Annotated in this window: 43 protein-coding genes, 1 tRNA gene and 1 pseudogene (2 of these 45 only partly in view); 22 read left to right on the top strand and 23 right to left on the bottom strand. The window is 65.1% G+C overall.

Going from position 1 to position 57671, the window contains the following annotated elements; genetic code table 11:
* The 7 genes from ACODSN_RS09205 to ACODSN_RS09175 form a co-directional block, all read right to left on the bottom strand.
* A protein-coding gene (locus tag ACODSN_RS09205; protein WP_489054816.1) for a TonB-dependent receptor crosses the window boundary here: on the bottom strand, positions 1-866 show its start. 1624 nt of this gene lie to the left of the window's left edge; 866 of the gene's 2490 nt are visible here — the first part of the coding sequence; it begins with the start codon at positions 864-866; the stop codon falls past the left edge of the window.
* A gap of 81 nt (positions 867-947) precedes the next feature.
* Positions 948-1214 (bottom strand): ribbon-helix-helix domain-containing protein, encoded by a 267-nt coding sequence (locus ACODSN_RS09200; RefSeq protein WP_489054815.1) that lies wholly within the window; start codon positions 1212-1214, stop codon positions 948-950.
* Positions 1214-1936 (bottom strand): acetoacetyl-CoA reductase, encoded by a 723-nt coding sequence (phbB, locus tag ACODSN_RS09195; RefSeq protein ID WP_489054813.1) that lies wholly within the window; start codon positions 1934-1936, stop codon positions 1214-1216. Before phbB ends, ACODSN_RS09200 begins: the two co-directional genes overlap by 1 nt.
* A gap of 35 nt (positions 1937-1971) precedes the next feature.
* Complete coding sequence (gene hemH, locus ACODSN_RS09190; RefSeq protein ID WP_489054812.1) at positions 1972-2937, bottom strand: ferrochelatase; 966 nt, start codon at positions 2935-2937, stop codon at positions 1972-1974.
* Positions 2938-2945: 8 nt separating this feature from the next.
* The gene (locus tag ACODSN_RS09185; protein WP_489054811.1) at positions 2946-5213 is read right to left on the bottom strand and encodes a xanthine dehydrogenase family protein molybdopterin-binding subunit; all 2268 of its coding nucleotides are present in this window, start codon (positions 5211-5213) and stop codon (positions 2946-2948) included.
* 39 nt (positions 5214-5252) lie between these two features.
* On the bottom strand, positions 5253-5687 hold the full coding sequence (locus tag ACODSN_RS09180; protein WP_489054810.1) for a CoA-binding protein: 435 nt from the start codon (positions 5685-5687) through the stop codon (positions 5253-5255).
* 61 nt (positions 5688-5748) lie between these two features.
* Positions 5749-6711, bottom strand: a complete 963-nt coding sequence (locus ACODSN_RS09175; RefSeq protein WP_489054809.1) for an Mrp/NBP35 family ATP-binding protein — start codon at positions 6709-6711, stop codon at positions 5749-5751.
* A 73-nt stretch (positions 6712-6784) separates the two neighbouring features.
* Here ACODSN_RS09175 and hflK point away from each other — a divergent pair, with 73 nt between their 5' ends.
* From hflK to ACODSN_RS09115, 12 genes and pseudogenes are all read left to right on the top strand, one after another.
* Positions 6785-7924, top strand: coding sequence for an FtsH protease activity modulator HflK (gene hflK, locus ACODSN_RS09170; RefSeq protein WP_489054807.1), 1140 nt, complete (start codon positions 6785-6787; stop codon positions 7922-7924).
* Positions 7921-8766 carry a protease modulator HflC gene (gene hflC, locus ACODSN_RS09165; RefSeq protein WP_489054805.1) on the top strand — a complete coding sequence of 282 codons (846 nt, stop codon included), beginning with the start codon at positions 7921-7923 and terminating at the stop codon, positions 8764-8766. The genes hflK and hflC overlap by 4 nt, the downstream gene beginning before the upstream one ends.
* 139 nt (positions 8767-8905) lie before the next feature.
* A complete protein-coding gene (locus ACODSN_RS09160) occupies positions 8906-10417 on the top strand; it encodes a Do family serine endopeptidase (RefSeq protein ID WP_489054803.1) in 1512 nt (503 codons plus the stop codon).
* Positions 10418-10499: 82 nt separating this feature from the next.
* On the top strand, positions 10500-12131 hold the full coding sequence (locus ACODSN_RS09155; protein WP_489054802.1) for a helicase HerA-like domain-containing protein: 1632 nt from the start codon (positions 10500-10502) through the stop codon (positions 12129-12131).
* Between the two features lie 64 nt (positions 12132-12195).
* A complete protein-coding gene (locus tag ACODSN_RS09150) occupies positions 12196-12606 on the top strand; it encodes a hypothetical protein (protein WP_489054800.1) in 411 nt (136 codons plus the stop codon).
* Between the two features lie 110 nt (positions 12607-12716).
* Positions 12717-14018, top strand: coding sequence for an MFS transporter (locus tag ACODSN_RS09145; protein ID WP_489054798.1), 1302 nt, complete (start codon positions 12717-12719; stop codon positions 14016-14018).
* Positions 14015-14944, top strand: a complete 930-nt coding sequence (cysK, locus tag ACODSN_RS09140) for a cysteine synthase A (RefSeq protein ID WP_489054797.1) — start codon at positions 14015-14017, stop codon at positions 14942-14944. Before ACODSN_RS09145 ends, cysK begins: the two co-directional genes overlap by 4 nt.
* A 27-nt stretch (positions 14945-14971) precedes the next feature.
* Positions 14972-16294 (top strand): cell wall hydrolase, encoded by a 1323-nt coding sequence (locus ACODSN_RS09135; protein WP_489054795.1) that lies wholly within the window; start codon positions 14972-14974, stop codon positions 16292-16294.
* A 310-nt stretch (positions 16295-16604) separates the two neighbouring features.
* Complete coding sequence (gene rpoB / locus ACODSN_RS09130; protein WP_489054794.1) at positions 16605-20771, top strand: DNA-directed RNA polymerase subunit beta; 4167 nt, start codon at positions 16605-16607, stop codon at positions 20769-20771.
* A gap of 71 nt (positions 20772-20842) precedes the next feature.
* A complete protein-coding gene (gene rpoC / locus ACODSN_RS09125) occupies positions 20843-25129 on the top strand; it encodes a DNA-directed RNA polymerase subunit beta' (protein ID WP_489054792.1) in 4287 nt (1428 codons plus the stop codon).
* 212 nt (positions 25130-25341) lie between these two features.
* Positions 25342-25415: transfer RNA gene (locus tag ACODSN_RS09120), tRNA-Gln, on the top strand.
* A gap of 448 nt (positions 25416-25863) precedes the next feature.
* Positions 25864-25977 (top strand): annotated as a pseudogene (locus tag ACODSN_RS09115) (IS1595 family transposase); the annotation flags it as partial.
* Positions 25978-26005: 28 nt separating this feature from the next.
* On the opposite strand, the gene ACODSN_RS09110 reads toward ACODSN_RS09115, so the two are convergent.
* Complete coding sequence (locus ACODSN_RS09110) at positions 26006-26902, bottom strand: LysR family transcriptional regulator (RefSeq protein ID WP_489054790.1); 897 nt, start codon at positions 26900-26902, stop codon at positions 26006-26008.
* A 504-nt stretch (positions 26903-27406) separates the two neighbouring features.
* Here ACODSN_RS09110 and ACODSN_RS09105 point away from each other — a divergent pair.
* From ACODSN_RS09105 to ACODSN_RS09090, 4 genes are all read left to right on the top strand, one after another.
* Entirely contained in the window at positions 27407-28564 is a 1158-nt protein-coding gene (locus ACODSN_RS09105) for a serine hydrolase domain-containing protein (RefSeq protein WP_489054789.1), read from the top strand.
* Positions 28565-28722: 158 nt separating this feature from the next.
* Complete coding sequence (locus tag ACODSN_RS09100; protein WP_489054787.1) at positions 28723-30399, top strand: AMP-binding protein; 1677 nt, start codon at positions 28723-28725, stop codon at positions 30397-30399.
* Positions 30400-30460: 61 nt separating this feature from the next.
* Entirely contained in the window at positions 30461-31099 is a 639-nt protein-coding gene (locus ACODSN_RS09095) for a glutathione S-transferase family protein (RefSeq protein WP_489054786.1), read from the top strand.
* A gap of 143 nt (positions 31100-31242) precedes the next feature.
* A complete protein-coding gene (locus tag ACODSN_RS09090) occupies positions 31243-31917 on the top strand; it encodes a glutathione S-transferase N-terminal domain-containing protein (protein ID WP_489054785.1) in 675 nt (224 codons plus the stop codon).
* A gap of 101 nt (positions 31918-32018) precedes the next feature.
* Here the strand turns inward: ACODSN_RS09090 and ndk are convergent, their stop codons facing one another.
* From ndk to ACODSN_RS09075, 3 genes are all read right to left on the bottom strand, one after another.
* Positions 32019-32441: a nucleoside-diphosphate kinase gene (gene ndk, locus ACODSN_RS09085; RefSeq protein WP_489054784.1), complete on the bottom strand. Its 423-nt coding sequence runs from the start codon at positions 32439-32441 to the stop codon at positions 32019-32021.
* An 88-nt stretch (positions 32442-32529) separates the two neighbouring features.
* Positions 32530-32967, bottom strand: a complete 438-nt coding sequence (locus ACODSN_RS09080; RefSeq protein ID WP_489054782.1) for a DNA polymerase III subunit chi — start codon at positions 32965-32967, stop codon at positions 32530-32532.
* A gap of 23 nt (positions 32968-32990) precedes the next feature.
* Positions 32991-34436 (bottom strand): leucyl aminopeptidase, encoded by a 1446-nt coding sequence (locus tag ACODSN_RS09075; protein ID WP_489054780.1) that lies wholly within the window; start codon positions 34434-34436, stop codon positions 32991-32993.
* Between the two features lie 232 nt (positions 34437-34668).
* Here ACODSN_RS09075 and ACODSN_RS09070 point away from each other — a divergent pair, with 232 nt between their 5' ends.
* The 4 genes from ACODSN_RS09070 to rsmA all read left to right on the top strand — a co-directional run bounded on the left by ACODSN_RS09070 (position 34669) and on the right by rsmA (position 40239).
* Positions 34669-36915 (top strand): LPS-assembly protein LptD, encoded by a 2247-nt coding sequence (locus tag ACODSN_RS09070; protein ID WP_489054879.1) that lies wholly within the window; start codon positions 34669-34671, stop codon positions 36913-36915.
* Positions 36916-37003: 88 nt separating this feature from the next.
* Positions 37004-38392, top strand: a complete 1389-nt coding sequence (locus ACODSN_RS09065; protein WP_489054878.1) for a peptidylprolyl isomerase — start codon at positions 37004-37006, stop codon at positions 38390-38392.
* Positions 38370-39407: a 4-hydroxythreonine-4-phosphate dehydrogenase PdxA gene (gene pdxA, locus ACODSN_RS09060; RefSeq protein ID WP_489054779.1), complete on the top strand. Its 1038-nt coding sequence runs from the start codon at positions 38370-38372 to the stop codon at positions 39405-39407. The genes ACODSN_RS09065 and pdxA overlap by 23 nt, the downstream gene beginning before the upstream one ends.
* Complete coding sequence (gene rsmA / locus ACODSN_RS09055) at positions 39397-40239, top strand: 16S rRNA (adenine(1518)-N(6)/adenine(1519)-N(6))-dimethyltransferase RsmA (RefSeq protein WP_489054877.1); 843 nt, start codon at positions 39397-39399, stop codon at positions 40237-40239. Before pdxA ends, rsmA begins: the two co-directional genes overlap by 11 nt.
* A 459-nt stretch (positions 40240-40698) precedes the next feature.
* Here the strand turns inward: rsmA and ACODSN_RS09050 are convergent, their stop codons facing one another.
* The 12 genes from ACODSN_RS09050 to ptsP form a co-directional block, all read right to left on the bottom strand.
* Positions 40699-41217, bottom strand: coding sequence for a tetratricopeptide repeat protein (locus ACODSN_RS09050; RefSeq protein WP_489054777.1), 519 nt, complete (start codon positions 41215-41217; stop codon positions 40699-40701).
* Between the two features lie 118 nt (positions 41218-41335).
* Positions 41336-42511, bottom strand: coding sequence for an RsmB/NOP family class I SAM-dependent RNA methyltransferase (locus ACODSN_RS09045; RefSeq protein WP_489054776.1), 1176 nt, complete (start codon positions 42509-42511; stop codon positions 41336-41338).
* Positions 42512-42550: 39 nt separating this feature from the next.
* On the bottom strand, positions 42551-44008 hold the full coding sequence (gene guaB, locus ACODSN_RS09040) for an IMP dehydrogenase (protein WP_489054774.1): 1458 nt from the start codon (positions 44006-44008) through the stop codon (positions 42551-42553).
* A 135-nt stretch (positions 44009-44143) separates the two neighbouring features.
* A complete protein-coding gene (locus ACODSN_RS09035) occupies positions 44144-45511 on the bottom strand; it encodes an efflux transporter outer membrane subunit (RefSeq protein ID WP_489054772.1) in 1368 nt (455 codons plus the stop codon).
* A gap of 8 nt (positions 45512-45519) precedes the next feature.
* A complete protein-coding gene (locus ACODSN_RS09030) occupies positions 45520-46689 on the bottom strand; it encodes an HlyD family secretion protein (RefSeq protein WP_489054770.1) in 1170 nt (389 codons plus the stop codon).
* Positions 46686-48302 carry an MFS transporter gene (locus tag ACODSN_RS09025; RefSeq protein ID WP_489054768.1) on the bottom strand — a complete coding sequence of 539 codons (1617 nt, stop codon included), beginning with the start codon at positions 48300-48302 and terminating at the stop codon, positions 46686-46688. The genes ACODSN_RS09030 and ACODSN_RS09025 overlap by 4 nt, the downstream gene beginning before the upstream one ends.
* Positions 48303-48433: 131 nt before the next feature.
* Positions 48434-50383, bottom strand: a complete 1950-nt coding sequence (gene ftsH, locus ACODSN_RS09020) for an ATP-dependent zinc metalloprotease FtsH (RefSeq protein ID WP_489054767.1) — start codon at positions 50381-50383, stop codon at positions 48434-48436.
* A gap of 76 nt (positions 50384-50459) precedes the next feature.
* Positions 50460-50651, bottom strand: coding sequence for a hypothetical protein (locus ACODSN_RS09015; RefSeq protein WP_489054765.1), 192 nt, complete (start codon positions 50649-50651; stop codon positions 50460-50462).
* Positions 50652-50786: 135 nt separating this feature from the next.
* Positions 50787-51716, bottom strand: coding sequence for a tRNA lysidine(34) synthetase TilS (gene tilS / locus ACODSN_RS09010; RefSeq protein WP_489054764.1), 930 nt, complete (start codon positions 51714-51716; stop codon positions 50787-50789).
* Positions 51713-52678 (bottom strand): hypothetical protein, encoded by a 966-nt coding sequence (locus tag ACODSN_RS09005; protein WP_489054763.1) that lies wholly within the window; start codon positions 52676-52678, stop codon positions 51713-51715. The genes tilS and ACODSN_RS09005 overlap by 4 nt, the downstream gene beginning before the upstream one ends.
* Before the next feature lie 84 nt (positions 52679-52762).
* Positions 52763-53752 (bottom strand): helix-turn-helix domain-containing protein, encoded by a 990-nt coding sequence (locus tag ACODSN_RS09000; RefSeq protein ID WP_489054761.1) that lies wholly within the window; start codon positions 53750-53752, stop codon positions 52763-52765.
* A gap of 72 nt (positions 53753-53824) precedes the next feature.
* Positions 53825-56098, bottom strand: coding sequence for a phosphoenolpyruvate--protein phosphotransferase (gene ptsP / locus ACODSN_RS08995; protein ID WP_489054759.1), 2274 nt, complete (start codon positions 56096-56098; stop codon positions 53825-53827).
* Between the two features lie 158 nt (positions 56099-56256).
* Here ptsP and ACODSN_RS08990 point away from each other — a divergent pair, with 158 nt between their 5' ends.
* Both ACODSN_RS08990 and ACODSN_RS08985 read left to right on the top strand, forming a co-directional pair.
* Entirely contained in the window at positions 56257-57414 is a 1158-nt protein-coding gene (locus ACODSN_RS08990) for a pyridoxal phosphate-dependent aminotransferase (RefSeq protein WP_489054758.1), read from the top strand.
* 127 nt (positions 57415-57541) lie between these two features.
* Positions 57542-57671, top strand: partial view of a pyridoxal phosphate-dependent aminotransferase gene (locus ACODSN_RS08985; RefSeq protein ID WP_489054756.1) — the beginning only. The gene runs 1034 nt beyond the window's last position; the window shows 130 of its 1164 coding nt (coding positions 1-130); its start codon is at positions 57542-57544; its stop codon lies beyond the right edge, outside the window.

Below are 57671 nucleotides of genomic sequence, written 5' to 3'. Positions count from 1 at the left end.
TGGCTGTCGACGCCGCGCAGGCCGTAATAGCCCTTCCGGTCAAAGCCCTGCGGCACGCCGCCCGCGATGGCGTAATAAGGCACGCCATATTGCGGGATATTGTCATCTTCCTGATGCAGATAGGCGAAGGTCAGGCGCGTCGGGGAATCGATACCCAGCGTAAGCGAAGGCGCGATGCCCCAGCGCTTGAATTTCTCATAATCCCGGCCCGGCACGTCGTTGCGATGGAACATGCCGTTCAGTCGGAACGCCATGAAGTCATTGATCCGCTTGTTGGCGTCGACAGTGGCGCGATAATAGCCGTCCGTGCCGACGCCCGCATTGATGACGGTCAGGTCCTGCGCCTTGGGCAGTTTGGTCGCGAGATTGATATTGCCGCCGACCGAACCGGCGCCCGAAACCGCGCCGTTGGCGCCATTGAACACTTCGATCTGTTCCAGATTGAACGTGTCGGACCGGGTATATTGCGCGCTGTCGCGCACGCCATCGACGGTGATGTCGTTGTTCGCGCTGTAGCCGCGCAGGTTGATGCTGTCGCCATAGCCGCCGCCGCCTTCGCCCGCGCCGAAGGTGATGCCGGGGACCGTGGACAAGACGTCGCGCAGCGTCAGCAGGTTCTGCTTGGATATCGTCTGGTTGCCGATGACGGTGATCGTCTGCGGCGTGTCCAGCAGCGGGCGCACATATTTGGGCGACGCGGCCTTTTCGACCTTCACCGGCGATTCGTCGATTGCGGTGTCGGTCACGGTCATTCCGCCGAGCTTTTGCGCGGGCGCGTCGGTCTGTGCGTGGGCGGCGGCGCCCATCGCGAGCATGCTGACGCAGCTCAAGGCCAGGAATGATGAACCGTTGTTGGATTTGGACATGTGGCAGGAACCCCTTCGTTGCTGGGGCGCCTGCTATTGCGAATAGTTCTCAGAGTCAAACGCTATTGCAAAACATTCTTATTATTGCGGACGGTCGTGGCGCTCGAACAACCAGCAGCGAATGGCGCTGGCGAGGTTGGGCGAGGGGGAGAATTTCATGCGCTCGACATCGATTGCCGCGATCAGCGCATTGACCGGCAAGCCACGCTCGACCGCCGCCGCTCGCAACGCATCCCAGAATATAGGTTCGAGGCTGATCGCCGTCTGGTGCCCCGCGATGGTGACGCTGCGCTTGACCGGCGGGGCGAAAAGGGGCGACGCGCCGACTGGATCGCCGCCCTTTTCCATCAGTACATATGCTGCCCGCCGTTGATCGACAGGGTGCTGCCGGTCACGAAACCCGCCGCGTCGCTGCAAAAGAAAGCCACGCCGCGCGCGATTTCACAGGCATCGCCCAGCCGCCCGACCGGGATCTTGGCGACGATCTTTTCCAGCACCGGGGCCGGCACCGCCGCCACCATGTCGGTGTCGATATAGCCCGGCGCGATCGCGTTGACGGTGATGCCGAACTTCGCGCCTTCCTGCGCCAATGCTTTGGTAAAGCCGTGGATGCCCGATTTCGCCGCGGCATAATTGACCTGGCCATATTGGCCGGCCTGCCCGTTCACCGAACCGATATTGACGATCCGGCCCCAGCCGCGCTCGCGCATGCCGCCGAACGTCGCCTTCGACATGTTGAAACAGCCGCCCAGATTGATGCGCATGACGTCATTCCAGTCGTCAAAGCTCATTTTGGCCAGCACGCCATCGCGTGTGATGCCCGCATTATTGACGACGATGTCCACTGGACCGAGCGTTTCCGCCACTTGCGCGCAACCTTCGAGGCAGGCCTGATGATCGCCCACATCCCATTTGAAGGTCGTGATGCCGGTTTCCTGCGAGAAGGCCTGCGCCTTCTTCTCGTCGCCGGCATAGTTGGCAGCGACCTTATATCCCATATCCTGTAATGCCAGACTGATCGCCTTGCCAATACCGCGCGTTCCACCCGTAACGACAGCAACTTTGGTCATATCAGTCTCTCCTTTATCAATCAGTCAGCTCTCCATCATATCCATCCGGCCAGTTCTCGGCGGTTAAGAATCTGATACAGGTTGATAGCCTCGTCCGAGCCGTTCAAACAACTAAAATGGGCGAAAAACCGCCCTCCGGCGGCAATAAAATCTTCCTTGCCCCGGATCGCGATTTCTTCGAGCGTCTCCAGGCAGTCGGCAGCGAAACCGGGGGTCAGCACCGCCACGGCCCGCACGCCCTGCGCGGGTAGTTGTTTCAGCACGGTATCGGTTGCCGGCTCCAGCCATTTCGCCCGGCCAAAGCGCGACTGGAACGTCACGCGCACCTCCCGGTCGAGCGCGATGGAAAGCAGCCGCGCGGTTTCCAGCGCCTGATCGTGATAGGGATCGCCAAGTGTCCGCGTCCGCTCCGGCATGCCATGGAAGCTGGCGAGCAGCAGATCGGGTGCGAAATCGAGCGCATCGAGCTGGCGCCGGGTGGATGCGCGCAGCGCCTCGATATAGGCGGGGTCGGCATAATAGGGCGGCAGGCTGCGGATCGCGGGCTGCACGCGACGGCGCTGGAGCACCGCGAACACCGCGTCGAGCGCCGTCGCCGTCGTGGCGGCGCAATATTGCGGGTAGAGCGGCGCGACCAGCAGGCGGTCGCATCCCTGCGCCATCATCGCGTCGATCCGGCTTTCGATCGACGGATTGCCATAGCGCATCGCCCAATCCACCATCACATCCTCGCCCATGCGCGTACGCAGCCCGTCCGCGATGGCGCGCGTGAATACGGCCAGCGGCGAACCCTGGTCCGTCCAGACCTGCTGATAGGCATGGGCCGATTTGCGCGGCCGGGTGGGCAGGATCGCGCCACGCAGGATCGGTTGCCAGATGAGTTGCGGGATTTCCACGACACGCGGGTCGGACAGGAATTCGCGCAGATAGCGGCGGACCGCGCCCGCATCCGGCGCATCGGGCGTGCCGAGATTGATGAGGAGAATGCCGGTCTTGCCCATGATGCCGATCAATCCTGCGACAGCAGCGGTAGCCCGCGAAAACGTTGGCCCGTGACGCTGTATAGCGCGTTGGCGATGGCGGGCGCGACCAGCACCGCCGCGATTTCGCCGCCGCTGCCCGGCGCGGCGGTGCTGCGGATCAGTTCGACGGTAATGTCGCCGACATCGGCGAGGCGCGGGAGGCCCATCCGGCCCAGTATCGCGCGTGTCGGCAGGCCGCGCTCATAGGGGACAGAAGCGCCCATGGCGGCGGCCAGTCCATGGATGAGGCCGCTTTCGATCTGTTGCCGGGCGATATCGGGATTGACCGGATCGCCGCAATCGACCGCCGCGACGATGCGCCCGACGCTCAGCTTGCCGCCGCTCAGCCCGGCCTCCACCATCACTGCGCCGAATATGCCGTGCATGCTGTGCGCGGCGATGCCCTGCCCGCTGCCGGCGATGCCCCCCTGCCACCCGCCGATCGCGGCGGCGGTTGACAGGCAATGGGCGAGCCGGGGATTGCCGCCCAGCATCTGGATGCGGAAGGACATCGCCTCGATCCCGGCGAGATGGGCGAGTTCATCGACAAAGGATTCGGTGAAGAATGCGCCATACAGGTCGGCATTGCCGCGCGCGAAGCCCAGCGGCAGGCCGACATCGGCCGGATAATGATCCACCGCATAATGGGGTATGGCATAGGGCGGGGCCATGCCCGACACGGCGAGCCTGCTGGCCTTGTCCGCCGCATCTTCCGCCGCCTGGCGTGAGGAAGCGCCATGGGCGATGCGCGCCCAGGTCTGCGTCAGGGCGCAGGGGGCCGCGACCTTCGCCAGCCACCCTTCGATCCTGCCGTTCCGACCGATCTTGGCCGCCATCCGCGCGTGCGCCGGGGCGCGCGGCCGATCCTGAATCACATCTTCCAGTCGCGACCAGAGCAGTTGCACCGGCCGTCCCGCTTCGCGCGCGATAAGGGCGGCCTGCACTCCGGCCTCGAAATCCACCGCACGCCCATAAGAGCCGCCCGAATGGAGCGGATAGAGCGTGACCGCATCGGCAGGAAGGCCCAGCGCGTCGGCGATCGCGGCGCGGGCGAGGCCGGGGGACTGCGTCGCCATCCAGACTTCCGCGCCGTCCGCCGACACCCGCGCGGTCGCGCTCATCGGCTCCGGGGCGAGATGCAGTCCGGCGTCGGCCTGATATTCGCTGGCGAGGATCGTCGCGCCCTCGAACACGGGCGACAGATCGCCCTGCGCATAGAGCCTGCGCCCCGCCGTCCCTGAAAAAGCCGCTTCGAGCGCGGCGTCGATAGCCCCGCTATCGGCCGGCTTGCCCCGCACCGCAAAGACCGGGTCGGCAAGATCGAGCGCCTTGTTCGCGGCCCACCAGTTCGCGCCGACCACCGCCAGCCAGCGTTCGTTGCGCACCAGCCGGATGAAGCCCGCGACCGACTTCGCCGCCTTCTCATCGAAGCGCGCCAGCGTGGCGTCCGCGATCGGTCCCTGCCGGATCGACGCGAAGACCATGCCCGGCAAGCGGATATCGGCGGCAAAATTATGGCTGCCGTCGATTTTGGAGGGTGAATCGAGGCGCGGCAGATCTTCCCCCGCGAGCCGTCCGTCCGGCCCCTGCCGATACGGGAGGATGGCGGACAGGTCGAACCCAGCGGCCTCCCCGGCGACCTCGCCCAGCGTCAGCTTGCGCTTGCCGCCATCGCTGATGATGCCGTCTGTAATATCGCAGCTTTCCCACGGCACATCCCACCGCGCCGCCGCCGCCTTGCACAACAGCACCCGCGCCGCCGCGCCCGCATCGCGATAGGCGTCGCGAAACATGGGGACAGACGTGCCCGCGCCTGTCAGCATGAGTGCCTGCCGCGTCGCATATTGGTCCAGTGCCCAGTCGCCCGCCCCGCCCGCGACACGGGTCCAGTCGCTCGCCAGCCATTCGCGCGCCAGCAGCGTGTTGGCGTATAGGGGGCTGATCGGCGCGCTCTGCACCGCGACCGTGCGCCAGTCCGCGCCCAGCTCATCGGCCAATATTTGCGGCAAGAGCGTCGTGACGCCCTGCCCCATTTCGGTCTGGGGCACGATCACGATGATCGCACCCGTCCGGTCGATCTTGAGAAAGGCGTCGAACACCGTCTCGCCCGGCCCGGCGTTGAGGCGCGGCTGATAGCTGCGCGGCCATGCGGCCCAGGCCAGCAAAAGCCCGGCCGCCGCGCCGCCACCGACCAGCAGGGTCCGCCGATCGACGCCACCGCCCCCCTTTGCCTGCTTCCGCGAACTGCGCCCCATGGCCGACTGATAGGGGCGGGACCTGTGGCATGCAAAGGGTTAATCGGCGGCGACCGGCGTCAGGTCGAGCCGCCGGATCTCGATCGCCGGGCAATGATCCATCACCACCTTGAGGCCCGCCGCTTCCGCGCGCGCCGCCGCCGCCTCATTGATGACGCCAAGCTGCATCCACACCGCTTTCGCGCCGGCCGCGATCGCTTCGTCCACCGCCTCGCCAGCGGCGGCGCTGTTGCGGAAAATATCGACCATGTCGATCGGGACGCCGATGTCCGCCAGGCTCGCCCAGACGAACTCGCCATGGACATGCTCGCCCGCGATCTGCGGATTGACCGGCAGGACGCGATAGCCATGGTTCTGGAGCGTTTTCATCACGCCGAAACTCGGGCGATCGGGCCGGTCCGAAATGCCGACGAGCGCGATCGTGCGGGTTTCGTTCAGCAGATCGGCAATATCCTGCGCGGCGGTGAGCGGCATGGGCGGTCTCCTTTGTAGCAACCCGAGATGGGGAGGACGCCGCCGGGTGCAAGTCGTTCCGCTATGATGCGTCGAGCCAGTCCACCACCTTGCCCGCGATCGCGGCGAAGGTCGCCGCATATACGCCCTCGCCCGCCGCCGGGGGATCGCCCGCGTCCGACGCGCGGCGGATGTCGATGGCGAGCGGAATGCGGCCGAGGAAGGCCATGCCCATCTGGGCCGCCGCCGCTTGCGCCCCGCCCTGTCCGAACGGATCGGAGATTTCGCCGCAATGGGGGCAGGCATAGCCCGCCATATTTTCAACCAGCCCGATCATCGGCACCTGCGCCTGTTCGAACAGGCTGACCGCGCGGGTCGCATCGATCAGCGCCAGATCCTGCGGCGTCGATACGATCAGCGCGCCGGCGGGCTTGTGTTTCTGGATCATCGAGAGCTGAACGTCGCCGGTGCCGGGGGGCATGTCTACGATCAGGATTTCGGTCTCGCCCCAATCGGCGTCTATCAACTGGCCGAGCGCGTTGCCCGCCATCGGCCCGCGCCAGGCCAGCGCCTTGCCCGGCTCGACCAGATGGCCCATCGACAGCATCGGCACGCCGAACGGGCTATCCACCGGGATCAGCTTCTTGTCGCGCGCCTGCGGCTTGCGATCCTCGCTGGCCATCAGTTTCGCTTGCGAGGGACCATAGATATCGGCGTCCACCAGCCCGACACGATGGCCCAGCCGCGCCAGTGCAACCGCGAGGTTGGCCGACAGGGTGGACTTGCCGACCCCGCCCTTGCCTGACGCGACGGCGATGATTTTCAGCGGCTTGCGTTCGGCGGTGAAGGCGATGCGGACGTCGGTGACGCCCGGTACGGTCAGCGCGCCTTCGCGGATCGCGGCGGCCACCGCATCGCGCCGTTCGGGCGGCAGGCCACCCACATCGAGCGCGAGCGTCATGATCCCGTCCTTGACGCGCGGCGTGCTGGCGCGACCGTCGGTCAGGCTTTTGAGGCGGGCGGCGAAAGTCTCAACATCGGTCATCGGCAGGCGCTTTAGGCAAGTTTCGGTGCGATGGGCACTGTTTTTCGTGAGCCGCCCTTCCTATACAGACCGGATGAAGAGAATTTTCGGGTGGATGCCAGGCATCTTAAGCGGTTGGACAAGCGCCATGGCTCAAGGCCCCTGGGGCGGCAAGAATGACGGGCCGGGCGGCAGTGGCGATGGGAAGCCCGGCGATGGCGGCCCGCGCAATCCCTGGACCCAGCCGGGCCGCGCCGCGGGGCAAAAGAGCGCGTCGGCGATCGAGGAATTGCTACGCCGCAGCCGGGAAAGCTTCGGCGGCAATGGCGGCGGCTTTGGCGGACTGCCGCAGCGGCCCGACGGCCGTGCGCTATGGCCGATCGGCGCCGCCATCCTGGTGATCCTGTGGCTGGCGCTCACCTGTTTCCACCGCGTCGGCCCGCAGGAGCGTGGCGTCGTGACCATGCTCGGCAGCTACAGCCGCACGCTTTCGCCGGGCATCAGCCTGACCCTTCCCGCGCCGTTCGAGTCCGTCAAAACGGTAGATGTCGAGGAAATTCGCACGATCGACGTCGGATCGGCCAGCGCGGAGAGCGAAAATCTGGTGCTGACCGGCGACCAGAACATCATCGACCTCGCCTATTCGGTGCGCTGGAACATCCGCAGCCCCGAACTCTACCTGTTCCAGCTCGCCGATCCCGACGCGTCGATTCGCGAAGTGGCGGAAAGCGCGATGCGCTCCGTCGTCGCCAGTGTCAGCCTGGACGACGCACTGGGCGCGGGTCGCACCGAGATCGAGCAGCAGGTCGAACAGCGGATGCAGGAAATCCTCGACGGCTACAAATCGGGCATCCGGGTGCAGGGCGTCGCCATCAAGCAGGCCGATCCGCCGACCGCCGTCAACGACGCGTTCAAGGCGGTGTCGGCGGCGCAGCAGACGGCGCAGACCTATCTCAACGAAGCGCGCGCCGCCGCCCAGCAGGTGACGGCCAAGGCGCAGGGCGAGGCCGCTTCGTTCGACAAGGTGTATGAGCAGTATAAGCTGTCGCCCGAAGTCACCCGCCGCCGCATGTATTACGAGACCATGGAGGGCGTATTGTCCAACGTCGACAAGACGATCGTCGAAAGCGGCAGCGTGACGCCCTATCTGCCGCTGCCCGAACTCAAGCGGCGCGCGCAGCCGCAGGCGGGCGCTTCCGCCTCGCCCACCACCACCGGGGAGGCTCAGCAATGACGCCGTTGCTGCGCCATCCCGTCGCACTCGCGCTGATCGCCATCGCGCTGCTGATCCTGGTCGGCAGCACGGTCGCGGTCGTCCCCGAAACCCGGCAGGGCGTGATCGTCCGCTTCGGCGATCCCAAGAAGATCATCAACCGCTATCGCCCGAACGAGAGTTTCGGCAAGACCGGCGCAGGGGTCATCCTGCGCTGGCCGTTCATCGATCAGGTGGTGTGGATCGACAAGCGGGTCCTGTCGGTGGAAATGGAGCGCCAGCAGGTGCTTTCGACCGACCAGCTACGCTTGCAGGTCGATGCCTTCGCGCGGTATCGCATCGTCGATCCGCTGCGCATGTATATCGCGGCGGGCAGCGAGGAACGCGTGTCCGAGGCCTTGCGCCCGATCCTGGGGTCGGCGCTGCGCAACGAGCTGGGCAAGCGGCCGTTCGCCGCGCTGCTCAGCCCCGAGCGCGGACAAGTGATGCAGAATATCGAAGCGGGCCTCGACCGTGTCGCCCGCCAATATGGTGCGGAAATCGTCGACGTGCGGATCAAGCGCGCCGACCTGCCCGATGGCACCCCGCTCGAAAGCGCCTTCACCCGCATGCGCACCGCGCGCGAGCAGGAAGCGCTCACCATCCGCGCGCAGGGCGCGAAGCAGGCGCAGATCATCAGGGCGGAGGCGGACGCGAATGCGGCCCGCATCTATGCGGAAAGCTATGGCAAGGACCCGCAATTCTACGATTTCTATCGTGCGATGCAGTCCTATCGCTACACCTTCTCGCCCGAGCGGCAGGGGCAGTCAAACATGATCCTGTCGAAGGACAACGAGTTCCTGCGCCAGTTTCAGGGGCGGTAAAGGAGCCAGCGAAAATTCATTACGGAACCAGCGTCATTCAAAATGGGTTCAGACAAGGCGGCGCATCCAAACTCAGCCCGAAACTCAACCCTGAGTCCCGCTTTTCCGCTCCCCAAGTTTCATGAGAGGACCGTCACGAGTGCGTTACGCTTATGCCATCACCGGCGCCCTGCTGCTCGGCGGCACCGCCATCGCCGTCACCACCAGCTCCAATGTCGGCGCCCAGACGGCGCAGAATGAGGGGATGCAGGCCGCTGCGCCCAATGGCGCGCCCGTCAGTTTCGCCGACATGGTGGAGAAACTTCAACCCGCCGTGGTCAATATCTCGACCAAACAGCGGGTGACGGTGCAAAATCCGTTCGCGGGCACGCCCTTTGGCGACCTGTTCGGCCAGCAGGGCGGCGGCAAGCCCCAGACGCGGCAGGCGCAGTCGCTGGGATCGGGCTTCATCATTTCGGCGGACGGCTATATCGTCACCAACAATCATGTCGTGTCGGCAGGCGCGGAAGGCGCGAGCGTCGACAGCATCACGGTGACGCTCACCAATCGCGAGGAATATCCCGCCAAGCTGGTGGGCCGCGACGCAGCCACCGACCTCGCGGTGCTGAAAATCCAGTCGACCAAGCCCCTGCCCTTCGTCAAATTCGGTGACAGCACGCGCGCGCGCGTCGGCGACTGGGTGGTCGCGATCGGCAATCCCTATGCCCTGTCGGGCACGGTGACGGCGGGCATCATCTCGGCGGTCCATCGCGCGACCGGCGGTACATATGACAAGTTCATCCAGACCGACGCATCGATCAATCAGGGCAATAGCGGTGGCCCGATGTTCGACATGCGCGGCAATGTGATCGGCATCAACAGCCAGATATTGTCGCCGTCGGGCGGCAATGTCGGCATCGGCTTCGCCATTCCCGCAGAACAGGCGGTGCCCGTGATCGACACGCTGCGCAAGGGCGAGAAGGTCAAGCGCGGCTATCTCGGCATCCAAATCAGTCCGCTTGGCGACGACTTGGCCGACTCGCTCGGCCTCGCCAAGAATCGCGGCGAATTCGTGCAGGGCGTGGAACCGGGCAAGGGCGCGGACAAGGCGGGGATCAAGCCCGGCGACGTCATCGTCAGCGTCAGCGGCAAGGAAGTGACGCCCGACGAGAATCTCTCGTCCATCGTCGCCAGCCAGCCGATCGGATCGCGCGTGCCGATCATCCTGATCCGTGGCGGCCAGCGCCAGACCGTGACCGCGATCGTCGGCGAGCGCCCGTCCGAGGACGAACTGACCAGCTTCGCGCCGTCGCAGGACGATGATTTCAACCAGCAGCAGGATGATCCGTCGAAGGGCGGACAGGCGACGCAGCAGTCGATCGGCATTTCCGCCATTCCGCTGACGCCCGCCATCATCCGCCAGCTCGGCATTGCCGCCGATACGCGCGGCGTCGTCATTACGGCGGTGGATTCGTCGACCGACGCTGGCGCGAAGGGCCTTCGCCGCGGCGATGTCATCATCAGTGCGAACAACCGTCCGGTCGCAACCCAGGCGGATCTGGATGCGGCGGTCAAGGCGGTGGCGGCGCAGGGCCGCAACGCCGTCCTGCTTCAGGTGCTGCGGCGCGGCCAGCCTATCACTTTCCTGCCGGTGCGCCTGCGCGATAAGTAAAGCGCAGCTTTCGTCCGGCCGGGGCATCTTGGTATTCTGTCATTCCCGCGAAGGCGGGGATGACAGAGCGAGGGGGGATTATATGAGCGACGGCATTTTCATCGGCCTTGGCGATCCCGAAAAAAACGGCGGCGTTCCGCAATATCTGAACCTGCGGCGGGCCAATCGCCATGGCCTGATCGCGGGCGCGACCGGCACCGGCAAGACGGTGACGCTCCAGGGCATTGCCGAAAGCTTTTCGGCGCTGGGCGTGCCGGTGTTCCTCGCCGACGTGAAGGGCGATCTGGCCGGCGCGGCGATGGCCGGTTCGCCCACCGCCAAAAATGCCGACAAGCTGGTGGCCCGCGCGAAAGAGGTGGGCCTCGAAAATTACAGCTATTCCGATAATCCCGCGATCTTCTGGGACCTGTATGGCGAACAGGGCCACCCGATCCGCACCACCGTCAGCGAGATGGGGCCGCTGCTGCTCGCCCGGCTGATGGGCCTGAATGAAACGCAGGAAGGCGTGCTGACGATCGCCTTCAAATATGCCGATGAGGAAGGGCTGCTGCTGCTCGACCTCGGCGATTTGCAGGCGATGCTGGCCTATTGCGCGGAAAATGCCGATGCGCTTTCGGCGCGCTATGGCAATGTGACGAAGGCCAGCGTCGGCGCGATCCAGCGCCAGTTGCTGCAACTCGACAGCCAGGGCGGCGCGCATTTCTTTGGCGAACCGGCGCTCGATATCCACGACTTTCTGAAGGTGGACGAGAAAGGGCGCGGCTATCTCAATATCCTCGCCGCCGACAAGCTGATGCAAAGCCCCAAGCTGTACGCGACCTTCCTGCTGTGGCTGTTGTCCGAACTGTTCCAGACGCTGCCGGAAGTCGGCGACCCGGAAAAGCCGGTGCTCGTCTTTTTCTTCGACGAAGCCCATCTGCTGTTCGACGATGTGCCGCCCGCCTTGCAGGACAAGATCGAACAGGTCGTCCGCCTGATCCGCTCCAAGGGCGTCGGCGTCTATTTCGTGACGCAAAATCCGATCGATGTGCCGCAGGAAGTGGCGGGCCAGCTTGGCAACCGGGTCCAGCACGCCCTGCGCGCCTTCACCCCGCGCGACCAGAAAGCGATCAAGGCGGCCGCCGACACGTTCCGCATCAATCCCGATCTCGACGTCGAAACCGCGATTACCGAACTCAAGACGGGCGAGGCGCTGGTTTCGCTGCTGGCGGAGGATGGATCGCCCGATATCGTCGAGCGCACGCTGATCGCCCCGCCCCGCTCCCGCCTCGGCCCGCTCGACGCGAAGGAGCGCGCGATCATCCAGTCGATCTCGCCCTGCGCCGGCAAATATGACCTGGCCGTGGATCGGGAATCCGCCGAAGAGATATTGGCGGCGCGGGGCAATGCCGCCGCCGCCGCGGCTCAGGCCGCAAAGGCGAAGGATGAGGCAGACAAAGCCACCGCGCAGCAGGCCAAGGTCGAGGCCAAGGCACAGGAAGCGGCGCTGAAGGAAAAGGCGCGCGCCGACGCCACCGCCGCGCGCGAAGCGGCAAAGCCCAGCGCGCTGGACCGGGCGGTCCAGTCAGCGACTCGCGCCGCCGGATCGTCGGTCGGCCGGCAGGTGGCGAACGAACTAGGCCGCGCGGTGTTCGGCGGATCGAGCCGCAGATCCTCCTCGGGCGGCATTGCCGGTCAATTGGTGCGCGGGATATTGGGCAGCCTGTTCAAATAAGGCGGCGGCCTCGACTTCCCGGCGCTGGGGGAGCAGAAGAGGCGGCACAGGGAGGATATTCGTCATGCCGAACCGCTTCACAGTCCCTTGCGCCGTTATACTGGTGCTGGTCGCCGGTCCCGCACTGGCGCAGGACAGTATGAGCAATCGCGATCTGCGCCGCGCGGCGGATGCCGCGATCCTGAGCGATGTGTCCCGCGACCGTCAGGCCGAACGCGACGCCGCTCGCCAGCCCTATGCCTCCCCCGGTTACGGCCCGATCAGGAGCGCCACCGGCGCGCGACGCGCCTGCGCCAGCGAGGCACTGGCCGAAGCAGGGCGCGGATCGAAAATCGTCGGCACGCCGCGCGCCAGCACGATGGCCACCGGCTGGGAAGTGGAAGGCGGCGTCGATCCGCGCGACGGTCACGGCCCTGTCTCCTTCGTCTGTTCGGTGCGCAACGGATCGGTCAGCGGCATCAAGCTGCAACCTTGACCATCGCACGGATCGGCAAAGTCAGGCCATGTCCACCCCAATTAATGGTTGCGGTCCATTGTCTACCAATGCGGTTGCCTGACACCCGCGCGCAGCGCTAAAGCGGGCCGATGAACGCGCCGATCGTCTCGCATCCCCTGTCCTACCGCAATTTCCGCGCCTATCTCGTCGGGCGGCTGGCGGCGGTGCTGGCGCAGTACAGCATGATGATCGTGCTGGGGTGGCAAGCCTATAATATCGCGCGCGAAACGATGGGGACATCGGGCGCTGCGGCGCAATTGGGGCTGATCGGCCTTGCGCAGTTCATGCCGCTCTTCTTCCTCACCCCCGTCACCGGATGGGTTGCGGATCATTTCGACCGGCGCAAGATCACGCGGATCACGCTCAGCCTGCTGGTGGTCGCCGCCGCGATCCTGGCTTTTGCGACTTATGAAGGCTGGGTCAGCCTGCCGCTGATCTTCGGCATCGCCGCGATCGTCGGTATCGCCCGCGCCTTCAACGGACCGGCCTACAGTGCGCTCGCGCCCAATCTGGTCCCGCGCGAGGCGCTGCCCAATGCCATCGCCATGTCCAGCGTCGCCTGGCAGACCGGCATGATTATCGGCCCGGCGCTGGGCGGCTATGCCTATGCCGCGACGCCGTGGGGCGCCTATGCGCTGGCGTCGGCGCTGTTCGCGGTCGCGCTGACCGGCATGTTCTTCATCGGGCCGGTGCCCCAGCCGCCGCGCGACATGACCCGCCATCCGGTGCGGCAGATGATCGACGGGCTGACCTATGTCCGCAGCAACCGGCTGGTGCTGGCGACGATCACGCTCGATCTGTTCGCGGTGCTGCTGGCCGGCGCGACCGCGCTGCTGCCCGTCTATGCGCGGGACATATTGCATGTCGGTTCAGCGGGGCTGGGCCATCTGGCGGCCTCGCCCGGCGTGGGCGCGGGGCTGACCGCGCTGTGGTTCTCCTTCCGGCCGATGAAACGGGATGTCGGCGTCAAGATGCTGGCGGCAGTCATCCTGTTCGGGCTGGCGACGATCGCCTTTGGCCTCACCGCCTTCGCGCCCCGCAGCATCGCCATCGAAATCGGTATCGTCGCGCTGGTCATATTGGGCGGCGCGGACATGATTTCGGTCTATGTCCGGCAGTCGCTGATCCAGTTGCACACGCCCGATGCGATGCGCGGGCGGGTGTCGAGCCTGTCGCAACTCACCATCTCCGCCTCCAACGAACTGGGCGAAGCGGAGTCGGGCTTTCTCGCGGCACTGGTCGGCCCGGTCGCGGCGGTGATCGGCGGCGGCATCGGCGCGATCATCATCACCCTCGTCTGGGCGCGACTCTTTCCCGAATTGCGGCTTGCGCGCACCTTCGATCCGCCCGACATGAAGGCACATGAACCTCAGCCAGGAGAGACGCCATGAAAGCTGACAGCATATTGGAAACCATCGGCAACACGCCGCACATCCGCATCAAGCGGCTGTTCAGCGATGCGCCAGACGGCACCGAAGTGTGGATCAAGTCGGAGCGCGCCAATCCGGGCGGGTCGATCAAGGACCGGATCGCGCTCGCCATGATCGAGGCGGCGGAGGCCTCGGGCGATCTCAAGCCCGGCGGCACGATCATCGAGCCGACATCGGGCAACACCGGCGTGGGTCTCGCCATGGTCGCTGCGGTCAAGGGGTATAAGCTCATCCTCGTCATGCCAGAGAGCATGTCTCTGGAACGGCGGCGGCTGATGCTGGCCTATGGCGCGTCGTTCGACCTGACCCCGCGCGAAAAGGGCATGAAGGGCGCGATCGAGCGCGCGCTGGAACTGGTCGCGAAAACGCCGGATAGCTGGATGCCGCAGCAGTTCGAAAATCCCGCCAATATCGACGTGCATGTCAGGACGACGGCGCAGGAGATCGCCGCCGACTTCGCCGACGCGCCCATCGACGCGCTCATTACGGGGGTCGGCACGGGCGGCCATATCACCGGCGCGGCGCAAGTGCTCAAACAGCTTTGGCCCAACCTCAAAGTCTATGCGGTGGAACCCACCCTGTCGCATGTCATCAGCGGCGGCCAGCCCGGCCCGCATCCGATCCAGGGCATCGGCGCGGGCTTTATCCCGGCCAACCTCCACACCCAGTTGCTGGATGGCGTGATCCAGGTCGATCCCGCCGACGCCAAGGATTATGCCCGGCGCGCGGCGAGCGAGGAAGGGATGCTCGTCGGCATATCCTCGGGTGCGACCCTCGCGGCCATTCATCAGAAGCTGAAGGAACTGCCGGCGGGCAGCCGGGTTCTGGGGTTCAACTATGATACTGGCGAACGCTATCTGTCGGTGCCCGATTTCCTGCCGGAATAAACGGGGCGAGCGCGTGCCGCGCTCCGCATGAGCGACGATCCGTCCGATATCCGGCTGCATCCCGCCGTGGGGCTGCTGTGGGTAGCGCTGTTCATCGGCCTGCCGGGGCTTGTCGCGTCATGGGAAAGTGGAACGGCGCGGCGCTCGGCGGCTCCCTTCCCTCCGGTAGCGGCGGCCCTGACTCACCGCCCGGCGACGCCTCCGCCGGCGGTGGAGCCGGTGCGCGTCTATGCGCTCGACGTCGATCGGGCGCGCGCGTTCAACGCGGCGATCCCCTTCCTTAAAGGCGCGGTCGCAGCCGCTCGCCCGTTCCGCTTCATGGGGTCGGGAACCGATCGCGCGCGGGCGACCGACTGCCTCGCCGCTGCGCAACTCTACGAAGCGGGCGACTATGCCGTGGGGCAGAAAGCGGTCGCTCAGGTCGTGCTGAACCGGGTGCGCCACCCCGCCTTTCCCAAGACGGTGTGCGGCGTCGTGTTTCAGGGACAGGAACGCGCGACCGGGTGCCAGTTCACCTTTAGTTGCGATGGCGCGCTCGCCCGAACACCTTCCCCCGGAGCGTGGGACCGGGCGCGCACGATCGCGCAGGCCGCGCTGTCCGGTCAGGTATTCCCGCCGGTCGGCTACGCCACTCATTATCACACCGACTGGGTCGTGCCCTACTGGAGCAGCAGCCTCGACAAGGTCGCGGCGGTCGGCACACATCTCTTCTTCCGCTGGCGCGGCTGGTGGGGCACGCCTGCGGCGTTTCGCGGATCGGATGACGGGACCGAACCGATCATCGGGCGGATCGCGCGCCTGTCGACGGTGCACCGCGCCCCGGCTGATGCGCCCCCGGTCGTGACGCCCACGACGATGGCGAGCGCCGCTGCCGCAATGGCCGCGCGGCCCCAGCAGGCGATCGGCGCGGACGCCATCGGCACGACCATCGGCGGTGCCCGCCTGATCGCGATCGCGCCGGGCGCGCGCGCCTTCATGGTCGAGCTGAGCCGGGCGACCGCGCCCGACCACTGGCCAGCGATGGCGCAGACCTTCTGCGCGGGACGGCCCGAATGCCGGATCATGGCGTGGCGCGCTGGCAGCGCCCCGACCGGCCTGCCACTCGCCGATGCGCAACTGGCTACGATGGCCTTTGCCTATATTCACAATGTCGCCAGCGGGTTGCAGCGCGCCTTATGGAATTGCGCCCAGTCTCCGCGCGCCAACCCCTCCGAATGCATGCGCCAGCGCATGCCCAGCGCCGCCCCGGCGAGCGCGGCTGTGCCCGAACTGCGGGGAGTCAGGCGACGGGAACGGTTCGAGACGGTGAAAATAGCACCCATCGAGCCGCCTCTCTCGGCGGGCAGATAAATAGGATCGGCCCTTCACAAGCCGCCGCAAATCTCCTATATCGCAATCTCAAATCCGGTCCTGACGTCGCCTCGCGCGATGAACGGATCGTCTCCGGATCGCCCGGGGACCGGAGCCGATTAGCGGCGGTTTCCGGCAGTATAGGGCGGTTTCGGCGGGTTCAAAAAGCGCTGGCAGTGCGGATCGGACAGTCCCGACCCGCACTTTTTTGCGTGGATGCGATGGAGCGAATCAAGCTTCAAAGCGCCCATGGCAGGCTGAATTTTCGCTGCGATGCGGAAAAAACGTGACGAACAAAGGCAGGATACGCATGGCGACCAAAGCTCCCCTCACCATCAGCAACACCGGCGCCAAAAAGCGCATTCGCAAGGTGTTCGGCGACATCCACGAAGTGGTGCAGATGCCGAACCTGATCGAGGTGCAGCGGGAGAGCTATGAACAGTTCCTGCGGTCCGACCCGTCGATCGGCTATGTGTCGGGTCTCGAAAAGACGCTGCGCAGCGTATTCCCGATCCGCGATTTCGCCGGCACCGCCGAAATGGACTTCGTCCATTATGAGCTGGAAGACCCGAAATACGATACCGAGGAATGCCGTCAGCGCGGCATCACCTACGCCGCGCCGATGCGCGTGACACTGCGCCTCATCGTGTTCGAAGTCGATCAGGACACCGAAACCCGTTCGGTCCTCGATATTAAGGAGCAGGACGTCTACATGGGCGACATGCCCCTGATGACGGGCAACGGCACCTTCATCGTCAACGGCACCGAGCGCGTCATCGTCAGCCAGATGCACCGTTCGCCGGGCGTCCTGTTCGACCATGACCGTGGCAAGACGCACTCATCGGGCAAATATCTGTTCGCCGCGCGGGTCATTCCGTATCGCGGTTCGTGGCTCGATTTCGAATTCGATGCCAAGGACATCGTCAATGTCCGCATCGACCGCAAGCGCAAGCTGCCGGTCACGGCGTTGCTCTACGCGCTCGGCCTGACCGCCGAAGATATTCTCGGCCATTTCTACAACAAGGTGGTCTATGTCCGCGGCGAAGGCGGCTGGCAGATCCCTTATCTCGCCGAAGCCTGGCGTGGCCTGAAGCCCGCCTTCGACATCGTCGACGCCAAGTCGGGCGAAGTGATCTTCCCCGCCGGCACCAAGATTTCGCCGCGCGCCGCCAACAAGGCGGAAAAGGACGGCCTCGAAAAGCTGCTGATCCCGACCGAAGAAATCTACGGTCGCTACAGCGCGTTCGACCTCATCAACGAGAGCACGGGCGAAATCTATATCGAGGCGGGCGACGAAGTGTCCCCTGAGAACCTCGAAAAGCTCGACAAGGCGGGCATCGATCATATCGAGCTGCTCGACATCGACCATGTCGGCACCGGCCCATGGATTCGCAATACGCTCAAGGCCGACAAGGCCGAGGACCGCGACCAGGCCCTGTCCGACATCTATCGCGTCATGCGCCCCGGTGAGCCGCCGACGAAGGAAACGGCGGAATCGCTGTTCGGCGGCCTGTTCTTCGATCCCGAGCGCTATGACCTGTCGGCCGTCGGCCGCGTCAAGCTGAACATGCGCCTCGACCTTGATGCCGAGGACACCGTCACCACGCTGCGCGTCGAGGATATCCTCGCCGTGGTCAAGGAACTGGTGAACCTGAAAGACGGCAAGGGCGAGATCGACGATATCGACAATCTCGGCAATCGCCGCGTGCGTTCGGTCGGCGAGCTACTGGAAAACCAGTATCGCGTCGGGCTGCTGCGCATGGAGCGTGCGGTCAAGGAGCGCATGTCGAGCGTGGACGTGTCGACGGTGATGCCGAACGATCTCATCAACGCCAAGCCCGCCGTGGCCGCCGTGCGCGAGTTCTTCGGTTCCTCGCAGCTCTCGCAGTTCATGGATCAGACCAATCCGCTGTCGGAAGTCACCCACAAGCGCCGCGTGTCGGCGCTCGGGCCGGGTGGTCTGACCCGCGAGCGCGCGGGCTTCGAAGTCCGCGACGTTCACCCGACCCATTATGGCCGCATCTGCCCGATCGAAACGCCCGAAGGCCCGAACATCGGCCTGATCAACAGCCTCGCGACCTTCAGCCGGGTCAACAAATATGGCTTCATCGAAACGCCCTACCGCAAGGTGATCGATGGCGTCGTCACCAATGACGTCGTCTATCTGTCGGCGATGGAAGAGGCCAAGCACACGATCGCGCAGGCGAACGCGGAGCTGACGGCCGAAGGCAAGCTGGCGGAAGACCTGATCTCCGCGCGCGAAGCCGGCGAATTCCTGATGGCGCCCAAGGACCACATCACCCTGATGGACGTCAGCCCCAAGCAGCTGGTGTCGGTCGCGGCTTCGCTCATTCCGTTCCTGGAAAACGATGACGCCAACCGCGCGCTCATGGGATCGAACATGCAGCGCCAGGCGGTGCCGCTCGTTCAGGCTGAGGCGCCGTTCGTCGGCACCGGCATGGAAGGCACGGTCGCCCGTGACTCCGGCGCCGCGATCGCCGCCAAGCGGGCGGGCATCATCGACCAGGTCGATGCGACCCGCATCGTCATCCGCGTGACCGGCGATATCGAAGCCGGCCAGTCGGGCGTCGACATCTACACGCTCCAGAAGTTCCAGCGTTCGAACCAGGACACCTGCATCAACCAGCGTCCGCTGGTGAAGGTCGGCGATCTGATCGAAGCCGGCGACGTCATCGCCGATGGCCCGTCGACCGAGTTCGGCGAACTGGCGCTGGGCCGCAACACGCTCGTCGCGTTCATGCCCTGGAACGGCTACAACTATGAGGATTCCATCCTGATCTCCGAGCGGATCGTGAAGGATGACGTCTTCACCTCGATCCATATCGAGGAGTTCGAGGTCATGGCCCGCGACACCAAGCTGGGGCCGGAGGACATCACCCGCGACATTCCCAATGTCGGCGAGGAAGCACTGCGCAACCTCGACGAGGCGGGCATCGTCTATATCGGCGCCGAAGTGGAGCCGGGCGACATCCTGTGCGGCAAGATCACCCCCAAGGGTGAATCGCCGATGACGCCGGAAGAAAAGCTGCTCCGCGCGATCTTCGGTGAAAAGGCGTCCGACGTGCGCGACACCTCGCTGCGTCTGCCGCCGGGCGTTGCGGGCACGGTCGTCGAAGTGCGCGTGTTCAACCGCCACGGCATCGACAAGGACGAGCGCGCCATGGCGATCGAGCGGGAGGAAATCGACCGTCTCGCCAAGGATCGCGAGGACGAACGCGGCATTTTGAACCGGGCGACCTTCAACCGTCTGGCCGACATGCTGATCGGCCAGACCTCGACCGCCGCGCCCAAGGGCGTGAAGAAGGGCGGCGAGATCGACGAGGCGCTGCTCGCCGAGGTCGAACGCCATGAATGGTGGAAGTTCGCGGTCGCCGACGACAAGGTCCAGAGCGATCTGGAAGCGGTCAAGGCGCAATATGACGAAGCGGTGAAGTCGATCGTCGACAAGTTCGAGGATCGCGTCGACAAGCTGCAACGCGGCGACGAACTGCCGCCGGGCGTGCTCAAGATGGTCAAGGTGTTCGTCGCGGTGAAGCGCAAGCTGCAACCGGGCGACAAGATGGCCGGCCGTCACGGCAACAAGGGCGTCATCAGCCGCATCCTGCCGGTCGAGGACATGCCGTTCCTGGAAGACGGCACCCATGTCGACATCGTGCTCAACCCGCTGGGCGTGCCAAGCCGCATGAACGTCGGGCAGATCTTCGAAACGCATCTCGGCTGGGCCGCGCGCGGCCTTGGACAGCAGCTCAAGCATGCGCTGGAGGACTGGCGCGAGGCCAATCCGACGCCGCAGGCGGGCGCGATGCCCGACGCGGTCAAGGATCGGCTGCTCAGCATCTATGGCGAGCAATATGCGGCGCAGATCGAGGGCCGTTCGGCCGAGCAGATCGTCGATCTGGCCGAGCATCTGGAGCGCGGCGTGCCGATGGGCACCCCCGTGTTCGACGGTGCGCGCGAAGCCGACGTGTCGGCGATGCTGGAACTGGCGGGGCTGCACACATCGGGTCAGAGCGACCTGTATGATGGCCGCACCGGCGACAAGTTCGACCGCAAGGTCACGGTGGGCATCATCTACATGCTGAAGCTCCATCACCTTGTCGACGACAAGATCCACGCCCGTTCGATCGGTCCCTACTCGCTCGTCACGCAGCAGCCGCTGGGTGGCAAGGCGCAGTTCGGTGGTCAGCGCTTCGGGGAAATGGAGGTCTGGGCCTTGCAGGCTTACGGCGCCGCCTACACGCTTCAGGAAATGCTGACGGTGAAATCGGACGACGTGGTCGGCCGCACCAAGGTCTATGAGGCGATCGTCAAGGGCGACGACACGTTCGAGGCCGGCATTCCCGAAAGCTTCAACGTGCTCGTCAAGGAAATGCGCTCGCTCGGCCTCAACGTCGAACTCACCTCGCTGGACGAAATTCCCGAGGAAGACGGCGGCTTCGCGGCGGCGGCGGAATAAGGAATGCGGGCGTCGCTTCGGCGGCGCCCCTCCCTCCGTCCGAAATTTTGCCCTCATGAGGGAATGAAAACATGAACGAACTGACCAACTTCGCCAATCCGGTCGCCAAGACCGAGACCTTCGACCAGATCCAGATCGGCCTTGCCTCGCCCGAGCGCATCCGGTCCTGGTCTTTCGGCGAGATCAAGAAGCCCGAAACCATCAACTATCGCACGTTCAAGCCCGAGCGTGACGGCCTGTTCTGCGCGCGTATCTTTGGCCCGATCAAGGATTATGAATGCCTGTGCGGCAAATATAAGCGCATGAAATATAAGGGCATCGTCTGCGAGAAGTGCGGTGTCGAAGTCACGGTGAGCAAGGTTCGCCGCGAGCGGATGGGCCATATCGAACTGGCCGCGCCGGTCGCGCATATCTGGTTCCTCAAATCGCTGCCCTCGCGCATCGGCCTGTTGCTCGACATGCAGTTGAAGCAGCTTGAGCGCGTGCTCTATTTCGAATCCTATATCGTCATCGAACCGGGCCTGACCACGCTCGACAAATATCAGCTGCTCAATGAAGACGAGCTGCTCGACGCGCAGGATCAATATGGCGAGGACGCCTTCTCCGCCGGGATCGGCGCGGAAGCGGTCAAGCAGATGCTGATGGACCTCGACCTCGAAGGCGAAAAGCAGATCCTGCTGGACGAGCTGGCCGTCACCAAGTCGGAACTGAAGCCCAAGAAGATCATCAAGCGGCTCAAGGTCGTCGAAAGCTTCCTGGAATCGGGCAACCGTCCCGAATGGATGATCCTGGACGTCGTGCCGGTGATCCCGCCAGAACTGCGCCCTCTGGTGCCGCTGGACGGCGGCCGTTTCGCGACGTCGGATCTCAACGATCTGTATCGCCGCGTCATCAACCGCAACAACCGTCTGAAGCGGCTGATGGAACTGCGCGCGCCGGACATCATCGTCCGCAACGAAAAGCGCATGTTGCAGGAAGCGGTCGACGCCCTGTTCGACAATGGCCGTCGCGGCCGTGTCATCACCGGCGCGAACAAGCGTCCGCTCAAGTCGCTGTCCGACATGCTCAAGGGCAAGCAGGGCCGCTTCCGCCAGAACCTGCTCGGCAAGCGCGTCGACTATTCGGGCCGTTCGGTCATCGTGACTGGTCCCGAACTCAAGCTGCATCAATGCGGCCTGCCCAAGAAGATGGCGCTCGAACTGTTCAAGCCGTTCATCTACGCCCGCCTCGACGCCAAGGGTCTGTCCATGACCTTGAAGCAGGCCAAGAAGTGGGTCGAAAAGGAGCGCAAGGAAGTCTGGGACATTCTGGACGAGGTGATCCGCGAGCATCCCGTGATGCTCAACCGCGCGCCGACGCTTCACCGTCTCGGCATTCAGGCGTTCGAACCCGTCCTGATCGAAGGCAAGGCGATCCAGCTTCACCCGCTCGTCTGCTCGGCCTTCAACGCCGATTTTGACGGTGACCAGATGGCCGTCCACGTTCCGCTGAGCCTTGAGGCGCAGCTGGAAGCGCGCGTGCTGATGATGTCGACCAACAACATCCTCTCGCCCGCCAACGGCAAGCCGATCATCGTGCCGTCGCAGGACATGGTGCTGGGCATCTATTATCTGTCGATGGAGCGCGAAGGCGAGCCGGGCGAAGGCATGCTGCTGGCCGACATGCAAGAAGTGCATCAGGCGCTTTATGCCAAGGCGGTGACGCTGCATTCGAAGATCATCAGCCGCGTTCCGCAGACGGACGAGGCCGGCAAGCAATATATGAAGCGGTTCGAAACGACGCCGGGCCGCATGCTGCTGGGCGAATGCCTGCCGCAGAGCCACAAGGTGCCCTTCGACGCGGTCAACCGCCTTCTCACCAAGAAGGATGTCGGCGACGTGATCGACGAGGTCTATCGTCACACCGGCCAGAAGGACACGGTGCTGTTCGCCGACGCGATCATGTCGTTGGGCTTCAAGCACGCGTTCCAGGCGGGCATTTCGTTCGGCAAGGACGACATGGTCATCCCGGATTCGAAGGAAGGCACGGTCGCCGAGACCAAGGCGCTGGTGGCCGATTACGAGCAACAATATCAGGACGGCCTGATTACCCAGCAGGAAAAGTACAACAAGGTGATCGACGCCTGGAGCCGTTGCGGCGACGTGGTGGCGAACGCGATGATGGACGAGATCCGCGCCCAGCCCAAGGATCCGAAGACCGGCCGTCTTGCGCCGATCAACTCGATCTACATGATGGCGCACTCGGGTGCGCGTGGTAGCCAGGCGCAGATGAAGCAGCTTGCGGGCATGCGCGGCCTGATGGCCAAGCCGTCGGGCGAGATCATCGAAACGCCGATCATCTCGAACTTCAAGGAAGGCCTGACCGTCCTTGAATATTTCAACTCCACCCACGGCGCGCGCAAGGGCCTGGCCGACACCGCGCTCAAGACGGCGAACTCGGGCTATCTGACCCGCCGTCTGGTCGACGTGTCGCAGGATTGCACCATCGTCGAGGAGGATTGCGGCACCGATCGCGCGCTGGAGATGAAGGCGATCGTTCAGGGCGGCTCGGTCATCGCATCGCTCGGCGAACGCATCCTTGGCCGTACCACGGCCGAAGATATCGTCGACAGCAAGGACAACAGCGTGCTGATCCCGATCGGCACCCTGCTGGACGAGCCGATGATCGCGTCGATCGAGGCGATCGGCACGCAGGCGGTCAAGATCCGCTCGCCGCTGATCTGCGAAAGCAAGATGGGCGTGTGCGCGAAATGCTACGGGCGTGATCTTGCCCGTGGTACGCCGGTGAACATCGGCGAGGCGGTCGGCGTCATCGCGGCGCAGTCGATCGGCGAGCCGGGCACGCAGTTGACGATGCGGACCTTCCACATCGGCGGCGCGGCGCAGCTCAATGAAACGTCGAACCTGGAGGCCGTCGCAGACGGCACCCTGGAACTGCGCGACATGCCCACGATCACCGACAGCCGTGGCCGTCGCCTCAGCCTCGCCCGCAACGGCGAGCTGGCGATCATCGACAATGAAGGGCGCGAACGCGCCGTTCATCGCCTGCCCTATGGTGCGACGATCCTGTTCGAGAACGACGCCAAGGTGAAGCTGGGCGACCGGATCGCCGAGTGGGATCCGTTCACCATGCCGGTCATCACCGAAAAGGGCGGCATCGTGAAATATGTCGACCTGATCGACAGCAAGACGCTGACCGAGCAGACCGACGAAGCGACGGGTATTTCCCAGAAGGTCGTCACGGAGCATCGCGGATCGACCCGTTCGAAGGAGGATCTGCGTCCGCGCATCACCCTGCTGGATGACGGTTCGGGCGAAGCGGCACGCTACATGCTTGCCATCGGCGCGATGCTGTCGGTCGAGGATGGCCAGACGGTGCAGGCCGGTGACGTGCTGGCGCGTGTATCGCGCGAAGCCGCCAAGACTCGCGACATCACGGGCGGTCTGCCGCGCGTGGCCGAGCTGTTCGAGGCGCGCAAGCCCAAGGACAATGCGATCATCGCCAAGGTCTCGGGCCGCGTCCAGTTCCTCAAGGACTATAAGGCGAAGCGCAAGATCGCCATCAATCCCGAGGATGGCGGCGAGCCGGTCGAATATCTGATCCCCAAGAGCAAGGCGATCGACGTTCAGGAAGGCGACTATGTCAAGCGCGGCGACAATCTGATCGGCGGTTCACCCGATCCGCACGATATTCTCGAAGTGCTCGGCATCGAGCCGCTCGCGGAATATCTGGTCGCCGAAATCCAGGAAGTCTATCGCTTGCAGGGCGTGAAGATCAACGACAAGCATATCGAGACGATCGTTCGTCAGATGCTGCAAAAGGTCGAGATCATCGAGTCCGGCGACACCACCTTGTTGGTGGGCGAGCAGATCGACCGCGAGGAAATGGACGAGATCAACGCCAAGCTCGCGCCCGGTTTTGCGCCTGCCGCCGGCAAGCCGGTGCTGCTCGGCATCACCAAGGCCTCGCTCCAGACGCGTTCGTTCATCTCGGCGGCGTCCTTCCAGGAAACCACCCGCGTCCTCACCGAGGCGGCGGTTCAGGGCAAGAAGGACACGCTCGTCGGCCTGAAGGAAAACGTCATCGTCGGCCGCCTGATCCCGGCGGGCACGGGCGCTGGCATGAACCGTCTGCGGGTCGCCGCCTCGTCGCGTGATGCGGCGCTGCGGGCCGCATTGCGGGCATCGAGCCAGATCGACCTGATCGCGCCGAAGTCCGCCGCTGCGGAGCATAAGGCGGAACTGGCGCAGGGTCCCGAAGCCGCGATCGGCGACGATCCGCTGGGCGCGGTCGGCGGGGAAACCCACGGCACTGACGCCGATGCGGGCGATTATCTGCTCAAAAGCGACGAGGGCTGAGGGGTTTGAAAGGCCGGGAGGCGCTCCCTATCTAGGGAGCGGCTCCCATGCCCTTCGATCCTTAAAGATCGTCGAGGAAGCCCGCCGGACCTACGCTGGTCCGGCGGGCTTTGCTTTTGGGCGCGTTGATACGGAATGTAGCCAATCCCCCTTGACCGACGTGCCGCACCAGCCTATTTGCGCGCTTCCGATGCGGGTTATCCCGTGTCTAATGCCCGATCCTCTAATGGTAAGAGAGCGGACTCTGACTCCGTCAATCAAGGTTCGAGTCCTTGTCGGGCATCCATTATTTCGGTATTAGGTAGCAAACGCACCAAGGGCTATCTGGCCCTTCCAGCCCGCCGCCAGCTATCTTTGGCTGATGGGTATCACCAATCTTCGCCATTCCCTTGAGAAGCGCTATTCAGCCCTGACCGGGCAGCTTCGGGAGGTTCACGGGAATATCGCCCGGATCAAACGAGAGATTGCCACACTCGCCGAGCTTGAGGCTCGGATTCCGAGACTGGAGGCGTTGATCGAGAGCGCCGCCATGCTTCTCGAAGATGTGGACCCAGCATGGAGGCGGGAACAGACGCCAGCGATCAAGCCTTTTGTCCATCACCTACCGGTGCCGTTCGGCTCATGCGGTAGTCGTGGCTCGCAGGTCCGAAGAGGAAGCCTATGTGGCGTCGTAGCAATTCATTACGCTGAGAACGAAGACACCGTACTGCGTCTGGTACACTTGTGCAGCGCTCTATGAGATCAAGATGCGGCGAAAGTTCAAATGCAAGGCATGTCATCGCCAGTTTTCCGTGACATCCCAAACCATGTTTGCGAGCCGCAAGCTGGAATATCGCGACATCCTCGCAATTGGGGGAGACCTCATTCCGACGGCAGCTATTCAGTGCGCCCCCCGCCCCGAAAGCGCGCGAACTGCCAGAATGCCTCGCCGGCTCTGGACGGCTGAGCAATATGGCGCACCAGCCGAAAAGCGACCGTTGGCGGAGCGGCCAGCGGAATGCGAACGACATTCGTCGAACCCGCATTGTCCGATCCAAAATCGAAATAGGCGGCGATGGCATCTGGCGATGACATCCTGTCCGGCGCGCCCTCCGCCATTTCCGGCACTTCGACCAGATGCGCGCCGACTTCAATCAACGGCGCATGGAGCCGATCCCACAGGCCGGGATTGAGATTGCGGACGAACACCTCGACAGGACGACCGGCCGTCGCCTGTGGCGGAATGGAGGATGCACTGGCCCAGGGGTGATGGAGATCCACGCTGAGCGCCGCGCCATATTGTTTGAGGACCAGGCTTTCGACGCATGCGGAATCGACATCGCCCATGATGAAGGCGAGGTCGAGGTCGCCCCGGTCAACGCGATCGAGCAGCGGCAGCGACCAGCCGCTCTCGATTTCCACACTCACAGTGGGATGGGCCAGGGTAAAGGCGGCGATCAGTTCACGCCGCTCCCGAATGATCTTGGAATAGGGCGGCGCGCCGATCCGGAGGACGCCTCTGTCCCTGCGGCCAAGCTGCCGCGCCAGCCGTTCGGCCGCATCCGCCGCCGTTGCGACATTACGGGCTGCTTCGAACAGTTCGGCCCCCGGTCCGGTCAGGGACAGGCTTCGCGTCGTGCGATCGAACAGACGATAGCCCACGATCTTTTCCAGCTTGTGAATACGCGCCGAAAGCCATGGCTGGGCGACGCGGAGCCGGAGCGCCGCGCGGGTAAACGAGCCTTCTTCCGCGATGACCGCGAAATCGATCATGAGTTTGGGGTCTATCGGCACGCGGAATCCTGGAGGCCCCTTCGAATATGACGATTTTCTTATAAATGAAAGCGATATTCATATTGGACGCGGCCCCGGCCTTACCGCATTTCTGGCCACCGGACGCGCCGAAGGCCAGGAGGCGATTGGGCTGTCCGCCTTATTTTCATCCGTCTGGTTGGCGCGGAAATTGGCAAACGGTCTGCACGCAAGCGGGCCATATGGGAGAGGAGCGATGCGAGAATTTGGACCAGTGGCGCTCGCGGTGCGCGATGTTCGTCCCCCCTGCTCCACGCAATCGCCCGCTGGCGCGACCGCAAAGGCCGGCACATCTATGCTACTTGTTTCACGCCTGCCAAGCCGCGAACATATGCACCACCGCTGGAATATCGGTTCTAACGGCCCGGTAGATCCGGCATATACTCCAAACAGTCCGGCAGAAGGCTGTAAAAGTCGAAGCGCCAAGGCGGCAATGGACAAAGCGGGCGCATAGGTTTGCGCATCTTGAAAAGATTGGGAGCAGTGATGAGTTTGGAAACCAGCGACGTCGAGGTTCAGGGAACCGTAGCCCCCGGCTATGAGGGCGTGCGCGCAGCCTTCAAGGATAATCTGGCATCGGGACAGGACGTCGGGGCGGCATTCGCCGTTTATCGCGATGGCGCCGCGCTGGTGGATCTGTGGGGCGGAAGTCGCGCTGAAGATCGCTCCGTCGCTATTACCGATCGCACTGTTTTCGGGGTCAATTCCACGACCAAGGGCGCCGCGTCGATCTGCATCGCGATGCTGGTCGACCGGGGCAAGCTTGATTATGAAACGCCCGTTTCGGCCTATTGGCCGGAGTTCGCGGCGAACGGCAAGTCGGCGATCACCGTGGGCGAAATGATGTCGCACCAGGCCGGTCTGGTCGGCGCGCGCGAGCCGGTGACGCTGGACGATTATATCGCCCATGACGGCGTCGCCGCCCTGCTCGCCGCGCAGGAGCCATTCTTCCGTCCCGGCCTGTGGGGCTATCATGCGCTGACCATCGGCACCCTCTGCGACGAACTCGTCCGCCGGGTCGATGGCCGCACCATCGCCCGCTTTTACGAGGAAGAGATTGCTTCGAAAATCGCTATCGACGTTTTCATGGGGCTGCCGATCGAGGAAGATAATCGCTATGCCGAAATGTTCGGGGCGGAGGACACCCCGACCGGCGATTTCGAAGTCCCGAACCCCGAAGCCATGGCGGCCGCGCTGGCCAATCCGATGATCGCCTGGGATTTTCCCAACCAACGCTATTGGCGCGCGGCGGGACATCCGGCGGCCGGCGGTACCGCAAGTGCGCGTGGCCTGGCGAAGCTCTATGCGGCGCTCTTCAGCGATGCCGGACAGGCCGGGCCAAAGCTGCTGAGTAAGGCGGTGCTGGAGCAGGCGATCCGCGAGCGCATTACGGGCGTGGATCAGGCCATGGGCGTCCCTGGCCGCTACGCCGCCGGTTTTCGTCTTAGTGACGGCGGGATGGGACCGAATCCGGCTTCATTCGGCCATCCGGGCTTTGGCGGCAGCGTGGCTTTTGGCGATCCGGCGCTCAGGATCGGCGTCGCCTATACGACCAACACCATGCGGAACCCCGGCCCGGAATGGATCGATACGCGGGTCGCCGCTTTGCTGGAGGCGCTCTACGCAGCCGAGGCCGCTCGCTGAGATCCGCATAATGACCCGCTGTGGCCGGATGGGGATTGTGCGTCCGGCCACGGCAGGCCCCTCGCGATCCCGCTTTCTGCCTCTGCCAGAAGGCGTCCAAGTCTGCCGCCGCGCGCGGGTGCAACTTCGTTTTTCCAAGTATATCAGGAGTATAATATATGCCGCCCCATGAAATAAGCCATGTGGTCGGCGACACCAAACCGCCGCTGCTGGACATGACGATCGGGCAGGCGCTGGCACGCGCGGCGGAAAGCTGGCCCGATCAGCCCGCGCTGATTTCGCGGCATCAAAATCTACGCCTGACCTGGGCCGAATTGAAGGAGGCGGCAGATGCCCTCGCCCTTGGTCTCGCGGCGCTCGGTGTGCGGCGTGGCGATCGGGTCGGGGTGTGGGCGACCAACTGCGCCGAATGGACGATAGCGCAGCTCGCGACCGCCAGCGCCGGGATGATCCAGGTCAACATCAACCCCGCCTACCGCCTGTCCGAGCTGGACTATACGTTGCGCGCGGTCGGGGCGACCGCACTGATCTGCTCCGCCAGCTTCAAGACCAGCGACTATATCGCGATGGTGGAGGAAGTCGTGCCCGGTCTGGCGAACAGCGACGGCGCGATTGACTGCGAGCGGCTGCCCGCGCTGAGGCATGTGATAAAGATCGGCGGATCGCCACGGCGCGGCTGGATCGATTTCGAGGATGTGCTGGAGCGCGGTCGCGCAGCCCCCGCCTCCATGGCCGATCTGGCGGCCGGGCTTCTTCCGGGCGACCCGATCAACATTCAGTTCACCAGCGGCACCACCGGCATGCCCAAGGGGGCCACGCTGTCTCACAAAAATGTGCTGAACAACGGCTATTTCGTGGGGCTGGCCATGGGCTTGGGGGAGGGCGACCGGCTCTGCATCCCGGTGCCGCTCTATCATTGTTTCGGCATGGTGATGAGCAACCTCGCCTGCCTCGTGCATGGCGCGACCATGGTCTATCCATCGGCGGCGTTCGATCCGGGCGCCGTGCTGGAAACGGTGGAGGCCGAACGCTGCACCGCGCTCCATGGCGTGCCGACGATGTTCATCGCGGAACTGGAACATCCCGACTTCGCGCGATACGACCTGTCGTCGCTGCGCACCGGCATCATGGCGGGCGCACCCTGCCCGATCGAATTGATGAACAGGGTCATGACGCGGATGCACATGCGCGACATCGGTGTCGCCTATGGCATGACGGAAACCAGCCCCGTCAGTTTCCAGACCGCCCTTAGCGATCCGGTCGAACGCCGGGTCTCCACGATCGGGCGCGTTCAGCCGCATCTGGAGGTCAGGATCGCCGATCCCGCCACGGGTGAAACCGTGCCCCGTGGCGTTCCGGGGGAATTGTGCACGCGCGGATATGCGGTCATGCTCGGCTATTGGGAGGATCCCGCGCGGACGGCCGAAGCCATTGAGGACGGATGGATGCGCACCGGCGATCTGGCCGTGATCGACGCGGACGGTTATGCCCGCATCGTCGGCCGCTCAAAGGATATGATCATCCGGGGCGGCGAGAATATCTATCCGCGCGAGATCGAGGAATTTCTCTTTCAGCATGACGCCGTGGAAGATGTGCAGGTTGTGGGCGTGCCCGATGAAAAATTCGGCGAGGAAGTGTGCGCGTGCATCCGGCTCCGCGCGGGCATGGCGGTGACGGAGCAGGCGATGATCGATTATTGCCGTGGCCGGATCGCGCACTTCAAAGTGCCCCGCTACATCCATTATGTCGATGCTTTCCCGATGACCGTGACCGGCAAGGTCCAGAAGCACCTCCTGCGCGACATCGCGTCTGCGGCGCTGCGGGAGCGGACATGAATCCGTCGGCTTCCTGTCCAGATGCCAAAGCGGGGAGCGCAGTCGGCACCGGGGCGTTCCGATGGCGCTGATGCTCTACCATTGCCAGGGTGCGCGCTCGTTGCGGCCGCTGTGGGCGCTTGAGGAAATGGAGCTGCCCTACCGGCCCATCCTCCTGCCTTTCCCGCCCAGGGTGCTGGACAAATCCTATCTCGACATCAACCCGCTCGGGACCATTCCCTTTCTGGTCGATGGCGAGGTGAGAATGACGGAATCGTCCGCCATCTGCGTCTATCTCGCCACCCGCTATGGCCCGACGCCGCTGGCGCTGACGAGCGACGAGCCGGACTTCGCCCTGTACCTGAACTGGCTGTTTTTCAGCGATGCGACGCTTACCTTTCCGCAGTCGATCGTCCTGCGATACCGCCAGCTTGAGACGCCCGAACGGCGGGCCGAACAACCGGCCGCCGATTATGAAAAATGGTTCTTCGGCCGGTTGCGGGCCGTCGAAGCGGCGCTCGAAAATCGCGAGTGGCTGTGCGGAGGACGGTTCACGATCGCGGACATTGCCATCGCCTACAGCCTGTATCTGGCCGATGAGATCGTCGGCCTGGGGAGCGGCTTCGGACCGAATGTGCGCGCCTATCTGGCGCGCGCTTGCGCCCGTCCCGGTTTCGCCCGCGCCATGCAGGTCGATGCCCAGGCGCCCCCCTGGCGCTAGGGCGTTACGGGACATCCGATGGAAGCGCCGGGCAAGACCGCGTGATCGCCACGCCTCACGACGCGCTTTGAAGGATAATTCGCTAGAAATAAGCATGATCTGTGCACTCGACTTGTGCGCTTCGCGGCGGCTAAGACGGTGGCATGATGAAGCTGTTCATTGGCAACAAGGCCTATTCGAGCTGGTCGCTGCGCGGCTGGCTGGCGTGCAAACTGTCCGGCCTGCCGTTCGAGGAGGTGGTCGTCCCCCTCTATGACGAGGCATGGGAAAAGCGGCGCGAGGGCGACGAGTTCGCTCCATCCTCGGGCAAGGTGCCGATCCTGTGGGATGGCGACGACATCGTCGTGTGGGACAGCCTGGCCATCGTCGAATATCTCAACGAAAAGACGGGCGGCGACAAATTCTGGCCGGCCGATCCGGCGGCGCGCGCGATGGCGCGATCGATGGCGGCCGAAATGCATTCGAGCTTCGCCGCGCTGCGCCGCGAACACAGCATGAACATCCGCCAGATTTACGCGCCGGTCCCGCCGTCCGAGCCGGTCGCGCAGGATCTCGCCCGCATCATGCAGCTTTGGGCGCAGGCGCGCGCCCGCTATGGCGGCGAAGGCGATTTCCTGTTCGGGCAGTTCGGTGCCGGCGACGTCATGTTCGCGCCGGTCGTCACCCGCCTCATCACCTATCAACTGCCCGTCGCGCGCTTCGCGCAGGCCTATATGCATGCGGTCATCGCCCATCCGTGGATGCAGGAATGGATCGGCGGCGCGCAGGCGGAGGATTGGGTAATCGACCGCTTCGAATCGCCGCCGCAAACGACCTGACGGCATTGACGCCGCACCGATAGCCCACCGCGGACAGGCAAGAAAAAGCCCGGCCGCTCAGTATCTAGCGCCGGGCCTTTTTCCGCCAGACAGCGTCAGCTTCAGCCGACGATTTCTTCCGGCTTGAAGAAGAAGGCGATTTCGGTCGCCGCATTTTCATCGCTGTCCGAACCATGGACCGAATTGGCTTCGATCGATTCGGCATAGTCCTTGCGGATCGTGCCTTCATCGGCATTGGCGGGGTTGGTCGCGCCCATGATGTCGCGGTTGCGCTTCACGGCGTCTTCGCCTTCCAGCACCTGAACGACGACCGGACCGGAGATCATGAAGGCGACCAGATCGGCGAAGAAGGGGCGCTCCTTGTGGACGCCATAAAATCCCTCGGCCTGTTCGCGGCTCATGCGGATGCGCTTGGATGCGACGATGCGCAGACCGGCATCTTCCAGCTTCTTGGTGACCGCGCCCGTCAGGTTGCGACGCGTCGCGTCGGGCTTGATGATCGAAAAGGTGCGAGTGGCGGCCATAAGCCTTTAAAACTCCGGACTGTGGGATTGAATGGCGCGCCCTTTAGACTGCGCCTTCCTATCCCGCAAGTGCGTTGATCTCAACCCGTCAGGGGCCTTGTACCCATTTGCGCCCCTCCTGCCGCCAGAAGCGCGGGCTGACATCCTCACGCCGCGACAGGCTACGCCAGTTGACGCGCGCATCCTCGATCGTGTCCGCGTCGAAGAAATAAAAGACGCGCTCGAACCCCAGCGCTTCCTCACGCCAGACTCCGTCCACGATCGCGATATGCCGCGCGCCGTTGGCAGCCTCGCAGGCGCCCGACAGCAGGATCGGCTGCGCATCCTCGCGCCCGTCGCCTGCCAGCCCGTGCGCCAGAAAACTTTCCGGCGGCCCCGCCCACAGGCACTCTGAGATGCGCGCCAGCCGCGCGGGATCGTCCGCCACCACCAGCAGCCGCTCGCCCGTGCCCAGCAGCCGCGCCGCAATAGCGGGCAGCACCTGTTCAACGGGATCGCGGCTGAGCTGGTAGAAATCGACTTGCACGGCTTTCCCCTATCGGGCGAGCATCAGCGCTCGAACTTGTCGGCCACCAGCCGGTCGATCAGCCGCACTCCATAGCCGGTCGCACCCTTGTCCCATGTCGCGCCCGGCTTGTCGGCCCACACCATCCCGGCGATGTCGAGATGCGCCCATTTGACGCCCTCGTCGACGAACCGCTTGATGAACTGCGCCGCCGTGATCGACCCGGCATAGCGCGCGCCCATATTTTTCATGTCGGCAATCGGGCTGTCGATCATCTTGTTATAGGCCTCGCCCAACGGGAAGCGCCACAGCGGATCGCCCGCCGCCTTGCCCGCCGCGATCAGATCGTCGGCAAGCGCATCGTCATTGGCGAAGATACCGCCATATTGATCGCCCAGCGCCACGATCATCGCCCCGGTCAGCGTCGCGAGATCGACGACGACGTCTGGCTTGTAGGTCTGCTGCGCCCAGGTGATGACGTCGCATAACACCAGCCGCCCTTCGGCGTCGGTATTGATGACCTCGATCGTCTGACCCGACATCGACGTCACCACATCGCCCGGCCGCTGCGCATTGCCGTCGGGCATGTTCTCGACGAGGCCGCAAATGCCCACGACATGCGCCTTCGCCTTGCGCCCCGCCAGCGCCTTCATGGCGCCGACGACCGCGCCAGCGCCGCCCATGTCCCACTTCATATCCTCCATGCCAGCGCCGGGCTTGATGGAAATGCCGCCGCTGTCGAAGGTCACGCCCTTGCCCACCAGCACCAGCGGCTTGCCCGACGCATCACCCGTGCCGTTCCATTCCAGCGCCAGGATGCGCGGCTCGCGCACCGAACCCTGCGCCACCCCGAGCAGCGCGCCCATGCCCAGATCGGTCATCGCCGCCCTGTCGAGCACGGTCAGCGTGATGCCCATGTCGGCCAGATGCCGGCACCGCTCGACGAAGCTTTCGGGATACAGGATGTTCGCCGGCTCCGACACCAGTTCGCGGGTGAAGGCGACGCCGGCAGCGACCGCCGACAAACGATCCCAAGCCGCTGCCGCATCGGCCGATACGATCGTGATCCGCGTCAGGGTCGGCTTGGCGGTCTCGGGCTGGCGCGTGCGATAGGTGTCGATCCGCCAGCTCCGCAACTGCGCGCCAAAGGCAAGCCGGGCCGCGCTTTCGCCGCCGATATTCCCCAGAAATTCGACGGCCGCATGGGTGGCGCCGCTGTTAATCAGCCGGGCCGTCAGTGCGCCGCCCGCTTTCTCCATATCCGCATCGGTTCCCGCGCCGACACCGAGCAGCAGCACCCGCACGACACGGCCGTCTTCCTCGACAAAGCTTTCGAAGCTCGAACCCGCATCGCCGCTGAAGCGGGCGGCCTGCGCGCCCGCCGCCAGCGTTGCAGCCGCAGCGACCGGGGCCGCGACGGCCGCGCCCTTGATGACGGCGAACACCAATGTGTCGGCCACGGGCCGGGACGGGCTGAATATAATGTCCATCGAGGATCCTCTTGTCAGGGCGCGGATAGTGGCGGCGTCATCGAACGGACGCGTTTATCCGCCAGATAATGCGGCTTTTCGCTTCTGGCAAAGCCGTTCGGCCGATTTTCCCGGAAAAGACGCGCGAGGACAGATTGCGGCGCGCGTCAAGCAATGCGATAGGCGAAGCGAGACGCGCCCCATCGAGCCAGACCCAGAGCCAGATCCTTTGCAGCATTCTCCCTTGTCGTTCCTGCGATCCCGCCATGCGCTGCTTGCCGGCGCGGCGCTGTCATGCCTGACGCTCGCGCCCCATGCGTTTGCCCAGCAGCTCGCGACACCGCCCGCGCCGGTCGGCGCAGCCGATGCACCCCTGCCCCAGAGCGACGACCAGATCGGCTTCGCTGCCGACGCACTCGCCTACGACAGCAACAGCGAAATCGTGACGGCCACCGGCAATGTTCAGTTGCTGCGCGACGGCAACCGCCTGCGCGCCGATACGGTGGTGTGGAACCGCACCACGGGCAAGGTCGAGGCGCAGGGCAATGTCTCCGTCACCGATCCTGATGGCAATATCGCTTATGGCGACCGCTTCGATGTGACGGATTCGCTCAAGGATGGCGCGGTCGAAAATATGCTGCTGGTCCTCCAGAAAGGCGGACGACTGGCTGCGCTGACCGGCGAGCGGGTGAACGGCATCTACACGCTGCACCATGCCGCCTATACCGGATGCGCGGTAGTGGATAATGACGGTTGTCCCAAGGAACCCACCTGGCAGATCAAGGCGGTCAAGGTCGTCTATGATCCGACGAAGGAACGCGTCACCTATACCCGGCCCCGGGTCGAGATTTTCGGTATCCCGCTCATTCCCCTGCCCGCCTTGTCCCATCCGGTCGGCGATAATGGCGGCAGCGGCCTGCTCGCCCCCAATTTCCGTTACAACAAGGCTAACGGTTTTGAGGTGATGCTGCCCTATTATTTCAAGCTCGCGCCCAATCGCGACCTTACCGTCACGCCGCACCTTTACACCAACACCCTGCCGATGATCGAAACCAACTATCGGCACCTGTGGGATCGCGGTGCTTATGAGATCACCGGCTATCTCACCTATGGCAGCCGCGTCGCCACCGGCAGCACAACGTCCGCCACTCTTCCGGCGGACTCGCAAAAGGATTTCCGCGGCTATGTCGACGCGAGCGGCAGCCTTCAGCTGACGCCCGAATGGAGTGTCAGCGGATCGATCCGCGCCACCACCGACCGTACCTTCCTGCGGCGCTATTATCTGAACGGCGACGATCGGCTGCGCTCGACCATCGGCGCGCAGCGGATCGGTGAAAACAGCTATTTCTCGGTCGCGGGCTGGGCCATCCAGACGCTGCGCGTCGGCGATTCGCAGGGGCAGATGCCGATCGCCCTGCCCGTGATCGACTATCGCCTGCGCATGAAAGACCCGCTGCTGGGCGGCCAGATCCAGTTTCAGGCGAACAGCCTGGCGATCACCCGCACGCATGGCGAAGATACGCAGCGCGCCTTCGCCGCCTTTCAGTGGGATTTGCGCAAGCTGACCGCCATGGGGCAGGAAGTGACCTTCACCACCTATCTGCGTGGCGACGTCTATCACAACAGTAACAATGATCTGGCTACCAATCCCCTCTACGCCGGCGATCCCGGCTGGAAGGCGCGCGGCATCGCCGCCGCCGCGATCGACGTGCGCTGGCCCTTCATGGGTGAGGCGTTTGGCGGGGTCCAGCGTATCGCGCCACGTGTCCAGATCGTCGCCGCGCCGAAAATCGCGAACCTGTCGGTCCCCAATGAGGATGCCCGCGCCATCGATCTGGAGGACAGCAACCTGTTCGCCCTCAATCGCTTCGCGGGCTATGACCGTTTCGAAGATTCGACGCGCGTCACCTATGGCCTGGAATATAGCCTGTCGTTGCCGGACTTCAGCCTCGAAAGCGTGATCGGGCAAAGCTATCGTCTCAATAGCCGCGAGAGCATCCTGCCCGACGGCACCGGCCTGTCCGACCGCATGTCCGACGTCGTTGGGCGCACCACGGTCCGCTACAAGAATTTCATCAGCCTCACGCACCGCTTCCGGCTGGACAAGGATCATCTCGCCGTCCGTCGCAATGAAATCGACACGACTATCGGGTCGGCGAAAACCTATGTCCAGGTCAGCTATCTGCGGCTCAATCGCAATGCGCTGGCAGCGCTGGAGGATTTGCAGGACCGGGAAGAATTGCGTTTGGGCGCGCGGGTGCAGTTCGCCCGTTTCTGGTCGGTTTTCGGCTCCACCGTCGTCGACCTTACCGACGCGAAGGAGGACCCGTTGAGCGCCGCGGACGGCTATGAGCCGGTCCGCAACCGGCTCGGCATCGCCTATGAGGATGACTGCCTGACGCTCGGCTTTACCTGGCGGCGCGACTATCAGACCACCGGCGACGCGCGAAAGGGCAGTAGCTTCCAGCTACGACTCGCTTTTCGCAATATTGGCATATAAGGATCAGCCCGCATCCCGCCGGCGCTCAGGGCCGGTTCAGGCGGCCCGGAGCATCAGCACCGGACCAGATATGAGAGTTTTGTCGAAGATGAAGCCTGCCGTTCCCTGCCTGCGTCGCCCTGGCTCCTCCGTCCGCCGGAGCGCGCGCCTGCTGTCGCTATGCGCCGCCCTGCTGGCCACCGGCATGAATGGCGCCATCGCGCAATCGGTGCCGGACGATGGCGACAGCGTGGCGACACAACAGCTTGCGCTGCCCAAGGATTTGACGGTGTTCGGCAAGACCGATCCCAATATCCGCAAGGCGACCGCGATCGTCAACGGCCGCATCATCACCGGCACCGATGTCGATCAACGGCTGGCGCTCATCATAGCCGCCAATGGTGGCAAGGTCGCGGCGGAGGAAAAGGACAGGCTGCGTGTGCAGGTCCTGCGCAACCTGATCGACGAAACGCTCCAGATTCAGGAAGCCGCCGCCAACGACATCCGGATCGGCGCGGACGAGATAAACCAGAGCTATGAGCGGGTTGCGGCCAATTTCCGCCAGTCGCCTGCGCAGTTCGAGGATTTTCTGCGCAAGCAGGGCAGCGCGCCCGCCAGCATCAAGCGCCAGATCGAAGGCGAACTGGCGTGGAGCCGGCTGCTCCGCCGCAATATCCAGCCCTTCGTCAATGTCAGCGAAGATGAAGTGAAGTCGGTGGTCGATCGCCTCAACCAGGCCAAGGGCAGCGACGAATATCGCATCGGCGAAATCTATCTGTCGGCGACGCCGGAAAACCAGCAGCAGATCGGCGCCAACGCGCACAATATCATCGACCAGATCAAGCAGGGCGGCAGCTTCGCCGCCTATGCCCGCCAGTTTTCGGAAGCCTCGACCGCTGCGGTCGGCGGGGACCTCGGCTGGGTGCGCCCGGCGCAATTGCCCGACGAACTGGCGCGCGCCGCCGCCGAGATGCAGGTCGGCCAGATCGCGGGTCCCATCAACGTGCCGGGCGGCGTGTCGATCCTCTATGTCATGGACAAGCGCAAGGTGCTGACCTCCGATCCGCGCGACGCCCTGCTCAGCCTCAAGCAGCTTGCGGTCAATTTCCCGGCGGGCACGACCGAGCAGGAAGCCGGCCAGAAGGCGGCGAGCTTCGCGACAGCGGTCAAGGAGATCAAGGGCTGCGGCCAGGCCAATGAAATGGGCGCGAAGATGGGTGCGGACGTTGTCGATAATGACAATGTGAAAATCCGCGATCTGCCGCCGCAATTGCAGGACATCCTGCTGAACCTTCAGGTCGGGCAGACCACGCCGCCCTTCGGGTCGATCAAGGAGGGCGTGCGCGTCCTGGTAGTCTGCGGTCGCGACGAGGGCGGGTCTGCCGCCGCACCCAATTACGAACAGATCATGGCGCAAATGGAAGAAGAGCGGGTTAACAAGCGCGCTCGCATCTATCTGCGCGATCTGCGGCGCGATGCGGTCATCGACTATAACTGACGCGGCCCCTGCCCCGACGGCTCTGGCGCCCTTCGCGATCCCGCTGGGCGATCCGGCGGGCATAGGGCCGGAGATCGTCGCCAAATCCTGGGTCATGCGCCAGGCGCGCGGCCTGCCGCCCTTCTTCGCGGTGGGCGATATCGCGTCCCTGCGCGCCGTCTGGCTTGGCCCGGTCGTGCAGATTTCCGCTCCGCAGGAGGCCGTGGCGGCGTTCGACACCGCTCTCCCCTGCCTGCATGTCGCCGATGCCGGGGAGATCATTCCCGGTTCGCCCGGCACGGACGGCGCGCGCGCGGCGTTTCAGGCGCTCGAAGTCGCAGTCGGCCTTGCCCGCTCTGGATCGGCCGCCGGGATCGTCACCGCGCCGGTCGGCAAGGAGCAGCTCTACGGCGTCGGCTTCACCCATCCCGGCCAGACTGAGTTCGTCGCCGAACGATGCGGCGTGTCGCCCCAGAATGCGGTGATGATGCTCGCCGGGCCATCGCTCAAAGTGGTGCCGGTCACAATCCACATCCCGCTCGCCGACGTGCCGTCGGTTCTGACGATCGACCTCATCCGCGCGCGGGCGCTCACCACGGCCAAGGGGCTGCAACGCAATTTCGGCATTGCCCGTCCCCGTCTGGTCGTCGCCGGTCTCAATCCCCATGCGGGCGAAGGTGGCGCGCTGGGGCGTGAGGAGATCGAGATCATCCGCCCGGCGGTGGAGTCCCTGCGCGACGAGGGCCTCGACATCGTCGGCCCTCTCGCCGCCGATGGCCTGTTCCACAGCCGCGCTCGTGAAACCTACGACGCGGCACTGTGCATGTATCATGACCAGGCATTGATCCCGCTCAAGACGCTGCATTTCGACGATGGCGTCAACATCACGCTCGGCCTGCCGATCATCCGCACCTCGCCCGATCATGGCACCGCCTTTGGCATCGCGGGCACGGACAGCGCCAATCCCGGAGCGATGATCGCCGCCATCCGCATGGCCGCCGATGCAGCCCGCGCGCGCCTCGCTCATGGCGGCTGAGACTCGCCCCGCGCTGCCGCCGCTGCGTGAGGTGATTGCCGCGCACGGGCTTCAGGCGAGCAAGGCGCTCGGCCAGAATTTCCTGCTCGACGAACAATTGCTCGATCGAATCGCCGCCGTCCCCGGCCCGATCCGCGATCAGCCCGCGTTCGAGGTCGGTCCCGGTCCCGGCGGCCTGACCCGTGCGATCCTGCGCGCGGGCGCACGACTCGTCGCGGTGGAGCGCGACCGGCGTTGCCTGCCCGCGCTGACCGAGCTGGAAGTCGCTTTCCCCGGACAATTGCGCGTCATCTCCGGCGACGCGATGGCGGTGGATGCCCGTGCGGAGGCGGGCGACGGCGCGCACATCATCGCCAACCTCCCCTATAATGTCGGCACCGCCTTGCTGGTGAATTGGCTTTCGGCCGACTGGACGCCGCTGCCCTGGTGGTCCAGCCTGACCCTGATGTTCCAGCAGGAGGTCGCCGAGCGGATCGTCGCTACGGCCGGCTCCGACCATTATGGTCGCCTCGCGGTGCTCGCCCAATGGCGCGGACAGGCGCGGATCGCGATGAAGGTGCATCGCAGCGCCTTTACGCCGCCGCCCAAGGTCATGTCGGCGGTGGTCCACATCACCCCGATCGCCGCGCCGGAGGGCGTTGCGCTCAAACATCTCGAACGCCTCACCGCCGCCGCATTCGGCCAGCGTCGCAAGATGCTGCGCCAGAGCCTCAAGGGCCTGCCCGGCGCACTGGATGCGCTGGAACAGGTCGGCATCGATCCGCAGCGCCGCGCCGAAACCGTCACCGTCGAGGAATTTGTCGCGTTGGCGCGGTGCTGGGGCGGCTCTTGAGGCGCATCGCCCTGTGGATCCGAACATTAAAAATCGTTTCGTATCCGGTGCTTATGTGAACCCAATCGGCGCTGCAACGTTGTGAAAGCAACAACATAGCATCGATGGAGCGTGGACGTGGCAATCGCGGTAGAATTTCCCGACGGCAGCGTGCGCAACGTCCCAGCCCAGTTGCGCGCATGCCCCTCTGGCACAGCTGCAAGCGCCCTTCCCGCTTATGAAAAAGTTCCGCTCAATTGCGATTCCCGCTGGCGCTTCGTGCGGATAGGGGGTCGCTGGCTGGCCCTGCCTCGCATGGGCGGCCTTTCCATTCTGCGCCCGGCGGCCCCGCTATGGTGGGCCGACATTGCCCAGATGCAGGATAAAGGAGAGGAAACGGGGGTCGCCAAACCTCAAAGAAACCCAACCCTTACCGCCATTCAGGAATCCGCAGCCTGAATCACGAGAGCAATTGCCCGCTCAGGGGGTTTCGGTCGGCACGGACTTGGGGGCTGGGGCCACATCCTTGACCGTCAATGCAACGGCGGGCGGCCCCTTCTGAATCGCAGCCGCCAGCTTTCCAACCACCGCACAATCGGTCTTGCACGCGCTCTGCGCCTGCGCCAGATTATCCTTCGCCTTCGCAATCGCGCCCTTCTCGACCATCGCCTCGCCCTGGCCCACAAGCGCAGCGACATCGTTAGGGTCCAGCAAAAGCGCCTCGCGATACAGACGGATCGCCTTGCCCTGCAAGCCTTGCGCCCGCGCTACCTGCGCCAGCTCGATATAGGCGGTGCGGTTGCGTGGATCGACCGCGAGCGCGCTTTCGAGCGCGTCATTCGCGCCGCTCAGATTGCCCGCAGCCCGCGCGGCTTCACCGGCTTTTTGCCATTCAAGCGACAGCGGCGCGATCTGCGCGTCGGGACGCTGCGTCAGGCCCGCGCTCGACACGGTGGTCAGGACGAGCGCACAAGCGACCGAGGCGGGGGTGAAACGCATGCAAATCTCCAGCCATGTTTCAGGCATTGATGCCGGTCGATGGTCCGGCCCCTGAGTCTCGCGCGTTTGCACGCTCTTGTCCATCATCAGTTTCCCGGCATCCGCTTCCGCCGTCCTTTCAGGACATCCGCCGCAAGCGGGCAAAGAAGAAACCATCCGTGCCATCGGCCCCCGGCGTCAACAGCAGGCCCGGCCCATGCGCCCGGCCGAGCGGCAGGGCGAGCGGCTCGGCCACCCATCCACTATGGCGCGTCAAAAACCCGTCCACCTGATCGCGCCCCTCCTGCTCGGTCAATGCGCAAGTGGCATAGACGAGCGCGCCACCGGACGCCAGCAACGGCGCGGCGAAATCCAGGATGCGCGCCTGTTCCGCGACCAGCCGGTCGAGCCGCGCCGGTGTCAACCGCCAGCGCGCTTCAGGATTGCGCCGCCATGTGCCGGTGCCCGAACAGGGCGCGTCGACCAGCACGACATCGACCTGACCGGCGAGGCTCTTGAGCGCGCCCGCCTCATGCCCCTGATCCAGCAGCAGCGTCTCGATGAAGGTCGCACCAGCCCGTTCGGCGCGCGGTCCCAGGCGCGCGAGCCGCGAGCGGATGGCGTCGGCGGCGATCAGCGCGCCCTTGCCGCCCATCGCGGCGGCGAGCGCCAATGTCTTTCCCCCCGCCCCGGCGCACAGGTCGACCACGGTCATGCCCGGCTGGACGCCACAGGCGAGCGCGATCAACTGGCTGCCCGCATCCTGCACCTCGACCAGCCCCTGCTTCCACGCGTCGCTCTGTTCGACCGGCGAGCCTTCGGGCAGGCGCAAGGCGTCTGGCACCCCGGCGATCGCGACCGCATCGGGCAGCAACAGCGCCGCATCGCCCAATGTCGCTTTCAGCCGATTGACCCGCAGATCGACGGGCGCGCGGCCCAGCAGGGCTTCCTGTTCCACCGGCGCGGCAAAAAGCGGCGCGAGCCAAGCGGGCACTGCGCCCGCCGCCGCGCCCGGCTCCTCGCTGTCGATGGGCGCGGGAGCATGGGCCGATCCGTCGAACGACGCCGCAAGCTCCGGCCGCTCGCGCGCCAGCCCGACCATCGCCGCGCGGCCGCCTTCCGGACGATCCCCGGCCCGGCGAATCGCGTCATAGACATGATCGCGCACCGCCCGGCGATCGCGCGATCCGGCATAGCGACGGGTCTTGAAATAGCGGGCGATCAGCGTGTCGGCGGCGGGACCGCCGTCGCGCGCGGATGCGATGATGGCGTCGAGTAGGTCGATCGCGGCCTGGATGCGTGCGGATGGAGTCATATCGCGGCCGATCCCTCGACCGACCAGCCTACCAAGACGTTAACGCGTCGGATAATTGGGCGCTTCCCGCGTGATGGTGACGTCGTGCACATGGCTTTCGGACAGGCCCGCATTGGTGATCTGCACGAAACGCGCGCGCTCCTGAAGATCCTTGATCGATCGGCTGCCGGTATAGCCCATCGCCGCCTTCACGCCACCGACCAGTTGGTGGATGACGTCCTTGGCCGGTCCCTTGAACGGCACCTGCCCCTCGATCCCCTCAGGCACCAGCTTCATCTGGTCCTTGATATCGGCCTGGAAATAACGGTCGGCCGAGCCGCGCGCCATCGCGCCGACGCTGCCCATGCCGCGATAGCTCTTATAGGCGCGGCCCTGATACAGGAACGTCTCGCCCGGCGCTTCGGCGGTGCCCGCCAGTAACGATCCCACCATGACGCACCCCGCGCCCGCCGCCAGCGCCTTGGCGAGATCGCCCGAGGTGCGCAGGCCGCCATCGGCGATCACCGGCACGCCATGTTTCGCGGCCTCTTCGGCGGCGTCCATGACCGCCGTCAATTGCGGTACGCCCACGCCCGCGACGACGCGCGTGGTGCAGATCGACCCCGGCCCGATGCCGACCTTCACGCAATCCGCGCCCGCGCCGATCAGCGCCCGTGTCGCTTCGGCGGTCGCGACATTGCCAGCGACGACCTGAACCTGATTCGACATGCGCTTGACCGCCTCGACGGCGGCGGACACCTGTTTGCTGTGGCCATGAGCCGTATCGATGACGATCAGGTCGCATTCGGCGTCGATCAGCGCTTCGGTGCGCTCCAGCCCCTTGTCGCCCACCGTGGTCGCGGCGGCGACGCGCAGGCGGCCGGTCGCATCCTTGGTCGCCTGCGGATAGGTGACGGCCTTTTCGATATCCTTGACGGTGATCAGGCCGACGCAATGATAGGCGTCGTCCACCACCAGCAGCTTTTCGATCCGACGTGCATGCAGCAACCGGCGCGCCTCTTCTTCGCCGACGCCAGCCTTCACCGTGGCGAGATTTTCATGCGTCATCAATTCGCTGATCGGCTGTCCCGGATGCTCGGCGAAGCGTGTGTCGCGATGGGTGACGATGCCGACCAGCTTGCCGGATTGCTCGACGACCGGAATGCCGCTGATCTTGTGCCGCTGCATCAGCATCTGCGCATCGGCGAGCGTCGCATTGGGGGTGATGGTGATGGGGTTAACCACCATGCCGCTCTCGAACCGCTTGACCGCGCGCACGGCGTCCGCCTGCTCCTCGATCGACAGGTTGCGGTGCAGCACGCCGATGCCGCCCAATTGCGCCATCACGATCGCCATGTCCGCTTCCGTCACCGTATCCATCGCCGACGACAGGATCGGGATGTTCAGCTTGATCTCGCGCGTCACAAAGGTGCTGGTGTCGGCCTGGCTCGGCAGCACATCGGATTCGCCGGGCTGCAACAGCACATCGTCGAAGGTGAGACCGAGGCGGATTTCCATGGTGCGAGCCACTTTCTGCTGCGATGGGCCGGGTCAGCGGCCGGGGATTCGTGGCGGCCCATGTAATCATTAACCCCGGCCACGGCCAGTCCCCGATCATCATTTTGTTGTGCCGGGCGGCAAGGGCCGCAATCCCTAGCGTATCGGGGCCTGATCCCACCCACCGCCGAGCACTTGGTACAGCGCAACGAGCGCGCTCAACTGGTCGGCACGCAACTGCACCAGCGCGACATCGGCCGACAGCAGCGCCCGCTGCGCGTCGAGTTGCTCCAGATAGCCGCTATAGCCCGCCTGATAGCGGTTGGTCGCATGGCGCAGCGCCTGCGCGATCGCTTCGCGCTGCGCTTCCGCAGTGGCGCGCTGACGCGACAGGCTGGCGACCGCCACCAGCGCATCCTCCACCTCGCGAAAGGCCGTGAGCGCCGCCTTGCGATAGGCGAACACCGCCTGATCGCGCCGTGCCGCCGCACCTTCCACATTGGCACGCAGTCGCCCGCCCTCGAACAGCGGCGCCAATATGCTGCCGCCCACCGACCAGAGCGTGACCGGATCGGGCAGCCCGCTGCTGAACACCGCCCCGGCCGAAGCGGACAGGTTGACGCTCGGAAGAAATTGCTTGCGCGCCGCCGACAGGCTGGCGTCGCTCGCCGCCAGCGTCCATTCGGCCTGCGCGATATCCGGGCGGCGGCGCAGCAGTTGCGACGGCACCCCGGCATCGGGCAGCGGCGGCGGGACCAGCGCCGCCAGCGCCACGCCCCGCACCACCGCGCCCGGTTCATCGCCGGCCAGCAGCCGCAACGCATTTTCCTGCCGCGCAATCGCCAGATCGACTTGCGGCAGGATCAAGGCCGCGCCCTGATATTCCGCTTCCGCCTGCCGCAACTCCAGCTGCGAGGTGTAGCCTGCCTCCGCCCGCGACCGCGCCAGCCGCAATGCCTCCGCCCGCGCCGCGATCGTTTCCAGCACCACGACGCGCCGCGCATCCAGCCCGAGCAGCGCGATATAGCCCGACGCCGCCGCCGACGCGACGCTCAGCCGCGCCGCGTCACGCGCCGCCGCACTGGCCAGCCAGGCGTTGCGCGCCGCCGAAACCTGATCCGCGATCCGGCCGAACAGGTCGACCTCGTAGGCCGCCTGAACCCCCGGCTGGGCCGACGATCCTTCCGACGCCAAACCAAGCGCCGAAACCGACCGGCTATGAGTCGCACCCGCGCTAGCACCCAATGTCGGTAACAGCGCCGCTCGCGAAAGACGCTCCTGCGCCCGCGCCTCCTGCACCCGTGCCACGGCGATGGCGATGTCGACATTATGGGCCAGCGCGCGCTCGACCAGCGCGGTCAGCACCGGGTCGCGAAATCCGGTCCACCACGCGGCATCGACGGTCTCCGCCCCGCCCGGATCGCCGCGCCAGCCAACCGGCGGAGCCACGGCGGCAGCATCCGGTCGCGGCGTCGCGGGCGCCATGCACCCGGCAAGCGCCAGCATCGGCATGAGGGCCAGCATCCCCCGCATCAATGTCCCCGTGGCGAAGGGCCGCCCGTCGTGTCCACCCGCGCTTCCACTGACATGCCCGGCCGCAGCCGCGCATAAAGCGAGTCCCTGGCATCGACCGCGATCCGCACCGTGATCCGCTGCGGCACCTTCACGAAATTGCCGGTCGCATTGTCGGACTTGATGATCGAAAATTCGCTGCCCGCCGCCGGAGCCATGCGCTCGACCCGGCCCCTAATCTCCGCCCGGCCCAGCGCATCGACGGTCAGCCGTACCGGCTGGCCCGGCGCCATCCGCGCGGTCTGCGCTTCCTTGAAGTTCGCGGCGACCCACACCAGCGGCGGCACGAGAAAGGTTAGTTGCGTTCCGGCCGTCACATACTGGCCGAGCCGCACCCCGACCTCCCCCAGCCGCCCGTCCTGCGGCGCCCGGATGATCGTGTTGGCAAGGTCGATCTGCGCGAGCCTGAGCGCCGCCCGCGCCGCCTCCACCCCCGCGCGCAGGCCGCCGCGCCCCACGGTCACGGTGCGCACCTGCTCTTGCGCGACGCTGCGTTGCGCCTGCGCCTGCAACACGCCCGCCTGCGCCCCACGCAGCGCCGCCAGCGTCTGGTCACGCTCGCGGATCGACACCGATCCCTCGCCGACCAGTTGATCGACCCGGCGCATATCGGCCTGCGCGCGGGCAAGCTGCGCCTGCGCGTTGACGACATTGGCCGCCTGCCCGCCCAGTTGCGCCTCGCTCGACCGCTCGCTTTGCTGGCTATTTTCCAGATTGGCGATCTGCGCCGCGATCTGCGCCTGTGCCTGTTCGACCCGCTGGCGATAGATGCGATCGTCCACCCGCGCGAGGATCTGGCCGCGCGTCACCTGCTCATAATCCTGCACCGTAACCTGCGTTACATAACCGCTAACCTGCGGCGCGATCACCGTGGTCTGGCCGCGCACATAGGCATTGTCGGTGGTCTGCACGGCGCTCGAAAAGGGCGGCAGGCCCCATGCGTAAAGCACCAGCCCGATGCCGACGACGATGAACAGAATGGTCAGCACGGTCACGCCCCGGCTGGCGCGCGGTGGTGCCCATCCGCGTTGCGCCTGCGGTGGCGGTTCATGCGACGCCTCCGGCGGCGTCTCGATCGGGTCGTCGAGGCGCTGCTCTTGCTCGGGGGCGCGGGGCGGTTGCTCGGTCATGCGGTCCTGTTCTTCATCGCGGCCAATGCCGCCAGTTCGGTGGCGAGCGGGTTGATCCCCCTCCACCTATAATAGCTCCAGCGCCACAGCAGATAGACACATGCGACCGTCGCCAGCGCCCCCACCAGCAGGAAAACATCGTTGAACGCCAGGATATTGGCCTCACGCGTTACTAGCTGCCCTTCCAGCACAGCGCCCTCGGCCTGCCGCAACAGCGGATCGCCCAACGCCCGTGCATAGGCGCCACCCAGTTGCGCCAGCCGCGTCGCGACCTGCGGATCGGTCGGCACGATGGCCTGGGTCAGGACTTCCGAATGAAACCGCTCGCGCATGATCTGAAAGCTGCCGAGCAGCGATGCCCCGGCGAGACCGCCCAGCTGCTGCGAAATGCCGAACACCGCCGAAAAGCTCACCAGATGGCTCGGTCCCTTCACCAGCGCGCGCAAAATGCCGTTCATCACCGTCGGCCCGAGAAAATAGACGGCGGCGAAGCTGATCATCGCCTGCGTCGCATAAAGCTGCGCCGGCCGCGTCAGATTGCTCGCGTGCGCATCGAGAAAGGCGGCGATGGCGATCAGCGCGCAGGACAGGATGACGGGCTTGATGAGGTCCATCGGGTTGAAGGTCGCAACGCTCGCCGCCAGCCCGGCCGCCGATGCGACCGTGACCACCGCATAAAAGCCGACCAGCTGATCCTGCCCCATGCCCAGCACCGTCAGCAGCCCCGCTGCGCCGAAATTCTGCTCGCCCAGCAGCACCCGCATGCTCGCCGCGACGATGGCGAAGCGGATCATCGCCGCACTGCCGATCCAGCGCGTATTGAGCAACGGGTTGGCGCGATTATGCTCGACGATCAGCGCAAACCCGATCAGCAGGATCGCGCCCGCCAGCGCATAGCCGAGCCACGGCGTCGACCACCACTGAATGCGCCCCTGCGCCAGCACGGCGCACAGCAGCGCGAGGCCGGGTGCGAACAGGCTGAAGGTGAGGAAATCGAGCGGCTCGAACGCCTCGAACCGTTCGCTCGGCGGCAGGCGCAGGAGCGATACGCAGGCGAGGCACAGCAGCGTCAGGCCCAATTCGAACAGGAACAGATTCTGCACATCGCCATGGATCAGCAATTCCGGCGAGATCACCCGCGCCAGCGGCAGCGCCACCTGCCCCATGCCGACGCCGATGATCATCCCCGCGAGCCGGGCGGCGGGCGGCATCGATTGCATGAAATAGAATAGCGACAGCGTCGACAATCCGCTCGCCACGATGCCACTGCCTGCGCGTACGATCAGTTCCGTGCCATAGCTGTGCACGAACAGTTGCGACAGGTTGAGGATCAGAAAACCGGCGAGGATATAGCGGGCAAAGCGCTGGATACCGAATTGCTGACGGAATTTGATGAGCAACAGGCTCATACAGATGTTGGTCATGCTATAGGCGGCGGTCAGCCAGCCACCCTGGACATTGGTGAGGCCCAGCGCGCCCTGAATCTGCGGCAGATTGGCGGTCAGCAGCCCGTTCAGAAACCCCCCGGTCATGCTGAGCAGCAGACCGACCGCGAAATAGCCGATCCGGCGGCGGGTCGGATGATCGGGGTTGGCGGGGGATCCGGGCATCATCGCCCGCTCGTGCGGCTGGAACTGATAGTCCGAAGATGACCGTTGCTCTGCCACTAGCCTGCCTTGAAACGACTATGCCCCAATGAAAAAGGGCGGCCCATCGCGCCGCCCTTGAACATCGATTCTGCCCGTCAGGCCCCGAGCGGCGTCGGATCGCCAAAGGGACCCGACCGCCTGCGCGTTTTGGGGATGGAGGACCCCGCCGCCGGCAGGGCTGACGGCTTGATCGTCGTCCCGTCGTCGCGGGTGATCTCGCCCTTGTCCAGCAGCGTCCGGATCTCCTCGCCCGACAGCGTCTCATATTCGAGCATCGCGTTGGCGAGCAGGTGCAACTGGTCCTCATGCCCTTTCAGCAGTTCCTGCGCGCGGGCATAGCCCTGCTCGACCAGCCCGCGAATTTCCTTGTCGATCAGCTTGGCCGTCTCGTCGGACATATGCGTGCGCTGGCTCTGGGAATAGCCAAGGAAGGTCTCGCCCTGCTGCTCCTCATATTGCAGCGGCCCGAGTTTGTCCGACATGCCCCATTGCGTGACCATGTCGCGCGCCAGCTTGGTCGCATATTGAATGTCGCCCGATGCGCCCGACGACACCTTGTCATAGCCGAAGATCAGCTCTTCGGCGACGCGACCGCCCATGGCGACGGCCATGTTCGCGTGCATCTTGTCACGGTGATAGCTGTAGCTGTCCCGCTCCGGCAGGCGCATCACCATGCCCAGCGCGCGACCGCGCGGGATGATCGTCGCCTTGTGGATCGGGTCGGACGCCGGCTCGTGCACCGCGATGATCGCATGGCCGGCCTCATGATAGGCGGTCATCTTCTTCTCATCGTCGGTCATGACCATGGAACGGCGTTCCGCCCCCATCATCACCTTGTCCTTGGCCGCCTCGAACTCGTCCATCGCGACCAGCCGCTTGCCGCGCCGCGCCGCCATCAGCGCGGCTTCATTGACGAGATTGGCGAGATCGGCGCCGGAGAAGCCCGGCGTGCCGCGCGCGATCGTGCGCGGTTCGACGTCCGGCGCCAGCGGCACCTTCTTCATATGCACGGCCAGAATCTTTTCGCGACCCTCGATATCGGGGCGCGGCACCACGACCTGCCGGTCGAAGCGGCCCGGCCGCAGCAGCGCGGGGTCGAGCACGTCTGGCCGGTTGGTCGCCGCGACGATGATGATCCCTTCGTTCGCCTCGAAACCGTCCATCTCGACCAGCAACTGGTTCAGCGTCTGTTCGCGCTCGTCATTGCCATTGCCCAGACCCGCGCCGCGATGGCGACCCACGGCGTCGATTTCATCGATAAACACGATGCAGGGCGCATTCTTCTTCGCCTGCTCGAACATGTCGCGCACGCGGCTCGCGCCGACGCCGACGAACATCTCGACGAAATCGGAGCCGGAAATGGTGAAGAAGGGCACGCCCGCCTCGCCCGCGATGGCGCGGGCCAGCAAAGTCTTGCCGGTGCCGGGCGATCCGACCAGCAACGCGCCCTTGGGAATCTTGCCGCCAAGACGGGCGAACTTCGTCGGGTCCTTCAGGAACTCGACGATTTCCTCCAGTTCCTCGCGCGCTTCGTCAATACCGGCAACATCCTGAAACGTCACCTTACCGTGCTTTTCTGTCAGCAACTTGGCCTTGGACTTGCCGAAACCCATCGCCCCGCCCGCGCCGCCGCCCTTCTGCATCTGGCGCAGCACGAAGAAAGCGATGCCCAGGATCAGCAGGAATGGCAGCGACTGGTAGATCATGATCATCCAGAAGCTCGGCTGTTCTTCCGCCTGGCCCGAATATTTGACGTTATAATTGTCCAGCAGGCCGGTCAGCCCCGGATCATTCACTGGAATGGTGGTGAATTTCTGCCCACCCGACAAGGTGCCGGAAATCCGGTCGGGCGCAATGGCGACATCCTTGACCTGCCCCTCGGCGACCTTCGAACGGAACTCGGAATAGGCGATGCCCGTGCCTGCGGTGGACGCGGAGCGGCTGTCGAACATCGACACAAACAGCAACAGGGCGATAATCACCCCCGCCCAAATCATCGCGCTCTTGATCCAGGGGTTGCCCTGCGGGTCTTTATCGTCGTTCATTCACCACTCTCTTTCGTCCTGCAAGATAGGATGGCCGCGCAAAAGCGCAAGCTGGCCATCGTCAATGCCGGGACGGTCAGCCCCGCAGCAGCGGGGACAGCGCCAGCCAGGCGAGGATCATCACCAATCCGATCGACAGGCCACAGAGCAGATGGCCGATATAATAAAGCAGCGGCGGGTGTGGCCGCGCCAGCTTCCGGTTACGCTGCGCCGCCGAAAGAACGATGCTCGCCAAAAGGCCGTAAGTGAGGGCCGCAAATTCCATCATGCCAGTCTGATCTCCGCTCGCAACACCGCGCGATGAGAAGATAGTCGCTTATATCACCTTGCTGCACCGCATCAAATCGACAGGGCGTTCCTGGGGTGCGACAATATGCGGAACATTTCCGGATGAACTATCTGGCTAACGGCGCGGCGGAGCGGGCTTCAAGGACCAGCGCACCCCGCCCGTCAGCAACCAGTCGCCCAGACTGCACTTTTTCCCCGCCGCCGCCAGCGTCAGCGCACGGTCGATCGCTTCGCCCCTTGGCGCGAAGGCTGGTGTTGCCCGCGCCAGCATGAGCAGCAGCAGCCGGCGCAAAAGCTCGCGCGGAAGGTCGGTGCGGTCGAGCAGCCAGCCATCGCCATCCTGCCTCAGATGCTGCGTGGCGAGATCGTTCACCACCCATTGCAGCGCGGCCTCCGCCTCCGCCAGCGCCGCCGCGCTGCGCCCCGCCGCCGCGCGATCGAGCCATTCCACCGGCTCCAGCACGGTTCGCAACGCCGCCCGGTCAAAGCGCGGATCGGCGTTGGACGGGTCCTCGACAAAGGGCAGCGCGCGCGATCGGGCATAGGCCAGCAGGTCCGCCTTGCGATATCCCAGCAGTGGACGAATGACCTGCCCGGTCAGCGCGCGCACGCCCGCAAGCCCCCCGACCCCCGCACCCCGGTTAAGCCGCATCAGCATCGTTTCCAGTTGGTCGTCGGCATGATGCGCGGTCATGATCCAATCGATCCCCGCCGCCAGCCGCCAACCGTTCAGCGCGCCATAGCGCTGCGTCCGCGCCCAGCTCTGGACATTGCCGGTCAGGCCGGTCGCCGGATGGAGAATAGCATGCGGAATGGCGTGCGCTGCGCACCATTCGGCCACCATCGCCGCCTCGCCCGCCGATTCGGGCCGCAGCCCATGATCGACCGTCGCCGCCGCGACCCGGCGGGGAAAAGCGCGCGCCGCAAGATCCAGCAACGCCATACTGTCGGGACCGCCCGACACCGCAATCCCGAACCGCGCGCGCCTGCTATCGCCGACGATCGCCTGCGTCGCGGCCAGCAGCCCGGCGGCGTCGGGCCTCATCCGCTACATTTGGCCTTGATCTTGCCCTTGTCCATGACGCCGCGCACGCTGGCGGTCATGGTTGCACCGTAGACCTGCTCCAGTTCCTCATAGACCTTGCAGGCATCAGCGGGCTTTTTGAGCTGGATCAGCGCTTCGCCCAGATAGGCGAGGCTGTCGGGCGCGCGGTCGCCGCGCGGGCGCTTCTGGTAATTTTCGTAGAAAGCGACCGAAGCAAGCGCCGGCTTGCCATCGTCCAGATAGGCGCGACCGAGCAGATTCTGCGCGCGGCTGCCGACCGACGTCGATCCATATTTATCGACCGTGGCCTTCAACTGCGCCTGCGCCTCGGGGTAGAATTTCCCATCCCACAGGCGATAACCATAGGAATAGGCGTCCATCGCCGCGTCGCCCGTCTCGGGCTTTTCGATCGCTCCGACAGCGGCCTTGCGCGCCTCGCTCGCCGGCGCGGCAGCCACTGGCTTGGCGGTGGCGGGCTTGCTCGACGCCGGTTTGGTCGCGGCAGGGCCGGATTCCAGCGGATCGGCGGCGGGCGCCGGTCCCGAAGGCCGGGTCGCGGGCGCATCCGCCGCCAGCAGCCGCCCTTCGGTATCCGCCTTATATTTGTTGAACGCCGCTTCGAGCTGTTTGAGCTTATAGCTGTTTTCCTCGATCTGCCCCGTCATCGACGCCATTTGCGATTCCAGCGCGCCGACGCGCGCCGTCAGGTCCGCGACCGGCGAGGAAGAGGGATTGCCCGAAGAGACCGGAGCGGCGGGACGGGTGATCTCCGGCTCCAGCGGCGCGCCGGCCGGAAACACCTTGCGCTGAACCGCGCGCATTTCCTTTTCGAGCCGGTCGACCCGCACCTCGACCGGCGCGGATTGCGCCAGCGCGGGCGCGGCCATGACCGGCAATGCTGTCGCCAGCAAAGATGGCGCCCCCAGCGCCAAAGCGGATGTCGCGAAAACGGCGTAACGCATGCTTGTCCCCGTGTCGAAGCTCTCCGCCTTAACCATAGGGCCATATTCCGCGCCGTAAAGCGCGACGTGCAGCCCGGCGCCGCCCTAATTGGCTGGCGCAGGCTCCGGCGATGCCACCGGCGCGGTGGATGTGGGCGCGGGAGCGGATGCGGGCGTCGGCGTATCGGCGGCGGAGCGCGCCTCGGCGGACGGCGACGTCGCCACCGGAGCGGAACGTCGCGTCGTCGTCCCGCCACCGGAAGCCGAAACCGGCGCGGCGACCGGAGACACAGGCTGCGCAGCCGCCGCAGGTGCGGGCACGATGCGGGCCAGCAGCGCCGCTGCGTTGACGGGCACGTCCGCGACGGTCCGGTCGGGTGGGCCGAGCGGCGGGATCGCCCTGCCGCCGACAGTAATCGCCACCGCCTGCGGCCGTCCGGTCAGGATCATCGGATTGCGCGCATTGGCCGGCAGGGTGAAGCTCTCCCCCTTTTTGAGCAGGCCGTCCTTCAGCCGCTCGCCCGCCTCGTCATAGATGCGCAGCCACACATCGTCGGTCGCAGTGAAAATCACCGGCTGCGCCTCCGCCGGCAGGGTCGCGGCTGGACGCGGCGCGGCGGTCGGCTGATCGGCCTGACGCGCGATTTCCTCGCCGGTCGGCGGCGTCAACATCTGCGTCCGCCACAGCACGAAGCCCGCGATCACGATGATTGCGATGGCCGCCGCCGTCCAGGCAAGCGTACGCGAGGGCACGCGCGCGGGATCGGCCGGTTCGAACGCTTCGTAACGCGTCGCGCCCAGATCGCTGCTGTTGACGGCGCGCCGCACATCGGCCGCGATTGCCACTTCGTCCAGATTGATCGCGCGCGCATAGGCACGGGCAAAACCGATCGCATAGGGGATGCCCGGCAGCGCGGCATAATCGTCCCGCTCAATCGCCTCCAGCTGACGCTGCGCGATCCGGGTCCGCGTCGCGACGTCATGCAGCGACAGACCTTTCGCCTCGCGCGCGGCACGCAGCTTCGCGCCCGGCGTCATCGGCGATTGCTCCGGCGCCTGTGTCACGCCGGTCGGGATTTCGGGTTCGTCTGCCATGCTGCTCCGCGACATTATATGGCCGGCCTTGTCTCATTGACCGACCGCGATTGTCAACGCGCGACGGGCGCGTCAGTTAAGTTCGACGCCCCGTTCGACCGCCCATTGGGTCAGGCCAGCGCGGATATCCACCGTCCCGTCCGCCAGCATCGCGCCGAGCACCGTCTGAAGCTCCGCCACGTTGATCGAACGGATCATCGCCTTGACCGGCCCGACCGACGCGGGCGTGATCGACAGGCGGCGAATGCCCAGCCCCACCAGCGCCATCGCTTCCAGCGTCCGGCCGCCCATTTCGCCGCACACGCCCACGTGCACCTGATAGCTGCCGCACATCCGCACGACGCGGTCGAGAAAGCGCAGGATGGCGATGCTCAGCCAGTCATAGCGTTCGGCGAGCCTGGGATGGGCGCGGTCCGCCGCGAACAGGAACTGGGTCAGGTCATTGGTGCCGATCGACAGAAAATCGAGCTTGGGCAACAGGATGTCGAGCACTTCGGCGAGCGCCGGCACCTCCAGCATCGCGCCATAACGCACCGCGACGGGCAGCTTCTTCTTCTGCTCCTGCAACCACTGCCGCTGGCGTTCGACCAACGCACGCGCCTGCTCATATTCCCACGGCTCCGACACCATCGGGAACATGACGTGCAAGACCTTGCCCGCCGCCGCCTCCAGCAATGCGCGCGCCTGCGCCTTCATCAGCCCGTCGCGGTCCAGCGCCAGCCGCAGCGCGCGCCACCCCATCGCCGGATTATCCTCCAGTTCGTCGTCGTCCCGCTGCATATAGGGCAGCGCCTTGTCGCCGCCGATGTCGACGGTGCGGAAAATCACCGGCCGGTCGCCCGCGGCGTCCAGCACTTCCCTGTAAAGCCGCTGCTGCTTTTCCCGTTGCGGCAGCGTCGCCGATACGAGAAACTGGAACTCGGTGCGGAACAGGCCGATGCCGTCCGCGCCGACAATGTCGAGCGCCTGCGCATCCTCGCGCAGCCCGGCATTGACCATCAGTTCGATCCGCGCGCCGTCCTGCGTGACCGACGGCAGGTCGCGCATAGCGGCGAATTCCGCCCGGCGCTTCTGCGTCACATGCAGCTTGTTCTCGAACGCCTCGTCCATGTCGGGCGTCGGGCGGATCAGCACCCGGTTATCGGCCACGTCCATCAGGACCAGATCGCCCTCGTTCACCTGATGGCGAATGTCCCGCACCCGGCCCAGCACCGGCACGCCCATCGCGCGCGCGACGATCGTGACATGGGCGGTGAGCGACCCTTCCTCCAGGATCACGCCCTTCAAGCGCCGCCGATCATATTCCAGCAGTTCCGCCGGACCCAGATTGCGCGCGATCAGGATCGCGTCCTGCCGCAGTCCCATGGTCGCCGCCGTGCCGAGCTGCCCCGATACGATCCGCAACAGCCGGTTGGCCAGATCCTCCAGATCGTGCATCCGGTCCTGCAACAGCGGATCGTCGATCTGGCGCATGCGGATGCGCGTGCGCTGCTGCACCCGCTCGATTGCCGCCTCGGCGGTCAGGCCGCTTTCGATCGCCTCGTTGATGCGCCGCGACCAGCCCTCGTCATAGGCGAACATCTTATAGGTTTCGAGCACCTCCTGATGCTCGCCCTCCAGCCCGAATTCGGCGGTGCCCGTCATCCGGTCGATCTGCTCGCGCATCTTGGTGAAGGCGGAAATGACACGCGCGCGTTCGGCTTCGGTATCCTCGGCGACGGTATGTTCGATATGGACGCGCGGCTGGTGAAAGACGATGTGGCCCCGCGCCATGCCCATGACGAGCTGCAAGCCGTGGAGCACGGTCGTCCCGGTATCCTGCACCCGCAGGTCAGTCGGCGAATCATCGGCCAGTTCGGCATGGGCGATCAGTTCGGCCAGCACCATGGCGACCGTCTGAAGCGCCTCGATCTCCACCTCTTCATATTTGCGCGGCTCGACATGCTGGACGCTCAGCACGCCGATGGCGCGCTCGCGCCGCACGATCGGCACGCCGGCAAAGCTGTGATAGACCTCTTCACCCGTCTCGGGACGATAGGAAAAGTCGGGATGCGAGGCCGCCTCGTCCAGATTGAGCGGTTCAACATTGGTCGCGATCAGGCCGACCAGCCCTTCGCCCATCGCCATGCGGGTGACGTGCACCGCGTCCTGGCTCAAACCCCGCGTCGCGAACAGTTCCAGCACGCCTTCACGCACCAGATAGATCGAACAAACCTCGCTCGACAGCGATTCGCCGATCACCTCGACGACCTTGTTCAGCTTGGCCTGTGCGCTGTTGCGCGACGCCATCACTTCCTGGAGGCGTATCAGGATCTGGCGGGCGGCGGCGGCGGGCGTGCTGGGCATGAATGACGCGCTATCAGATAGGCGGGTCGCTTTCCAACGCGATTATATCCGCATCCAATGCCGGTAGCAGCGATCCGGTCATTTACGTGGCGGAAACATGCGCTAGCTTCGTCGTGCATCGGAACGGCGCGTCCGCGCCTGTCAGGAGATTGAGGATCATGGCGACTACCGCGCATCGTGCATTCACCCAGGACCTTACCGATCGCGGCTATTCCCGCCGCCAGCTTGCCAGGGCCACGGCGTTGCTCGGCGCGGGAGCCGCCGCCATGCGTACAGTCGGCGCCGGTGCGCAGCAGGCGGCGAAGGCCGTCGCCGGGGCGGTGCAGATCGGCGCGAACGAATGCTGGACCGGCCCTTTCCCGGTTGCCGCCGAAGCCGCGTTCAAACTGGTGAAGGAAGGCAATCGCTACGAGCCGGACAATGAGCATGCCAAATTGTTCGCCGCGGTCGCCGCGGTCGAGGGCATTCCGGCCGACCATATCACCGCCTGGCCCGGCTCCAGCGATCCGTTGTGCCGCGTCGCCATCGTCTTCGCCTCGCCCACGCGCGGCATCGTCACCGGCAACCCGACCTATGAGGCGATCTGGCGGACCGGCGACTGGATCGGCGCGAAGGTGACGAAGGTGCCCCTGAACAAGGATTATGCCCACGACGTCCGCGCGATGCTGGCGGCCGACCCCAATGCGGGCGTCTATTATATCTGTTCGCCCAACAACCCGACCGGCACCGTCACGCCGATCGCCGACATCGAATGGCTCGCCGCGAACAAGCCCAAGGATGCGGTGCTGGTGATCGACGAAGCCTATATCCACTGGACCGATACGCCGCGCGCCGCAAAGCTCGCCGCGACCCGCGACGATGTGCTGGTGCTGCGCACCTTTTCCAAATTGTTCGGCATGGCGGGCATGCGGCTGGGCCTGACCATCGCAGCGCCTTCGCTCATGGAAAAGATGATGCGCTATGATGGTGCGTTCGTCACCGCGCTCCTGCCCATGACCGCTGTCGCCTGCGGCACGGTCTCGGTCGCGCAGGCCGATCTCATCAAGGGACGTCAGGTCGAAATGGCCGCCAACCGCGAACTGGCGGTCAGCTTCCTGACGAAAAAAGGCTATAAGGTCATTCCCGGCAGCCATGCCAATATGTTCATGGTGGACTGGGGCATGGCGGCCAAGCCGATGTTCGACGCGCTGCTCGCGCAGAATGTGCAAATCGGTCGCAGCTGGTCGATCTGGCCCAATGTCTCGCGCGTGACGGTCGGTTCCACCGCTGAAATGAAGGCTTTTTGCGCCGCGGTCGACAAGATCGGCATGGCTTAAGCGTAGGCCTTGCAATGGCCGGTGATGCTCGCTGAGCGATTTATCCACCGGCCATTGCGGAAATCTCCGTCCCCTTCGTCTCTCCCAAGCGAAGTCATTTACTTTCGTACTTGAGGGGACAGACGACATGACCATGATGCTGGACAAGGACGCTCGGGAAGATCTGATCGCGCGCGGCTATTCCCGCCGCCAGCTGGGCCGGGTGGCCGCCCTGATCGGCGCGGGGGCCGCCGCCCAATCACTGCTGACCGCCCCGG

This window comes from Sphingobium sp. FG11 (assembly GCF_057809915.1).
This window is presented reverse-complemented; position numbering and strand designations above follow the sequence as displayed.

Bases quoted from the DNA above. Each gene is read 5' to 3' on its own strand.
- ACODSN_RS09200 (WP_489054815.1), bottom strand. From the start codon at position 1,214: ATGGAAAAGGGCGGCGATCCAGTCGGCGCGTCGCCCCTTTTCGCCCCG.
- guaB (WP_489054774.1), bottom strand. From the start codon at position 44,008: ATGGAAATCCGCCTCGGTCTCACCTTCGACGATGTGCTGTTGCAGCCC.
- ACODSN_RS09030 (WP_489054770.1), bottom strand. From the start codon at position 46,689: ATGACCGAGCAACCGCCCCGCGCCCCCGAGCAAGAGCAGCGCCTCGAC.
- ACODSN_RS09045 (WP_489054776.1), bottom strand. From the start codon at position 42,511: ATGACTCCATCCGCACGCATCCAGGCCGCGATCGACCTACTCGACGCC.
- ndk (WP_489054784.1), bottom strand. From the start codon at position 32,441: ATGGCCGCCACTCGCACCTTTTCGATCATCAAGCCCGACGCGACGCGT.
- ACODSN_RS09180 (WP_489054810.1), bottom strand. From the start codon at position 5,687: ATGCCGCTCACCGCCGCGCAGGATATTGCCGATCTGCTGAACGAAACC.
- cysK (WP_489054797.1), top strand. From the start codon at position 14,015: ATGAAAGCTGACAGCATATTGGAAACCATCGGCAACACGCCGCACATC.
- ACODSN_RS09135 (WP_489054795.1), top strand. From the start codon at position 14,972: ATGAGCGACGATCCGTCCGATATCCGGCTGCATCCCGCCGTGGGGCTG.
- ACODSN_RS09175 (WP_489054809.1), bottom strand. From the start codon at position 6,711: ATGACCGATGTTGAGACTTTCGCCGCCCGCCTCAAAAGCCTGACCGAC.
- ACODSN_RS09000 (WP_489054761.1), bottom strand. From the start codon at position 53,752: ATGGCAGACGAACCCGAAATCCCGACCGGCGTGACACAGGCGCCGGAG.
- ACODSN_RS09050 (WP_489054777.1), bottom strand. From the start codon at position 41,217: ATGCGTTTCACCCCCGCCTCGGTCGCTTGTGCGCTCGTCCTGACCACC.
- ACODSN_RS09105 (WP_489054789.1), top strand. From the start codon at position 27,407: ATGAGTTTGGAAACCAGCGACGTCGAGGTTCAGGGAACCGTAGCCCCC.
- ACODSN_RS09145 (WP_489054798.1), top strand. From the start codon at position 12,717: ATGAACGCGCCGATCGTCTCGCATCCCCTGTCCTACCGCAATTTCCGC.
- hflC (WP_489054805.1), top strand. From the start codon at position 7,921: ATGACGCCGTTGCTGCGCCATCCCGTCGCACTCGCGCTGATCGCCATC.
- ACODSN_RS09075 (WP_489054780.1), bottom strand. From the start codon at position 34,436: ATGGACATTATATTCAGCCCGTCCCGGCCCGTGGCCGACACATTGGTG.
- hemH (WP_489054812.1), bottom strand. From the start codon at position 2,937: ATGGGCAAGACCGGCATTCTCCTCATCAATCTCGGCACGCCCGATGCG.
- ACODSN_RS09005 (WP_489054763.1), bottom strand. From the start codon at position 52,678: ATGCGTTACGCCGTTTTCGCGACATCCGCTTTGGCGCTGGGGGCGCCA.
- hflK (WP_489054807.1), top strand. From the start codon at position 6,785: ATGAAGAGAATTTTCGGGTGGATGCCAGGCATCTTAAGCGGTTGGACA.
- ACODSN_RS09155 (WP_489054802.1), top strand. From the start codon at position 10,500: ATGAGCGACGGCATTTTCATCGGCCTTGGCGATCCCGAAAAAAACGGC.
- ACODSN_RS08990 (WP_489054758.1), top strand. From the start codon at position 56,257: ATGGCGACTACCGCGCATCGTGCATTCACCCAGGACCTTACCGATCGC.
- ACODSN_RS09015 (WP_489054765.1), bottom strand. From the start codon at position 50,651: ATGATGGAATTTGCGGCCCTCACTTACGGCCTTTTGGCGAGCATCGTT.
- rpoB (WP_489054794.1), top strand. From the start codon at position 16,605: ATGGCGACCAAAGCTCCCCTCACCATCAGCAACACCGGCGCCAAAAAG.
- ACODSN_RS09025 (WP_489054768.1), bottom strand. From the start codon at position 48,302: ATGATGCCCGGATCCCCCGCCAACCCCGATCATCCGACCCGCCGCCGG.
- ACODSN_RS09100 (WP_489054787.1), top strand. From the start codon at position 28,723: ATGCCGCCCCATGAAATAAGCCATGTGGTCGGCGACACCAAACCGCCG.
- ACODSN_RS09065 (WP_489054878.1), top strand. From the start codon at position 37,004: ATGAAGCCTGCCGTTCCCTGCCTGCGTCGCCCTGGCTCCTCCGTCCGC.
- rsmA (WP_489054877.1), top strand. From the start codon at position 39,397: ATGGCGGCTGAGACTCGCCCCGCGCTGCCGCCGCTGCGTGAGGTGATT.
- tilS (WP_489054764.1), bottom strand. From the start codon at position 51,716: ATGAGGCCCGACGCCGCCGGGCTGCTGGCCGCGACGCAGGCGATCGTC.
- ACODSN_RS09150 (WP_489054800.1), top strand. From the start codon at position 12,196: ATGCCGAACCGCTTCACAGTCCCTTGCGCCGTTATACTGGTGCTGGTC.
- pdxA (WP_489054779.1), top strand. From the start codon at position 38,370: ATGCGGTCATCGACTATAACTGACGCGGCCCCTGCCCCGACGGCTCTG.
- ACODSN_RS09035 (WP_489054772.1), bottom strand. From the start codon at position 45,511: ATGCTGGCCCTCATGCCGATGCTGGCGCTTGCCGGGTGCATGGCGCCC.
- ACODSN_RS09095 (WP_489054786.1), top strand. From the start codon at position 30,461: ATGGCGCTGATGCTCTACCATTGCCAGGGTGCGCGCTCGTTGCGGCCG.
- rpoC (WP_489054792.1), top strand. From the start codon at position 20,843: ATGAACGAACTGACCAACTTCGCCAATCCGGTCGCCAAGACCGAGACC.
- ACODSN_RS09185 (WP_489054811.1), bottom strand. From the start codon at position 5,213: ATGGGGCGCAGTTCGCGGAAGCAGGCAAAGGGGGGCGGTGGCGTCGAT.
- ptsP (WP_489054759.1), bottom strand. From the start codon at position 56,098: ATGCCCAGCACGCCCGCCGCCGCCGCCCGCCAGATCCTGATACGCCTC.
- ACODSN_RS09090 (WP_489054785.1), top strand. From the start codon at position 31,243: ATGATGAAGCTGTTCATTGGCAACAAGGCCTATTCGAGCTGGTCGCTG.
- ftsH (WP_489054767.1), bottom strand. From the start codon at position 50,383: ATGAACGACGATAAAGACCCGCAGGGCAACCCCTGGATCAAGAGCGCG.
- phbB (WP_489054813.1), bottom strand. From the start codon at position 1,936: ATGACCAAAGTTGCTGTCGTTACGGGTGGAACGCGCGGTATTGGCAAG.